The 57,671-nt window shown below is 56.1% G+C and carries 48 protein-coding genes (1 of these 48 running past the window's edge); 40 read left to right on the top strand and 8 right to left on the bottom strand.

What is annotated here, in order from left to right; translation table 11 throughout:
- From DFP98_RS25050 to DFP98_RS25040, 3 genes are all read left to right on the top strand, one after another.
- On the top strand, window positions 1–1,750 hold the 3' portion of the coding sequence (locus tag DFP98_RS25050; RefSeq protein WP_116063365.1) for an alpha-L-rhamnosidase. It extends 530 nt beyond the left edge of the window; the window shows 1,750 of its 2,280 coding nt (coding positions 531–2,280); the start codon falls outside the window, past its left edge; its stop codon occupies window positions 1,748–1,750.
- Between the two features lie 67 nt (window positions 1,751–1,817).
- Complete coding sequence (locus DFP98_RS25045) at window positions 1,818–4,922, top strand: sensor histidine kinase (RefSeq protein ID WP_116063364.1); 3,105 nt, start codon at window positions 1,818–1,820, stop codon at window positions 4,920–4,922.
- 4 nt (window positions 4,923–4,926) lie between these two features.
- Window positions 4,927–6,033 carry a response regulator gene (locus DFP98_RS25040; RefSeq protein WP_181917929.1) on the top strand — a complete coding sequence of 369 codons (1,107 nt, stop codon included), beginning with the start codon at window positions 4,927–4,929 and terminating at the stop codon, window positions 6,031–6,033.
- Between the two features lie 60 nt (window positions 6,034–6,093).
- On the opposite strand, the gene DFP98_RS25035 is transcribed toward DFP98_RS25040, so the two are convergent.
- Together DFP98_RS25035 and DFP98_RS25030 are read right to left on the bottom strand one after the other, a co-directional pair.
- The gene (locus DFP98_RS25035; RefSeq protein WP_116063362.1) at window positions 6,094–7,149 is read right to left on the bottom strand and encodes an ABC transporter substrate-binding protein; all 1,056 of its coding nucleotides are present in this window, start codon (window positions 7,147–7,149) and stop codon (window positions 6,094–6,096) included.
- Window positions 7,150–7,291: 142 nt separating this feature from the next.
- Window positions 7,292–9,007, bottom strand: a complete 1,716-nt coding sequence (locus tag DFP98_RS25030) for an AraC family transcriptional regulator (protein ID WP_116063361.1) — start codon at window positions 9,005–9,007, stop codon at window positions 7,292–7,294.
- A gap of 293 nt (window positions 9,008–9,300) precedes the next feature.
- On the opposite strand from DFP98_RS25030, the gene DFP98_RS25025 reads away from it, so the two are divergent.
- From DFP98_RS25025 to DFP98_RS25010, 4 genes are all read left to right on the top strand, one after another.
- A complete protein-coding gene (locus tag DFP98_RS25025) occupies window positions 9,301–10,446 on the top strand; it encodes a helix-turn-helix domain-containing protein (RefSeq protein WP_116063360.1) in 1,146 nt (381 codons plus the stop codon).
- A gap of 85 nt (window positions 10,447–10,531) precedes the next feature.
- The gene (locus DFP98_RS25020) at window positions 10,532–11,569 is read left to right on the top strand and encodes an ABC transporter substrate-binding protein (protein ID WP_181917928.1); all 1,038 of its coding nucleotides are present in this window, start codon (window positions 10,532–10,534) and stop codon (window positions 11,567–11,569) included.
- Complete coding sequence (locus DFP98_RS25015) at window positions 11,566–12,261, top strand: nitroreductase family protein (RefSeq protein WP_246016690.1); 696 nt, start codon at window positions 11,566–11,568, stop codon at window positions 12,259–12,261. Before DFP98_RS25020 ends, DFP98_RS25015 begins: the two co-directional genes overlap by 4 nt.
- Before the next feature lie 126 nt (window positions 12,262–12,387).
- Window positions 12,388–12,855: an MEKHLA domain-containing protein gene (locus DFP98_RS25010; protein ID WP_116063358.1), complete on the top strand. Its 468-nt coding sequence runs from the start codon at window positions 12,388–12,390 to the stop codon at window positions 12,853–12,855.
- Window positions 12,856–13,603: 748 nt separating this feature from the next.
- Here DFP98_RS25010 and DFP98_RS25000 read toward each other — a convergent pair.
- Window positions 13,604–14,356 (bottom strand): C40 family peptidase, encoded by a 753-nt coding sequence (locus DFP98_RS25000; RefSeq protein ID WP_246016689.1) that lies wholly within the window; start codon window positions 14,354–14,356, stop codon window positions 13,604–13,606.
- A 250-nt stretch (window positions 14,357–14,606) separates the two neighbouring features.
- On the opposite strand from DFP98_RS25000, the gene DFP98_RS24995 reads away from it, so the two are divergent.
- The 7 genes from DFP98_RS24995 to DFP98_RS24965 all read left to right on the top strand — a co-directional run bounded on the left by DFP98_RS24995 (window position 14,607) and on the right by DFP98_RS24965 (window position 19,337).
- A complete protein-coding gene (locus tag DFP98_RS24995; RefSeq protein WP_116063355.1) occupies window positions 14,607–14,906 on the top strand; it encodes a LiaF transmembrane domain-containing protein in 300 nt (99 codons plus the stop codon).
- A 54-nt stretch (window positions 14,907–14,960) separates the two neighbouring features.
- Window positions 14,961–15,626, top strand: a complete 666-nt coding sequence (locus DFP98_RS24990; protein WP_116063354.1) for a PspA/IM30 family protein — start codon at window positions 14,961–14,963, stop codon at window positions 15,624–15,626.
- A 6-nt stretch (window positions 15,627–15,632) separates the two neighbouring features.
- The gene (locus DFP98_RS24985) at window positions 15,633–16,127 is read left to right on the top strand and encodes a PspC domain-containing protein (protein WP_116063353.1); all 495 of its coding nucleotides are present in this window, start codon (window positions 15,633–15,635) and stop codon (window positions 16,125–16,127) included.
- A gap of 4 nt (window positions 16,128–16,131) precedes the next feature.
- Window positions 16,132–16,815 (top strand): PspA/IM30 family protein, encoded by a 684-nt coding sequence (locus tag DFP98_RS24980; RefSeq protein WP_116063352.1) that lies wholly within the window; start codon window positions 16,132–16,134, stop codon window positions 16,813–16,815.
- A gap of 138 nt (window positions 16,816–16,953) precedes the next feature.
- The gene (liaF, locus tag DFP98_RS24975) at window positions 16,954–17,592 is read left to right on the top strand and encodes a cell wall-active antibiotics response protein LiaF (protein WP_116063351.1); all 639 of its coding nucleotides are present in this window, start codon (window positions 16,954–16,956) and stop codon (window positions 17,590–17,592) included.
- A gap of 40 nt (window positions 17,593–17,632) precedes the next feature.
- On the top strand, window positions 17,633–18,676 hold the full coding sequence (locus tag DFP98_RS24970) for a sensor histidine kinase (RefSeq protein WP_116063350.1): 1,044 nt from the start codon (window positions 17,633–17,635) through the stop codon (window positions 18,674–18,676).
- Between the two features lie 4 nt (window positions 18,677–18,680).
- Window positions 18,681–19,337, top strand: a complete 657-nt coding sequence (locus DFP98_RS24965; protein ID WP_094049388.1) for a response regulator — start codon at window positions 18,681–18,683, stop codon at window positions 19,335–19,337.
- 99 nt (window positions 19,338–19,436) lie between these two features.
- Here DFP98_RS24965 and DFP98_RS24960 read toward each other — a convergent pair whose 3' ends face one another.
- Complete coding sequence (locus tag DFP98_RS24960) at window positions 19,437–19,775, bottom strand: hypothetical protein (RefSeq protein ID WP_116063349.1); 339 nt, start codon at window positions 19,773–19,775, stop codon at window positions 19,437–19,439.
- 188 nt (window positions 19,776–19,963) lie between these two features.
- On the opposite strand from DFP98_RS24960, the gene zwf reads away from it, so the two are divergent.
- Window positions 19,964–21,517, top strand: coding sequence for a glucose-6-phosphate dehydrogenase (gene zwf / locus DFP98_RS24955; protein ID WP_116063348.1), 1,554 nt, complete (start codon window positions 19,964–19,966; stop codon window positions 21,515–21,517).
- Between the two features lie 25 nt (window positions 21,518–21,542).
- On the top strand, window positions 21,543–22,166 hold the full coding sequence (locus DFP98_RS24950; protein WP_116063347.1) for a cyclase family protein: 624 nt from the start codon (window positions 21,543–21,545) through the stop codon (window positions 22,164–22,166).
- 465 nt (window positions 22,167–22,631) lie between these two features.
- On the opposite strand, the gene DFP98_RS24945 is transcribed toward DFP98_RS24950, so the two are convergent.
- Window positions 22,632–23,105 carry a GNAT family N-acetyltransferase gene (locus DFP98_RS24945; RefSeq protein ID WP_116063346.1) on the bottom strand — a complete coding sequence of 158 codons (474 nt, stop codon included), beginning with the start codon at window positions 23,103–23,105 and terminating at the stop codon, window positions 22,632–22,634.
- A gap of 190 nt (window positions 23,106–23,295) precedes the next feature.
- Here DFP98_RS24945 and DFP98_RS24940 point away from each other — a divergent pair, with 190 nt between their 5' ends.
- The 7 genes from DFP98_RS24940 to DFP98_RS24915 all read left to right on the top strand — a co-directional run bounded on the left by DFP98_RS24940 (window position 23,296) and on the right by DFP98_RS24915 (window position 32,421).
- Window positions 23,296–26,958 carry an ABC transporter ATP-binding protein gene (locus tag DFP98_RS24940; RefSeq protein WP_116063345.1) on the top strand — a complete coding sequence of 1,221 codons (3,663 nt, stop codon included), beginning with the start codon at window positions 23,296–23,298 and terminating at the stop codon, window positions 26,956–26,958.
- Window positions 26,959–27,279: 321 nt separating this feature from the next.
- Window positions 27,280–27,903 carry a YhbD family protein gene (locus DFP98_RS24935; RefSeq protein ID WP_116063344.1) on the top strand — a complete coding sequence of 208 codons (624 nt, stop codon included), beginning with the start codon at window positions 27,280–27,282 and terminating at the stop codon, window positions 27,901–27,903.
- A gap of 11 nt (window positions 27,904–27,914) precedes the next feature.
- Complete coding sequence (locus DFP98_RS24930) at window positions 27,915–28,607, top strand: hypothetical protein (protein ID WP_116063343.1); 693 nt, start codon at window positions 27,915–27,917, stop codon at window positions 28,605–28,607.
- Window positions 28,600–29,271: a hypothetical protein gene (locus tag DFP98_RS24925; RefSeq protein ID WP_116063342.1), complete on the top strand. Its 672-nt coding sequence runs from the start codon at window positions 28,600–28,602 to the stop codon at window positions 29,269–29,271. The genes DFP98_RS24930 and DFP98_RS24925 overlap by 8 nt, the downstream gene beginning before the upstream one ends.
- Before the next feature lie 53 nt (window positions 29,272–29,324).
- Entirely contained in the window at window positions 29,325–29,483 is a 159-nt protein-coding gene (locus tag DFP98_RS39230; RefSeq protein WP_181917927.1) for a hypothetical protein, read from the top strand.
- 115 nt (window positions 29,484–29,598) lie between these two features.
- Complete coding sequence (locus DFP98_RS24920) at window positions 29,599–31,185, top strand: peptide chain release factor 3 (RefSeq protein ID WP_116063341.1); 1,587 nt, start codon at window positions 29,599–29,601, stop codon at window positions 31,183–31,185.
- A 78-nt stretch (window positions 31,186–31,263) separates the two neighbouring features.
- A complete protein-coding gene (locus tag DFP98_RS24915) occupies window positions 31,264–32,421 on the top strand; it encodes an alpha-D-ribose 1-methylphosphonate 5-triphosphate diphosphatase (RefSeq protein ID WP_116063340.1) in 1,158 nt (385 codons plus the stop codon).
- Here the strand turns inward: DFP98_RS24915 and sspI are convergent.
- Window positions 32,418–32,633 (bottom strand): small acid-soluble spore protein SspI, encoded by a 216-nt coding sequence (gene sspI / locus DFP98_RS24910; RefSeq protein ID WP_116063339.1) that lies wholly within the window; start codon window positions 32,631–32,633, stop codon window positions 32,418–32,420. The genes DFP98_RS24915 and sspI overlap by 4 nt on opposite strands.
- A gap of 120 nt (window positions 32,634–32,753) precedes the next feature.
- Here sspI and DFP98_RS24905 point away from each other — a divergent pair, with 120 nt between their 5' ends.
- A complete protein-coding gene (locus DFP98_RS24905; RefSeq protein WP_116063338.1) occupies window positions 32,754–33,434 on the top strand; it encodes a potassium channel family protein in 681 nt (226 codons plus the stop codon).
- Window positions 33,421–34,254, top strand: coding sequence for a TrmH family RNA methyltransferase (locus DFP98_RS24900; protein ID WP_116063337.1), 834 nt, complete (start codon window positions 33,421–33,423; stop codon window positions 34,252–34,254). Before DFP98_RS24905 ends, DFP98_RS24900 begins: the two co-directional genes overlap by 14 nt.
- 463 nt (window positions 34,255–34,717) lie before the next feature.
- On the opposite strand, the gene DFP98_RS39855 is transcribed toward DFP98_RS24900, so the two are convergent.
- The gene (locus DFP98_RS39855; protein WP_246016682.1) at window positions 34,718–35,257 is read right to left on the bottom strand and encodes a YkvA family protein; all 540 of its coding nucleotides are present in this window, start codon (window positions 35,255–35,257) and stop codon (window positions 34,718–34,720) included.
- 79 nt (window positions 35,258–35,336) lie between these two features.
- Window positions 35,337–36,206 (bottom strand): AraC family transcriptional regulator, encoded by an 870-nt coding sequence (locus tag DFP98_RS24890; protein WP_116063336.1) that lies wholly within the window; start codon window positions 36,204–36,206, stop codon window positions 35,337–35,339.
- Window positions 36,207–36,458: 252 nt separating this feature from the next.
- On the opposite strand from DFP98_RS24890, the gene DFP98_RS24885 reads away from it, so the two are divergent.
- From DFP98_RS24885 to DFP98_RS24815, 15 genes are all read left to right on the top strand, one after another.
- Window positions 36,459–37,574, top strand: a complete 1,116-nt coding sequence (locus tag DFP98_RS24885) for a glycoside hydrolase family 172 protein (RefSeq protein ID WP_116063335.1) — start codon at window positions 36,459–36,461, stop codon at window positions 37,572–37,574.
- A gap of 18 nt (window positions 37,575–37,592) precedes the next feature.
- Window positions 37,593–38,711: a glycoside hydrolase family 183 protein gene (locus DFP98_RS24880; RefSeq protein WP_116063334.1), complete on the top strand. Its 1,119-nt coding sequence runs from the start codon at window positions 37,593–37,595 to the stop codon at window positions 38,709–38,711.
- An 84-nt stretch (window positions 38,712–38,795) separates the two neighbouring features.
- On the top strand, window positions 38,796–40,229 hold the full coding sequence (locus tag DFP98_RS24875) for an ABC transporter substrate-binding protein (protein ID WP_116063333.1): 1,434 nt from the start codon (window positions 38,796–38,798) through the stop codon (window positions 40,227–40,229).
- A 101-nt stretch (window positions 40,230–40,330) separates the two neighbouring features.
- Window positions 40,331–41,218, top strand: a complete 888-nt coding sequence (locus DFP98_RS24870; RefSeq protein ID WP_116063332.1) for a carbohydrate ABC transporter permease — start codon at window positions 40,331–40,333, stop codon at window positions 41,216–41,218.
- 26 nt (window positions 41,219–41,244) lie between these two features.
- Entirely contained in the window at window positions 41,245–42,069 is an 825-nt protein-coding gene (locus DFP98_RS24865; RefSeq protein ID WP_116063331.1) for a carbohydrate ABC transporter permease, read from the top strand.
- 10 nt (window positions 42,070–42,079) lie between these two features.
- Complete coding sequence (locus tag DFP98_RS24860; protein WP_116063330.1) at window positions 42,080–44,329, top strand: DUF6259 domain-containing protein; 2,250 nt, start codon at window positions 42,080–42,082, stop codon at window positions 44,327–44,329.
- A gap of 67 nt (window positions 44,330–44,396) precedes the next feature.
- Window positions 44,397–45,389 (top strand): zinc-dependent alcohol dehydrogenase family protein, encoded by a 993-nt coding sequence (locus DFP98_RS24855; protein ID WP_116063329.1) that lies wholly within the window; start codon window positions 44,397–44,399, stop codon window positions 45,387–45,389.
- Window positions 45,390–45,432: 43 nt separating this feature from the next.
- Entirely contained in the window at window positions 45,433–47,136 is a 1,704-nt protein-coding gene (locus DFP98_RS24850; RefSeq protein ID WP_116063328.1) for a DUF4185 domain-containing protein, read from the top strand.
- Between the two features lie 128 nt (window positions 47,137–47,264).
- On the top strand, window positions 47,265–49,028 hold the full coding sequence (locus tag DFP98_RS24845; RefSeq protein ID WP_116063327.1) for a cache domain-containing sensor histidine kinase: 1,764 nt from the start codon (window positions 47,265–47,267) through the stop codon (window positions 49,026–49,028).
- Between the two features lie 7 nt (window positions 49,029–49,035).
- A complete protein-coding gene (locus DFP98_RS24840) occupies window positions 49,036–50,604 on the top strand; it encodes a response regulator transcription factor (protein WP_116063326.1) in 1,569 nt (522 codons plus the stop codon).
- 155 nt (window positions 50,605–50,759) lie between these two features.
- The gene (locus tag DFP98_RS24835) at window positions 50,760–52,118 is read left to right on the top strand and encodes an ABC transporter substrate-binding protein (protein ID WP_116063325.1); all 1,359 of its coding nucleotides are present in this window, start codon (window positions 50,760–50,762) and stop codon (window positions 52,116–52,118) included.
- 251 nt (window positions 52,119–52,369) lie between these two features.
- Window positions 52,370–53,257: a carbohydrate ABC transporter permease gene (locus tag DFP98_RS24830; protein WP_116063324.1), complete on the top strand. Its 888-nt coding sequence runs from the start codon at window positions 52,370–52,372 to the stop codon at window positions 53,255–53,257.
- A gap of 13 nt (window positions 53,258–53,270) precedes the next feature.
- Window positions 53,271–54,107, top strand: coding sequence for a carbohydrate ABC transporter permease (locus tag DFP98_RS24825; protein ID WP_116063323.1), 837 nt, complete (start codon window positions 53,271–53,273; stop codon window positions 54,105–54,107).
- Window positions 54,108–54,131: 24 nt separating this feature from the next.
- Complete coding sequence (locus DFP98_RS24820; protein ID WP_116063322.1) at window positions 54,132–56,174, top strand: glycoside hydrolase family protein; 2,043 nt, start codon at window positions 54,132–54,134, stop codon at window positions 56,172–56,174.
- 164 nt (window positions 56,175–56,338) lie between these two features.
- Window positions 56,339–57,256, top strand: coding sequence for an AraC family transcriptional regulator (locus tag DFP98_RS24815; protein WP_116063321.1), 918 nt, complete (start codon window positions 56,339–56,341; stop codon window positions 57,254–57,256).
- The last annotated feature ends 415 nt before the right edge of the window (window positions 57,257–57,671 follow it).

Here is a 57,671-nt window from a genome sequence, read left to right as displayed (position 1 = left end):
GGACCCGGAGTGGCGCTATGCGGGCTGGCGGAAGGAAGGCGCAACCGTAAAGGCGAAGCCGGCTCTGATCGGTAGCGACGACTGGCCGATGGAGGCGCAGCGCATTCCCGAAGGAGCGATCGCCGAGGAGATCAAGTGCGTCAAGCTGCCGCAGCCCAAAGGCGGGGAAGCGGAGTTCGCGCAGGTGTTCGATGCGGGAGCGATCGTCTCGGGCTGGCCTAGGCTGGCGTTAAAGGGAGTCGAGGGCACGGTCGTTCGACTGCGTTATTCGGAGGATTTGGACGAGAACGGACGGGTTAAGCACAACGTTACCAATGAGTTTTCCGACCGTTACTACGATGAATATACGATGCGCGGAGACGAACTGGAGACATGGCAGCCGGATTTCTCGTTCAAGGCGTTCCGCTATGTGGAAGTGACGGGTTATCCGCTCGAGATCGCCGAAGGGGGAGTGACGGTATGCTGGGCGTATACCGGCATGGCTCAGACCGGCGAATTCTCGTGCTCGGCCGAACATTTGAACAAGCTGTATGCAGCCTGCATTCGCACGCAGAAAAACAATACGCTGGGCCAGACCGTCGACTGCCCGCACCGGGAGCAGGCGCAGTACACCGCGGATACGGATCTGCAGGCGGAGGCGCTGTTGTACAACTTCGAAGCGGTCGAAGTCGTGGCGAAGACGCTGGCCGATTTTACGGATGCGCAGCTGGAGGACGGCACTTTCCCGTTCGTAGCGCCGATCAATTACGAGAATCCGGACTTCCATATTCAAATTCCGGAATGGGATCTGCATTACGCAACGCTGATGTGGAAGGCGTACGAAGCTTCCGGGGACGTCGGTATTTTGAAAAATGGCTACGAGACGGCGCGTCGTATGGTCGATTACTTCCTGAGCATCCGGGATGCGGACACCGGGCTCGTGCCGCTGGACAAAGGCTGGCACATCAGCGATTGGCCTTACCCTTCGGTCGAGCATAAAGGGCAGTTCCTGACGGTGCAGCAGATCAAGCTCGTCCTTGCGCTGCGAGCGGTCGGCCGAGCGGCTGCTGTAATCGGTCGAGCGAAGGAAGGCGGGACCTACGCGGAGCACGCCGAACGGTTGAGCGAACGGATCGTCGAGCAGCTATACGACAGGGAGCGCAAGCGATTCCGCGACAGCTCGGAGTCGGACGCCCGCCATCAGGGCGTGACGGCGATCGCGTTGGCGGCGGGGCTGGTGCCGGATGAAGACCGGGAGCGAGCGATCGCCTCCGTAGCGGAGCAGAGCTGGGAATGCCGGACGGTGCTGTCGCTGCCGCTGCTGCGCATGCTGTTCGACAACGGCCGCGAGGCCGAGGCGTTCGCGCTGCTCGACCGCACGGAGTATCCCGGCTGGGGGCATATGATCGCTCAAGGATCGCCGACGATGTGGGAAGGGTGGGAGGATATCGAAAGCCACTCTCACGCCTGGAACGGTTATCCGGCAAGGCTGCTTCAGGAATATATCGTCGGTATTCGCTCGGAGACGCCGGGCTTTGCCAAAACGACGATCCGTCCCTATATGCCGGACAGCCTGACGTTCGCCGAAGGCAAGATCGCCACGCCGTTTGGACCGGTCTCTGCCCGCTGGGAGCGGACGGACGGCGGAGTGCGCGTGCGTGCGACGATTCCCGCGGGCATGGAAGCGCGGCTGACGCTGCCTCTTGCGGACGGCCGAATCGTCGAGCAAGCCCTTACCGAAGGGGAGAATGAGATGTTTTTCGCCAAATAGTCTGTCGATGAAGTGCTCCTCCTGCTATAGTGGTAATTAAGATTCAGCTTAGCCGGGGGAGAAAGTCATGCTTAGAAGAGCCGTTGCGGTCGTACTGATCGTCCTTGTTTTCATTTCCTTGATTCCGTTGTCCATGAAGCTGGACCGCGCCGACCAAGCCGACGGCTTGCGGGTGCGGCAGGGCGTTATGGATTTGTCCGGCTGGCGGTCCGAGCAGTCGCCGCGCATTAAACTGGACGGGGAATGGGAGTTTTATTGGGGACAGCTGCTGTCCCCGGAAGACTTCGGGCGAGGGGGTGCGGACAAGCCGGCTCTTTCTTCGTATATCGGGGTTCCTTCGCAATGGAACGGCAAAACGGTCGGCGGCGAGAAGCTGCCGGCTCACGGCTTCGCGACTTATCGGATGGTGCTGAAGAACGTTCCCGCAGACGAGACGTACGCCGTCAAGAAGACGAACATCCGCTTTTCCAGCGCCGTATTCGCCAACGGCAAGAAGCTGTTCGAGGATGGCAGGCCTGCGGACAATGCCGACGGTTATAAGGCGGGCAATGTGCCCGGCATCGGCTTTTTCTCGGCGGATAAGGGCGAGATCGAGCTGATCGTGCAGGTCGCCAACTTCGATTACGCCAATTCGGGCATTCCGGCTTCGCTTTATTTCGGCGGCCAGGCGGCGATGCTCGCGTCCCAGCAGAAGAGCAAGTCTCAGGAACTGAGCGCGTTTGCGGTGCTAGCCGCCCTGACGCTGATCTACCTTGTCACTTTCGCGGCGACGGTTCGACATCGAAACGGCGACGCTTCTTTGCTGCTGCTTACTCTCACTTGCGCGTGCTATGCGATCTTTAACGGCTTGATCGGGGAGCGCGTACTGCTTCAATATATACATATGCCTTTCGAGCTGATGTTCAAGGTGAAGGATATCTGTTCGATGGCCTGTTTTATTTTCCTCGCGCTATTCTTCTATAGATTGAAAAAAAATATTTTGTCCCTCAAGTTCGTCAGAGGCTTCATCGGTTTGCTGACCGTCTATATTGCGCTGATCGTCGCGCTTCCGATTCCGACGTATACGAAAGTCGAGCCGCTCATTATTTTGTCTTACGAGTCTTTGACGCTGTGGCTGCTGCTGAGAGCGGCTGCGCTGTTCCTCAAGAGCGAGCGGGAAGAGCGGATGAAGTCGTTTTTGCTGTTCGTGGCGATGCTTTGCTTTACCCTCCATTCGATCGATCTCATTTTATTTTCTTTTTCATTAAAGGAGAGCATGTGGCTCGGCCAGCTCTACATCGTCTCTTTTAACCTGATGCTCCTGTTCCTGATCGTGATGCGCTTCTTCGACGCTTATTCGACGGTGGAGCAGATGAAGGACCAACTGCTGCAGATGGACAAGATCAAGGACGAGTTTCTGTCCAATACGTCCCATGAGCTGAAAACGCCGCTCAACGCTATCGTGAACATAACCGACACGCTGCTTAAAGGCGCGGAAGGGCAAATGACCGAGCGGCAGGCGAGCAATTTGACAATCGTCAGAGACAGCGGGAGAAGGTTAACGTATCTGGTCAACGAACTGCTGGACTATTCGAAAATGAAATACGGCGATATTGCGCTGCACAAGAGCGATATCGATCTGAAATCATACGTGGATTCGGTTATCGGCCTCCATCTGTTTCTGCTCGGAGGCAAACCGATTCGCATCCTGAACGAAATTCCCGCCCAATTTCCGCCCGTTCACGCCGACGGCAACCGGCTTGTGCAAATTTTGCACAATTTGATCGGCAACGCCGTCAAATTCACGGAGCGCGGGAACGTCGTCGTAACCGCCGGGACGGTCGGTGACAACGCCGAGGTGCGCGTCACCGATACGGGAGCCGGCTTTGCCCCGCATTTGCGGGAGCTGCTATTCGCGCCGTTCGAGCAGGCGGCAGCTGCTGCACCTGAAGCGGCGGCGGGAACGGGACTAGGGCTGAGCATCACGAAGAAGCTGGTCGAGCTGCACGGGGGAGAGATTCACGCGGATTCGACGCCCGGCGAAGGCTCGGTGTTCTCGTTTACGCTTCCTCTTTCGGTCGGCGAAGCGGCCTTCACGGCTGCGGCGGACGAGCAAGAGCCGGATGCTTCCATGCACGTTGCAGCGTTCGGCAACTTGGGGGCTCGCGTCGGCGGACGCAGGATCGAGCGCATTCTGATCGTCGACGACGATTACGCCAACCTGCAATCGATGATCAACCTGCTGAAGCTGGAAGGGTATCCGTTTGTCGTTGCCGGGCGAGGAGAAGAGGCGCTGGAGGAGCTGGCGGCGAACCGGGACTTTTATCTGGTCATTCTGGATATTCGGATGCCCGATATGTCGGGCTACGAGGTACTGCGAAAAATCCGGGAGCGCTATTCCCAATTCGAGCTTCCGGTATTAATGCTGACGGCCAACAATCGGGAGGGCGAGATGAAAACGGCGATGGACAACGGGGCGAACGACTTCGTCGGCAAGCCGTATGAAGCGGAGGAGCTGATGGCGCGCGTCAGAAGCCTGACCCGGCTTAAGGCTTCCGTGCAGAACGCCCGAGACGCGGAAATCGCCTTCCTGCGCTCGCAGATCAATCCTCATTTTCTGTACAATGCGCTGAACTCCATTGCCGAGCTGTGCGTGGACGAACCGGAGCAGGCGGAGGAACTGACGCTGCAGCTGTCGTGTTACTTGCGAAGCAGCTTCGACTTTAAGCAGTTGGACTCGCTGACAACGCTGGAGAACGAACTGGAGCTGGTCGGCGCTTACGTCAAAATCGAGGAAGCCCGGTTCGGCGATAGATTAAACGTGGTCTATGAAATCGAGGCTCATCCCGATTTGCGGATTCCGCCTCTTGTGCTGCAGCCGCTCGTGGAGAATGCCATCCGGCACGGCTTAATGGCCAGCGCCGAGGGAGGCGTCGTGAAATTGTCCGTAAAACAGCGGGATGCAGAGGTAATTTTCTCGGTGGAGGACAACGGTCAGGGGATGAGCGAACAGAGATTAAGCGAGGTATTAAGTCCGGGCGACGGCACCGATAGGCCCGGTATCGGGCTGTGGAATATCAGTCAGCGTCTAAAGCTTCTATATGGAAGAAGCTTGCGCATTCACAGCGAAGAGAATCGGGGAACGACGGTTGCTTTCGAGATTCCCGCGCAGCCGGCACATGGGAGGAAATGAAGCTATGCTGAGTGTGATTATCGTCGACGATGAAAAGCTGGCCATTAAGCGACTAAAGCGGATTTTGCTGGACAGCGGGGCAATCGGGGAATGCTCGGTGTTCTCCAACCCGCGCGAAGCCTATGAATTCGCGAAGGAACAGCGGATCGACGTCGCTTTTCTGGACATCTCGATGCCTGAAATTAATGGAATGAGGCTATCCCAGCTGCTTGCGGAGCTGGACGATTCGATCGACATCGTGTTCGTTACCGGATATGACAATTATGCCGTTCAAGCGTTTGACATGAGCGCGTTGGATTATATTTTGAAGCCGATTACCGCCGAGAGAGTAGCCAAAACTTTACAGAAGCTCAAGAAGCGACCCCGCGTGAAAACGTCGAGCTCTATGCTGTCGGTAACCTTGTTCAACGGTTTGGACATCCGCATTCAATTCGAGGAGAACGAACGCGCCGAGCCGATCAAGCTGCGGAGTCCGATAACGGAGGAGTTGTTCGCATATCTGGTCTGCCACAGGACGGCGACGAGAGAAGAGGTGGTCGAGGCGCTCTGGCCCGACCTGCACGGGGAGAAGGCCTTGAACAACCTGAATACGAACCTGTATTACATTCGCCGAACGCTTGCGGGAATCAAAGCGAGTCCGTGCTTCATATCCGGCAAGAAGGAAATCCGCGTCGACGATAGCGGTCTGCAGTGCGACCTGTACGAGTTCGAGCGGCTGCTGGACAAGATTAAGGACGCTTCCGAGCCGAGCGCGGAGCTGCTTCAACAAGCGGCGGCGTTGTACAAAGGGGATCTGCTGAAGGGAAAAGCGTATGAATGGGCCGCCGAGCAATCGCGGAGGCTGGAGAGAAGCTATATCGAGCTGCTGGAGTTCGCGGCCAGGCACAGTCTGGACTCCGACCAGCCGCATAGGGCGCTAAGCTACTTTCAGGACATATTGAAGCTGGACTCGATCAGGGAGGATGTGCATCATGAGGTGATTCGCCTATACATCGAGTTTGGCCGGCACCAGGAGGCGGAGCGGCAATATCGCGGCTTGGAGGAAATCCTTCGGCGCGAGCTCGGCACGAGTCCAGACCCACGGATACGGAAGCTGATGGGGCGGAGGTAACGGTGCAACGCGAGGGCTGTCCGCCGTTCGAATACTTCGAGCGGCGGACAGCCCTTGGTATTACTTGGATGCGGCAATCAAGGCGTCAACAATGTAATCGATCTGTTTGTTCAGCGAGTAGAAATCGCTGTAATAGCAAAATCCGAACGGAATTTCGATCAGCCGGCCTTCCTTAATGGCGGGAATTCCGGTCCACAGCCGGTTGTCGCTCAGGTCGGCCATTCCTTCGTAGGAGGAACGGAACACGTAATCGCCGATGTAATCCTCAAGAATCTCGAAGGAGAGGGACAGCGCTCCCTCTTCATCGGGATTGGCCGTATTTTTATCGATCTGCCGCTGTACGAGTTCCGGCGCTTTAAGACCGAGGTGACGGTAGATCGCCTGCGAGCCCCTTCCGTAATCCAGGCTTGCCACAGTGAACATCACGTTTTTGCTGCCGCCTTCGACGAGGGTGACGGTTTTGTCCAGCAATCCGGCGTCGTCCAGCTTCTTCCGGCCGCTCTCCATCTTAACTTGAAAATCCGCGATCATCTGCGCCGCCTGTTCTTGTCTGCCAAGCACCTCGCCGAGCTCGGCAATCGTCGCCTCCGGAGATTGCTCGAACGTATTGATGAGGACGGTCGGAGCGATTTTGCGAAGCGCTTCGTAAGTTTCGTCGCTTGGCACCAAAATCAGGTCGGGGTCTAGCGCGATAATTGCTTCCTGATTCGGCTTGAACCATTCTCCGAGAGTCGTTGTTCCGTCGAGCTGGTCCCAGAAAGCCGCACCTTCGTACACGTCCGATATTCCGACGGGAGTAATGCCGAAGGACAGCACGTCCCCGATCATATACAGCGCGACGATGCGCTCGGGACGGTTCGGCACCTCCACATCTCCTTTAATCGTAGAGACGATGCGGGTGGCCGGTTCCTCCTTTGCAGATTCCTTAACCGGTTGCTCCGAGCTTTGCGCCTCTTCGGTTTGCGGTTCCGAGGCCGTCGTCCCGCTTTCTTGCTGCGAGGCGCCTGTCGCGGCGGGGGAGCTGCCTCCTTCTTCGTCCCGGGTTCCGCATGCAGCTGCCAGCAGCAGAGTAAACAGCATTAACATAAGAGCGGCCAAGCGTTTCCGTTGTGACATAAGTCTTTCCTGACTCCTTTCATCCTTGTGCGAGTAGGTCTGTGCCGGATCGGCCCTCCCTCTATTGTGACAATGATAATCATTATCATCACGTAATGTAGCACAAGGCAAGGAGAGGGGACAATGTCGGATTCGGACGCGTCTACTGGCCGATACGGCCAATCCCGCGATCCGCGCAATTCAGCAGCCGTTCGGTAATGCGGACGATCTGCTGCTCCATCGACAGCGTATCGGGATAGTAGAGCAGGCCAAAATCAAGCTCGATCAGGCGGCCGTCGTTGACGGCGGGCAGGCTGCGCCAGACTTCGTGGACGGATAGGTCGTCCATTCCGGGATAGGAGGAGCGGATCAGAAAGTCTCCGGCCACCGAAGCCAGATTCTCAAGGGGGACGATCAGGTTGTTGCCCTTGCCGGAGTAGTCGATCCGGCTTTGTATGAAGGCCGGGGCTTTCATGCCTAGAAAATGATAGAGAGCTTGCGAGCCGCGTCCGGCCCACTTGCTGCATACGACAGACATGCCTTTAAGGCCGCCTTCCACAATCGTGACGGTGCGGTCCTGCAGTCCGGCTTGCCTCAGTTGGTCCTTGCAGCGTTCGGCCAGTCTTAGCAGGTGTTCTGTTCTGGACCAGACGTCCAGACTGCGCCCCAAGCTTGCGTTCACTGTTGCCAACTGTTCGGCGGAATCGTGAAACGCGTCGATACAGACGGTCGGCGCGATGTGCCTGATCTGCTGCCACGTTTTTTCGGAGGGAACGACGATCAGATCGGGCTTAAGCGCCGCTATTGCCTCCAGATCGGGGGCATACCACGGGCCAACCTGCGGGATGCCGGCCGCCTCCGCTTCAAAGCTGGCTCCCTGATATAGATCGGAGATGCCGACCGGTACGACTCCGCAAGTCAGCACGTCTCCGATTAGATACAGAACGACTACGCGTTCCGGACGCAGAGGCACCTTGACGCTGCCCGTCGAGGTTTGCACGCTTCTCGAGGCCGCCAGCATGTGAACGTCTTGAGAGGAAGACGTCGGCGCCCCGTCCCTGCGTCGATGCAGGTCGCGGTAGCCGATCGGCGGCATGCCGGTCTGTTTCTTGAACATTTTAGCGAATGCGTAGCTGTCGGAATAGCCGAGGCTTTCGGCGATTTCCTGCAGACTGGCGTCGGTAGAGGCCAGAAGGCGTTTTGCTTTCTTCATACGCAGATGAATGACGTAATCGATCGGGCTCACGCCCATGCGCTCCTTGAATTGTCTGCCAAGATGGCGCGGGCTGCTGTCGGCTTGATCGGCCAATTGCTCCAGCGAAATCTCGTCTTCGTAGTGCAGGTGGATATACTGCAGTGCTTCCGACACGCTGTCTCCGCCGGGCTCGGGAAGAGCGCTGCTCTCCAATTGGTCCAGCAACAGTTCGACGAAGCGGTAGAAGTGGCCTTTGGCGATAGCTTGTTGCATCAGAGTGTCCGCGCTCCGGTCCGATTGGAGCAGCTTGTCCATCAGCTCCGTTATGGCCAGCGGCAGCTCAGGAATAAAGCCGTACGAATCCAGATAGGCGTCCGGAAGTCCTTTCCCGGAAGCTTCGGGGCCAAGTCCGTATTCGACGACGTAGCACTTGCATTCCCGGCGTTCGGGATAAAGGGCCAGTCGAGCGCCCGCGCCCGCATGAAGCGCGAAGAAACGCTCCGCCGCAAGACGGTCGTCGCCCAGCTCGATACCAGCACGCCCCTGGCAAAGGAAGAGAAAGACGCTGGAGGGAAGCCTGTCGTAAAGCAGCGGCTGAAGGGGTTGAACGTAATGCAGCCGGACGCTGCGGATGCAGATGAAGGTATTTTCCCAGAACAATCTATGGGCCTTGCTGTCGAGCACAAGAAGGCCTCCTTTTCTTGCGGATTTACGCCTCGAATATAGTGGCTGCGGCCGGATTTGTCAACATAAGACGGTCTGTCCTTCCATTGCGTAGGAGGGGCGAACGGGGAGCATGGAGCGAAAACGCCCGATTTGAGGTTCGACTGGGCCAAATGAAGCTCTGAGCAAGAGGCAGGACGGAACATCGGAGCGTTCGCCGGTTGAAAATAAAGAGTCGTTCCCCTACAATAGTATTGAGAACTATTCTCAATAACTAGAGGGAAAAGCACGACCCTCGGGGAGGGCTCGGCGGAGTGGGGAAGGAAACGCCGCGGGACAAAATCGAAGCCGTTATTCTCTATATGAAGCGTCACCTGCGGGAGAAGCTGCCCAGAGATCAGTTGGCTGAGCTGGCTGGGCTGACTCCGGAGCATTTTTCCCGCGTTTTCAAGAAGCACACCGGACAATCTCCCGTTGATTACTTAATCCGAATCCGCGTGGAGCGTGCCGAGGAGCTGCTTCGGAGCACGTCGCTGGCGATCAAGGAAATCGCCAGGCAGGTGGGGATTGAAGATCCCTATTATTTCAGCCGCGTGTTCAAGAAAGTGACCGGGGCGGCGCCGTCGGACAGTCCGCGCAGGAGCGTTCCGCGCGTAGTCGCGCTGGATTATTACGGCCATTTGCGTGCGTTGGGCGTAGAGCCGGTTGCGATCGACGCGCATGCGGTCGGCATGCAGGGAGAGCTGGCCGATTGGAGCGCCTATACGCAGGATATCGGTCCATCGGTGGAAAAGGGGCCCAATCCGGAACGGCTCAGGTCCCATCGACCCGAGCTGATCGTCTCTCATAGCCAGCAACATGCGTCGGCTTTGGCGGAATATGGGCGCGTCTATGTCGTGAAGGAAAACGAAGACCCGATATACGGGCAATTGACATCGCTTGGCGGCGTATTGGGCAGGGAGACGGAAGCCCGGCGATGGCTGGAAGCTTACGAGCGGAAGCTCGAAGGGCTGCGCGCGGCTGCCAGGGCTTATTTCCGCGAGGAGACGGTCGCGCTGCTGAGAGTTCGGGCGGAGGTGCTCCAAGTGTATGGAAACATGATTATGGGCTATCCGCTGTACAAGGCGCTGCGGCTGGCTCCGCCGCGCAAGCTGAGCAAGCAGTTCGTCATCAACGCCAACTATCATTCCTCCGTGATCGAGCCGGAGGAGCTGTCCCATTACGGCGCGGATCATCTGTTCGTCGTCGTGCAGCCGGACGAAGCGACCCGTTCGCTATGGGAGCGGATTCGAAGCACCCGCATATGGGCCGATTATCCAGCCGTGCGGCGGGGCAACGTCTACGAGCTCGACGTCCGGCGCTGGCTGGCGTACGATCCGGTATCCATTCTGAGCCAAGCGGAGGAAGTGGCGGAATTGGCGCGCGCCCGGATGAACGCAACGCATAAAAATCCATCTTGAACGTCATATGGCTGCATGGCGAAGGATGGGGAAAGCGGCTATACTTCTTAATGATAATAAGAATCACTATCATTTGGAGGTCAACATGCCCAGTCAACCCAATTTTGTTCGCATTCGCTCTTTAGGAGCGTTCGTGCTTGTCGCGCTGCTGCTCGTCACGTCGGTTATCGGATGCAGCCAGACGCCGTCGGCGTCGTCTTCGGAGACGGCAAGTCCGTCCTCGTCTCCGTCCTCATCTTCGTCCGCCGCCGAATCCGCTCTTTCGGCGCCGGAAACCCGAGTATTCACGGACGGCCTGGGCCGCGAGGTGGAAATTCCGGTTCATCCCCAGCGGGTCGTCGTATCGGAGTTTTCCTCTCAGGCGCTCACCGTCGGCGTGAAGCCGATCGGTCTCGGTCCCAACGACCTGAAAAACGCCTTTACCCAAGCTCAATTGACGGATATCGACGATGTGGGAGATCCGCCGAATGCGGAGAAAATATTGGATCTTAAGCCCGATTTGATCATTTTCTCGCAGTATATGCCCGAGATTTACCCGGACGCGATGGCCCAAATCGAGAAGATCGCTCCCGTCGTCTACATTGCGTTCGAAGACCCGATCTACGACGTGCTGACAACCGTTGCCGACGCACTGGGGAAAACGGATGAGGCCGCGGAATGGATCAAAGGCTACGAGGCGGAGCGCGATCAGGTCAGAGAAGAGGTCCAGGAGGCGCTCGGCGAACAGACCGTGTCGATCTTCCGTATTCAGAAGGGCCGCCTGCGCATTTATCTCAGCACCAATTTCGGGGGTTACGCGCTGCGCTCCGCTCTGGGGGCGAAGGCGCCTGAAGCCGTGCAGGAGGAGATCGCCAAGGCGAAGTGGGCCAATGCGGTGGAAATCTCGCTGGAGAAGCTGCCGGAATATGCCGGGGACAAGATGCTTGTGATCGTGGCGGGCGAAGGCGACGATCAGGACGAATATCAAGCGATCAAGGATACCGCGCTGTGGAAGTCGCTTCCGGCGGTCAAAAACGGCGACGTTTATTTCCTGGATACGCTCAAGTATTACAACTCCGATAATGTAACGGTTCGGGAAACGATGAAGGAAATGGCCGCGTTGCTGACGGGCAAGGCGCCGTGACCGATAAGGGACCAACTGAAGTCGAACGCGATAGCTCGGGCGGCGTAGACCCGGCAGAGGGAAGAGACGCTGCCGTAACCAAGACGGAATCTGTAGAAGTCGAGCATGAAGCCGCGGGTGTCGTAGGTCCGGTGGGAGTTGGCACGTTGGAAGCGGTCGTACGCGGACGGCGGACCGTTCGCAAGTTCAACGGCAAGCCACTGGACAAGCGAACGGTGCTCGAGCTGTTGGAGGCGGCCTCGTGGGCTCCGTTTCATTCCCGAGAGGAGCCTTGGCGCTTCATTCTGTTCTGCGGGGACGGTCGGAAAAAGTTCGCCGAGGCGATGGTGGCCACGCTGAACAAGGAAACGAAGGCGGAGTGGGGAGAATGGTTCGAGGACCAGTTCTGCCGGTTGATTCCCGCGCATCTGCTCGTCGTCATTCCCGCGGATCCCCGGCAGAAAGTCTGGGAGGACGCCTTCGCCGCCGCCTCCGCGCTGATTCAAAATTTTCAACTGCTCGCCTGGGAGCGGAGGATCGGTGTCGTCTGGAAAACGAACGAATACAACTGGGATCCCCGGTTTCATCGCGCCGTAGGCGTGAAGCCGGAGGAAAGAATCGTCGGCACGCTGCATATCGGCTATTTCGACCGCGTTCCCCGTGCGGGCAAACGCATGCCGATCGATCAACTGCTAACTTGCTTCGAAGAGTAGACGAATATTCACATCCGGCGACGTCAGGGAATACTCCCTGCGTCGTCTTTATTTTATGCGGTTTGAATCGATCGAGGCTATAATAGAGATTAACGCAGAAGAAAGAACGGAGTTGACCGAAACGCCATGATCGAACCGAAGAACGAAGTGCCCGCATCCGAAAACCATTCCCGACTGCTGCTGGACAGCTACCGCCGAGCTACGGGGCGGGACTTGCTTGAACCTGCGCCCGTCCAAGGCAAAGCGGCCGCGACGCTGTTCCGCGCGCCGTTCGTGCTGCTCTCTCACGGGACGGAAGCCGATCCGGTGCTGAACTACGGCAACGCTGCAGCCCTTAAGCTGTGGGAGATGACATGGGATCAGTTTACCGGGACTCCCTCGCGTCTGACCGCGGAGCCGATGGAGAGGTCCCAGCGCGAGAAGCTGTTGATAGACGCCAAGGAGAAAGGCTATTCCGACGGCTACTACGGCATTCGGATTTCCAGCGTCGGCAGGAGGTTTGAAATCCGCAACGTACTGCTATGGAACGTTGTCGACGAGCAGGGAATCTACAGGGGGCAGGCCGCCGTTTTCTCGGAGTGGACTTATGTCTGATCGGCGCGGAATACAAAGCGGTCTAAATATGTAAGAGTGTACATCTCGCGTACCTATTCGCCCAGCATCGGCTTAGGCGGAAGGAATAAGGCCGTCTCGCGTACCTATTCGCCCAGCATCGGCTCAAGCGGAAAGAATAAGGCCGTCCCGCGCACCTATTCGCCCAGCATCGGCTCAGGCGGAAAGAATAAGGCCGTCTCGCGTACTTATTCGCCCAGCATCGGCTCAGGCGGAAGGAATAAGGCCGTCTCGCGTACTTATTCGCCCAGCATCGGCTCAGGCGGAAGGAATAAGGCCGTCTCGCGTACTTATTCGCCCGGGATCGGCTTAGGCGGAAGGAATAAGGCCGTCTCGCGCACCTATTCGCCCGGGATCGGCTTAGGCGGAAGGAATAAGGCCGTCTCGCGCACCTATTCGCCCGGGATCGGCTCAGGCGGAAGGAAAAAGGCCGTCCCGCGCCGTCCCGCGCACCTATTCGCCCCACATTAACACTGTTGGAGCGTTTAGACTGCCGCGTTCATCAATTTGAGCAGCGTCATATGATTTTCCGTGTAATGTACTCTCGCGCGCGGAAGTCTCTTCATAAGAGGAGCACGCCTCTGGTGCCCCCGCAAAGTAAACGGACTAAGCTAATGAAGCTTAGTCCGTTTACTGTCTTACATTGAAAAGAGATGAATACCCATGCACCTTGCCCATCGGTGATCTTTCAGAGCAACTTGAAGCTCCTATGGCTTAGCCTCTTACCTTCTTACTTCTCCGTCAGAACGCTGCCGCCGAACAGGAAGCGATACTCCCACTGAGAGCCCGCGAACGATTGGACGTGGACGCCTCCGCTGGCATTGGAGTAGGTGTGAAGTATTTTGCCGTTGCCGAGGTAAAGCGCCACATGTGTGATCCGCTCCGTCTCTTTGTCGACGCTTCTATAATCGGAAGCCGTCGAGCCCTCGTATGTCATGAAGAACATCAGATCCCCGCGTTTCAGGCTGCGCCAGTCCGTTTTAGCGGTGCCTAGCTTTTTCACGAACGCGCCTTGCTGACGGGAGTCGAGAGGAAGCAGCAAATCCGTATGCTGCTTATAAATCCAACGCACGAAGTCGGAGCAATCGAACGTATCGGTCGTGCTCCGATTGGAGCCGAACAAATACGGCGTTCCGATATACTTCATTCCTTCCGCGATTACCTTTTCGATTAGCGCCGCGCTTGTATCCTCTGCACTGCCCGCATTTTCGCCAGCTTCATTATTACGGCCTCCGTTATCGGTCTTGCCTCCGCTGTTGCCGCCGCCACTTCCTGTATTTCCGCCAACTGAGCTATCGCCATTTCCTGCCCGTGGATCGGTTCCGGAAGTTGTATCTTCATTAGATAGGAGCGTTTTCTTGGTCGGAGCCGCCGGTCGGCTCGAAGCCGAGCCGGAAGCTGCAGCCGAGGACTTTCCCGGAGCGACGCCGACGATGCCGGCAAGCAATGCCGCCGCGCACAAGGTCGCCACCTGCTTCTTCATGCTGTTATCCCCTCCGTCATATGACTTCATAAACAACCTTTTTAAACGCTAACATAGGAAGATAGGGGCGGGAAACCCACAATTGTTGCCATCGACGCGCCGCAAGTCCGATATGACAAGGTCGCTGGACCGTAAGGACCCTCGACTGCAGTCTAGGATCAAAAACATACGCGGGTCCGTTATGCATAAACGCGGAGAGGTTTACAATAAGGACATGAGATAAACGAGTTGCAGAAAAGAGGTGAAGCAAATGAGAAGAGGAAATGGGTTAGCGCTTCTGTTGATCGTATTCGGAGGATTGATTATTCTCGGTAAATTGGGCTTCGGATTGGGATGGTTGTTCGGACTGCTGGTACCGATTCTGCTGATTCTGCTCGGCGTCGCGGTGTGGAACAACGGCAACAAGATGCTGGGAGGCATTATCGCCATCGTCGGAGGATTCGTGCTGTTGGGTAAAATGAGCTTCGTGCTCGTATGGATCGCAGCCATCGCAGCGATCGTCCTCGGAGTATCGATGCTGGGACGCAGCAACCGGGCGACAAGATTTTAATCTTCATAATAGACGCAGCAACTGCCGCGATCACGAACGAGGAGGGAAAAGGGAATGACCGTCATAAAAAGAGTGCGCGACATTACGGTGGCCACGTTAAACGATCGACTGGAAAAAGCGGAAGATCCGGTACGCGTCATCGATCAATTCCTATGGTCGACGCACCAAGAGATTACCCAAAGCGAAGGGCTGCAGCGTCAATACGCAGCACATACGGACAGCTTGTACCGGCAGTGGAAAGACGCCGAGAAGTGGGCCGACAAGCGCGAGCAGCAAGCTCTTACCGCTCTGAAGGCAGGCGAGGAGAACGTCGCGAAGCTGGCGCTTCAGGATAAAGTCATTCACGAGGAGAGCGCTCAGCGCTACCGCGATCTGTACCAGCAAAGCCGAAGCGAGCTGAACGATCTGGAGCTGCTGCTTCAGGAGCTGCGCAGCGAATACCGCGCAGTGTACGATCGTCGCCAGTTTTACGTAGCCAGAATGGAATCGATTCGACTTCAGCAAAGACTTAACGCCAGATTTTCCCCCGGCGGCGCGGATACGTCCCAGATGTTCCGCAAAATCGACGACCGCCTGACTGATATCGAGCTTGAAACCCGCAGCCTGCGCGACCTGCGCCGAATGGGACAGGAAACGCTGCTGCATGCGGGAGAGGTCGTGAAAAACACGATCGAGAGAGAGCTGGAGGAACTGAAACGCAAACTGCAACAAGGAGGTTAATCGGAGATGCGCAAACTTTATCGTTCCACACGGGATCGCAAGCTATTCGGAGTGTGCGGAGGATTGGCGGACTTCCTGGGCGTCGACGCGACGCTGCTGCGGATTCTGTTGATCGTGGTAGCCGTCTTCTCTGCGGGTTCCGTTGTCCTCGTCTACATTATCGCAGGATTCGTCATCCCGAGGGAGCCTTATCACGGCGGCTTCGGACCGGGGCCTTACGATCCGGGATACCGGGGGCACGATCCGTATTACGGCTACAATCCAGGGCAAGCGCCGAATCCGGGCCCAGGCTGGAATCCGAATTCTTCCGGCTTCGCAGGCCATTCCCATTCCGCTTCCGCCCGTCCGGGACCGGCCGCATCGGCTTCGCCGACGTCCGGAGGCCCGTCGCAAGGGATTGACGCCATGATGGAAGACATCGAAAAGAAGACTATGCAAAGAGAGATCGACGAACTGAAAGCCAGATTATCAAAATTTGAAAAGCAATCGAAAGGGGAATAACACAATGGGAGTATTTCAAAGAATCAAGGATCTGACGAAGGCATCTGTACATGATTGGCTCGACAAGCTTGAGGATCCGATCGTTATGTTGAATCAATATTTGCGCGATATGGAAATTGAAATTCATGACGCCGAAGTGACGGTAGCCAAGCAGATGGCGTCCGAGCGCCGCATGAAGCAGCGTCTGGACGAACTGGTACGGATCGGCGTCGACCGCGAAGGTCAAGCGGAGCATGCTCTGCGCTCCGGCAACGAGATGCTGGCCCGCAAGCTGCTCGAAGAGAAGGTTCAATACAGCCAACAGGCGGCAAGCCTGGCAGAGCTTCACGCTCAAGCCAGCGCTCAAGTGTCCGAGCTGACGACGCAGCTGCACGAAATGAAGGAAGAGTACTACAAGCTGCGCAATAAGCGCAACGAGCTTGTCGCTCGTTCCCAGATGGCGAAGGCCCGTAAGTCAATGGCTCAAGTTAGCTCTCTTCATACGATCGAGAGCGGAGCGGCTTCCCGCGGCTTCCACCGGATGGAAGAGAAAATCATGCAGATGGAAGCGGAAGCCGAAGTGGCCAGATTGCCCGGATCGCCTTTCGGCACGACGCCAAGCCGTATCGATCCCGAGAAGGAATTCCGCATAGAGCAGGAACTGGAAGCGCTGAGAAGCCGCGTTCAACCTAATTTGAACAAAGAGTAAGCGATAGCCATTCTCCCTCGACGCAAGATATGCTATGATGTCGGATAGTGATGTCGCGCGATAGGGCAAGCCATAACGGACATAGCGCCGTTATGGCTTTGCCTGCGACAAGGAGACGAACAGGAGGTGTGACCCGACATGAGAAGATCCAGCAACGCGATCGTGTTCATAGCCGCCGGACTTTATCTCGCGCTTGGCGCCGTGGCGGGTTACGCGACGGTTAATGCGGTTCTGCTATTGCTGCTAGGAGTTCATCGATACCGCTCCGACCGCTCCAGACTGTCGGTTGTCGTCATTGCGATCAGCACGCTCGTGCTTATCGTGAATCAGTTCGCGCTTTTCGTCGTCGTGGTGCTCGTCTCGCTAGGCATTTATTATTTTCGCGCTCGTCCGCCGGAGTTCGGAACGCATGTCAGCAACCATCGTTTGTTCATGAACATGAGGATGGAAGAGCAATCCTGGGTGCTGCGCTCGATGAGCTATTGGCATGCGTTCGGAGAAATTCATATGGACATGTCGCTGGCCGTGCCGGAGGAGAAGGAGACGACGATCGTTCTGCAGGGTGTCGTCGGCAACGTCGACTTGATCGTTCCGGAGGATTACGGTATGCAGGTGGAGGCGTCCGTGTTGATCGGGCAGGCGTCGTTTCGGCAAATTCAAGAGGGCGGCATGATCCAGCGTCTATCGTGGAAATCGCCGAACTACGAGCAATCCGAGCAGAAGCTGAAACTTCAACTGTTCTACCTCGTAGGAGATATCAAAATACGCACCGTGTAGCGGGCGTTCGGAAGTTCTAATCGTTATGAGGGGGAGCCGCATGGAGTCTCGTAAAGTCACCAATATGGTTTGGCGTCACATGGGCGAGGCCGTGCTCTACTCCTTGGGCGTGGGCGCTCTTGTCGTTTATTTACTAATCCGCTACGGCGTAGACGGTTCGTTCCAATCGTTGAACAAGGCGATTTCGTTCTCGCTAACCGCGATTGGAGTGCTGACCGTCGCCGGAGCGGCTTTTGGTTTCTGGAGAAGCTATCCGATACGGAGCCGTCTGGAGATGCTCAGGGAATCGATGGTGACTCTGGAGAAAGGAACCCCGTCTCTGCCTTTGCCGGATCTGGGCAAGGACGAGATCGGCCGGCTCGGGGATCAGCTCGGCAAGCTGGGCCGTAAGTGGGAGGATCAGGTCACGTCGCTGCAGCGCTTGTCCACGAACAATGCGGAGCTTGCCGCGCAGGCCCGGATGAGCGCGGTCGTCGAAGAGCGGCAGCGCTTGGCTCGGGAGCTGCACGACGCGGTCAGCCAGCAGCTGTTTGCAATTTCGATGACGGCGACCGCTGTCGGAAGAACGATGGATCACGATTTCGAGCGGGCTCGCCGACAGGTGGAGCTAATCGAAGAGATGGCTTCCGCGGCGCAATCCGAGATGAGGGCGCTGCTGCTGCATTTGCGGCCGGTGCATCTGGAAGGCAAGCGTCTGGCGCAGGCGATTCCGGAGCTGGTCGAGGAGATGAAGGCGAAGGTGACGGTCGACATCGCCATCGATATCGAGCAGGATTTGCCGCTGAACAAAGGCGTGGAAAATCACTTATTCCGCATCGTGCAGGAAGCGTTGTCCAATACGCTCCGGCATGCGAAGGCGACGAAGATGGATATCGTGCTTCAGCGCCGCGGCGAAGCGGTGCGGCTGGGCATTCGGGACAATGGAGTCGGCTTCGACCCGCAAGTGAAGAAGCATGCCTCCTACGGCATGACCAGTATGGAGGAACGCGTGAACGAGCTTGGCGGAGCGCTGAATATTGCGAGCGCGCCGGGCAAAGGAACGAGAATCGAAATCAGAGTGCCGTTGATGGCGGAAGGCGGTTGAGCGGATGGCGGCGGAACAGTCGTTGGTGCGAGTATTATTGGTGGACGACCATGAAATGGTCAGAATCGGCCTCGCAGCCGTACTCGGTACGGAAGAAGGCATCGAGGTTGTCGGGGAAGCCGGCAACGGGATGGACGGGCTTCGCCTCGCGCGGGAATACTCTCCCGACGTCGTGCTGATGGATCTCGTCATGGAAGGCATGGACGGCATCGAGACGACGCGGCGCATTATGGAAGAAATGCCGGAATGTCGGGTCATCGTGCTGACCAGCTTCCTCGACGACGAGAAGATGTATCCCGTTATCGAGGCGGGGGCGTTCAGCTATCTGCTGAAAACCTCGCGCGCCTCCGAGATCGCGGATGCGATTCGCGCGGCGGCGCGCGGTCAGTCCGTGCTCGAGTCCCAGGTCGCCTCCAAAATGATGAACCGCTTCCGCCGCCCGCAGCAGACGGCGGCGCAGCCTCATGAGGATTTGACCGAGCGGGAGATGGAAGTGCTGAAGCTAATCGCGCTCGGCAAGTCGAATCAGGAGATCGCGGACGATCTGTTTATCGGAATTAAAACCGTTAAATATCATTTGACGAACCTGTTCGGCAAGCTTGGCGTCGAGGATCGTACTCAAGCGGCCATCTACGCGCATCGGAACGGGCTGGCGGATTAAGGCGTGTCTGCAAACCCGCTCAGGGGCGTCTATCATCCCCTGCTGCGTCACTTTTGCTTGACGTACCCCTGGTACGCCTTCACAAAAGTTCCTTGCATCCTAGATCGGCCAGACCGCTTTCACGTGCTCCAAGGAAATGACCGACTTGGACGAGTTGATCTGGAGCGGCGGCTCCAGCCCCATTTTCCCCCAATAGAGCGGTTCCGACACATACGGCGTTTCTTGCTCAGAAGCGCTGATTTCGGCCTGAATCTTCGATTTGCGTCCCCGTTTGACGGGGCGAGCAGATCTCTCCCCGTTCAGCACAAGCGTAGAAGACCCGCACGAGGTCAATACTCCCGTATGGCGGGCGTCGTCGTAAGTTACGACGCACACCGTGCGGCCGAAGAACGGCCGAAGAGAGTATTCGTCTACGGAATAATCGTCGTCATACATCATAGGTCAACCTCCTGGGTGATCGATTTGATGCATTGTATTCCCGTCGTGACAAACGTGTACGGGCGGCTACCTATACAGCGGCGAAGACCGTTAAAAACATAGCGTTGTCCGGCTAATTATGCTACACTACAATTCATGAGAAATGGCAAAATCGGCTCATCCAATCCTGCCTAAGAAAGATGAGGATCATGACGGACAACAAAATCGATTCGGTTTCCGCTCCCGCAGCGGTCTATTTCATTTTCGGAGCAACGGGCGACCTCGCCCGTCGCAAACTGTTCCCGGCTTTATACAGCTTATACCGCGAAGGCAAGCTCGGAGAGCGATTCGCCGTCGTGGGACTTGCGCGCAGGCCGCGCACGAACGAGCAATTCCGCGACGACGTGTTCTCGTCCATCGGCGAATTTTGCCGCTACAAGCCGGGGGAGAACGAGGTGTGGAGCGCGTTTTCCGATCATTTTACATACTTGTCCCTGGATACGGGGAATGTGGACGCGTTTAAGCAATTGAAGGAGCATACGGAGCAGCTGGAAGCCGCCTACGGCATTCCCGGCAACCGTCTGTTCTACTTGGCGCTGGCTCCGGAGCTGTTCGGCAGCGTGTCGCGCAATTTGCGCGACGGCGGAATGCTGGAGAGCTCGGGCTGGCACAGGCTTGTCATTGAGAAGCCTTTCGGCTACGACTATCCGTCCGCGGAAAAATTGAACGAAGAAATTCGTCATGTGTTCCGGGAGGATGAAGTGTTCCGGATCGACCATTACCTGGGCAAGGAAATGGTGCAGAACATCGAGGTCATCCGGTTTGCGAATGCGTTCTTCGAGCCGCTCTGGAATAAAAACCATATCGCCAACGTGCAGATCACGCTGTCGGAGACGGTCGGCGTCGAGGATCGCGGGGCGTATTACAACAAATCCGGCGCGCTGCGGGATATGGTGCAGAACCATATGCTGCAAATGCTGACGATGATCGCGATGGAGCCTCCCGGCCGTCTCGACCCGGAGAGCATTCGCGACGAGAAGGTCAAGGTGCTGCGTTCGGTCAGACGCTATGCCTCGGAAGAGGAAGTTCGCGACCATATCGTGCGCGGGCAATATTCGAGCGGTTCGCTCAAAGGCAAGGCGCTGAAGGGCTATCGCGAGGAGGACAACGTCGATCCGGAGTCCGTCACCGAGACGTTCTTCGCGGCGAAGCTGTTCGTCGAGAATTTCCGCTGGGCCGGCGTGCCTTTCTACGTGCGCACAGGCAAGCGGCTTCCGGTCAAATCGACGGAGATCGTCGTTGAATTCAAGAACGTGCCGGGCAACGTCTTGTTCGCCCGTAAGCAGGATTTGCAGCCGAACCTGCTCGTCATTCGCGTTAATCCGATGGAGGGTATCTACTTCCGGATCAACGCCAAGGCGCCGGGCAACGACATGAAAATTCAGCCGGTCGCGATGGAGTTCTGTCAGAGCTGCCAGGTCGGCATCAATACGCCGGAAGCGTACGAGCGTCTTCTATTCGACGCGGCTCGCGGCGAAGGCACGTATTTCACCCGTTGGGATGAGCTTGCGGCAGCCTGGAAGATCGTTGATCCGATTGCTGCAGCATGGAGAGATTACGCGATCGCTCCCGACGAATATCCGGCCGGTTCTTGGGGACCGGAGAAGGCCGAGCGGATTCTGAGCGACGACGGCTATCACTGGTGGCCGGTGAACGGACAGGACGAAGATCATGTCGTTTGGGTGTCCAACACGGACAAATAAACGGTTGGAGGTAGAGCTAGAGCTTATGCCTAAAATATACGATATCAGCATGACGATCGAAGAGGGCATGCAGGTATGGAAAAATTACGAGGCCAAGAAGCCCCGCATCGAGAACGTGCAAAATCACGATCAAGGGAAGCCGCATGAAAGCTTGCTGACGATGAATGTGCATACGGGAACGCATGTCGATGCGCCGCTGCATATGCTGGCTGGCGGCGAGACCATTGAGACGATCTCGCTTGAGCGTCTCGTCGGCCCTGCCCGTGTGCTCGACTTGACTCATGCGAAGGAATGCATCACGAAGGAAGACCTTGAGCTGTTCGCGATTCAGAAGGGCGAGCGCATCCTGCTGAAGACGTCGAGCTCCTACAGCGAGGAATTTCTGCTGGACTTCGTGTTCCTGCGGGAGGACGGAGCGCGCTATTTGGCGGATATCGGCGTCGGCCTCGTCGCCACGGACGCGCTCGGCATCGAGCGCGCGCAGGCCGAGTATCCGACGCACCGTACGCTAATGCGCGGCGACGTAATCATAGTCGAAGGCTTGCGGCTGAAGGATGTTCCTGCAGGCAACTATACGTTGGTCATCGCGCCGCTCAAGATGACCGGCATCGATGCGGCTCCGGCTCGCGCTTTGTTGCTTGGCGATTAAGAGGATAAAAGCTGTCCGTTATCGGGCGGCTTTTTTTATAGTTATTTTGGCAACTGCATGAATTGGCACATTGTTCGTAGGAGTAACTCTATTTTGATTTGATGGAGGCGGGAGGGGGCACATTGGACAATTTTTCGATTTTTCATGCGAAGGAGGTTCGAACAGCGCCGAATTTTGAATTTTGTACGATTCGTCATACAAATCGGACTGGGTGACCGACAAAGGTAGAGCTTTTATACGATCCGTCGTACAAATCAGACGGGGTGACCGACAAAGGTGGAATTTTTATACGATCTATCGTACAAAGTGCCGTAAACGGCGACTCGAAATAGGGTTTTATACGGAAGATCGTACAAAGAAGAGGCTTGGCCCCCAACCGCTAAAGTCAGTGCCGACAAACCATAACTTTCGCCAAATCGTAAGGACAGAACCGTTCCGCGCGCTAAATTTCGCCCAGAGAGGCGTTTAACGCAACGGTTTGATCATTTTGAAGTTAACTAATTGAATCCCCTTTCGTTCTACGCACTGTGACTTCACTACTTGATATCCGCGATGTTCAAAAAAGGGTTTCGCTGTAATACTAGCGTCCGTATCCAGTTCAGTAAGACCCAATCTGCTTGCCTCAGATTCGAGTGTGTTTACTAATGCCGAAGCAATCCCTTGTCCTTGAAAATCTTTGTGGACGTACAATCTATCCAGGTGCCCTTTCCGGGTCATGTCGGAAAAGCCGACGATTATGCCTTCGATTAGGGCAACAAAGGTGATATTGTTGCTCATAGAAACTCTCCAGGATGCTAATCTAAGCTCCTCATCCTCTTTGGATGCCCACGCATCCAACTGCTCTTGCGTATAATCTTTCTTGTTTACAGAATGAACGGTTCCATAGAACAGCTGGACAATCTGACTGATATCCGAAGCTTGAAACTTTCTGATTTCCATCCTGAATCCTCCGTTTCACCGTTAATTATAGAACGATTGTTCGTGTTTATCAAATGCCAACCGCTTGATTGGTGCAGTTTTCGCAAAAAGTAAGCAAATCTATCCTTTTTTAATTGATAATGATTATCATTATTCATATACTAGGACATAGGAGAGTGCTTTCAAATCGTTTATTCGCGGAGGAATCCCTATGTCTCAGAAGAAGACTAAAAGCAAACGCCCGTCACCTGTAGCCAAATTAAAGCCTTACCTGTTAAAGCGGAAAGGTTCGGTGTTCGGGGCGATGCTGCTGTCCGTACTGGCGTCGGCGCTTGGACTTGTGCCGTACGTGGTCGTCTATTTTTTGTGCACTCATATTTTGGAGCGGACGGGAGACGCCGACGTTTATTTGCAGCTTGCGGCCGTCGCGCTGGCGGCGGTCATCGCGAAGGGCGTCTGTCTGATGCTCTCGGCGAATCTGGCGCATAAGGCCGCCTACGATATGATCTACGAGGTGCGGCTCGATATGGCGGATAAGCTGACCAAGCTTCCGCTCGGCTATTTCGACCGTAACGATATCGGCAGCATCAAGCACACGATGAACGAGGATGCCGAGCAATTGGAGGAGGGCGTCGCGCATCTGCTTCCGGATCTGTCGTCGGCGACTGCGATACCGGTGCTGACGTTTATTTTGATGCTGTCGCTCGATTGGCGTTTGGCGCTTGCATCCTTTGCGTTCATTCCGATCCTGAGCGCCGCGTTCTCCTATGCCAACAGCAAGATCAAGCCGCTTGCGCCGCTGTTTGCAGAGTTCAACACGCTGATCAGCTCGGCCTTGCTGCGGTATGTGTACGGAATGAAGGTCATTCGGGCGTTCTCCCGATCCGAGTCGGCCTATGCCGATTACAGCCGGATTATCCGGCAATCGGGCGAGCTGGGCGAGCGCACCGAGTCGCAGAGCGTGGTCGGCAAATCGCTGGCGGCCGGCCTGTCGCAGATGCCGCTGCTCGTTGTGGTACCTGTCGGCATCGCGCTGTTCGCCGCCGGTCAGATTACGCTTCCGCTGTTTATTTTGTTCATTTTGCTGACGATCGGCATCGGCAATACACTGCTCAAGACGTTCCGGACGAGCGGGCAAATTTCGTTCCGGCTGGCGGGAGTGACCCGCAAAATTTCAGCTCTGCTGGAACAGCCGGAGCTGCCGCAGCCGGAGCATGCGAAGCAGCCAAACGGTACGGAGATTGTGTTCGACGGGGTATCCTTTACTTACGACGAGAAGCGGGAAGCTTTGACGGATGTCTCGTTTACGGTGCGGGAAGGCACATTCACCGCTTTGGTCGGTCCTTCCGGCGCCGGCAAAACGACGATTGCGCGCCTGCTGCCCCGCTTCTGGGACGTATCGGGCGGTTCCATCTCCATCGGCGGCGTCGATGTGCGCGAGATGGACAACGAATCGCTGATGCAGATGATTTCTTACGTGTTTCAGGATGTGTATTTGTTTCAAGGTACGATTATGGACAACATTCGCATGGGAAGGCCGGGCGCAAGCGACGAGGAAGTGATCGAAGCGGCGCGTCGGGCGAACTGCCACGACTTTATCGAAAGTCTCCCCGAAGGCTATCACACACAGGTCGGAGAAGGCGGCGGCAAGCTGAGCGGCGGGCAGCGACAGCGTATCAGCATCGTGCGCGCGTTCCTGAAGCAGGCGCCGATTCTTGTGCTGGACGAAGCGACGGCGCTGATTGATCCGGAGAATGAGGCGCGTATCCAGGATGCGATCAACGAACTGGTTCACCCGGCCAACGGCAAGCCGAAAACGGTGCTGATGATCGCCCACCGCCTGCATACGATCGTACATGCGAATCAGATTGTCGTCGTGGAGGACGGGCGCGTTGCCGCCACCGGCACGCACGAGCAACTGCTGGTTTCCTATGAGGGCTATCGCAAGCAGTGGGAGGCGTACACGCAGCTTCCGGCAAACGATTCCGCCTTCGTTTCCGGCATTGCGGCATCCGCTGCGGTTCCGGACGTCATTGCGGAAGCCGGGCCGGCAGCAGCAGGGACGCCGCCTCAAACGCCAAGCGCTGCACAGCGGCAGGAAGATGATGCGGCAGCAGATCCATATCGCCACTTAGGCACGCTCCCGGCGATACAAAAATCGTTCGTCGTCGCCGAGGATGAGAAGGACCGCAACCGGATCAAAAAGGCGTACTGGGTGACGCTGTTGGCCAGTCCGTTTATTAGTCTCGCTCCGATTTTCGTCATGCTGGCGGCCGCCGGCATGTTCGCCGGACGTACCGAAGACGCTTGGCTGTACGCCGGAGCGATGGGGCTCGGATTTTTGGTTCAAGGCTTGCTGTATTACAAGGAAAACAAGCTGCTGTTCCCGTTTTATCCGAAGCTGTCCTCCAATATTCGCCTGTACCTGGGCAAGCGGCTGAAAAACCTGCCGCTCGGCTTCTTTGTCGGCCGGGAGACGGCGACTCTCGAACTGCGGATCAAGCAGGATGCGATGATGGCGGGGCTGCTGCCGGCGTTTGTCGGCATGCTCATCAAAGGAACGATTGCCCCGGCGGTGACGATGATCGCGCTGCTGTGGATCGATTGGCCGTTGGCGCTGGTCGCCGCGGCGGGCATTCCGCTCAGTCTGCTCGTCACGCTGCTGGCCGACCGCCGGTTCCAGGAGGTCATGGATCGCCTGCAGCTTGCGCGGGACCGGGCCAACAGCCGGATCGTCGATTTTATCCGCGGCATTACGGTCGTTCGCGCCTTCGGTCTGGGAAGAAGCTCGCTCATCGGCTACAAGGATACGATGGACGAATATCGCCGCAGCAGTATCGCCATCAACAACAGAATCTCTCCTTATTCCGCGCTGAACGGCATCGTTTTCGAGCTGGGCTTCGTTGCCGTAATCGCGGTCGGCGGCTGGCGTTACACCGACGGCTCGCTCGACGGACTAGGCTTCCTTTGTTTTATGATGCTGGCCGCCGTACTGTACGAGCCGCTGCCGATGGTGGATTACATGGCTTACAGACGGATGATGCACATGACGGTTCGCAATTTGAACGAAATTATTCAGGAAGAGGATCTCGTTCAACCGAAGGCGGGAGAGGAGCGGCTGCCGCATGGGCATAACATCGAGCTGCGAGGCGTGCGTTTCGGCTATGACGACAGTCCGGTGCTGAAGGGCGTGAACCTGACGATCCCGGCCAAGGGCGTGACCGCGCTCGTCGGACCGTCGGGCGGCGGCAAAACGACAACGCTGAATCTGATCGCCAGGCTCTGGGATACGAACGAAGGCAGCGTGTCGATCGGCGGAGCCGACGTGCGCGGCATGAGGCACGATACGCTAATGTCGCAAGTGTCGATCGTGTTCCAGGACGTATATTTGTTCCCGGACAGCATCGCCGCCAATATCCGTTACGGCAATCCCGAGGCGACGATGGAACAGGTGATTGCCGCGGCCAAGGCAGCCAGATGTCACGACTTCATTACCGAGCTGCCGGATGGCTATGAGACGGTCGTGAGCGAAGGGGGAGGAACGTTGTCCGGTGGACAGAGGCAGCGCATCAGCATCGCCAGGGCCATTCTGAAGGACGCTCCGATCGTGCTCCTGGATGAAGCGACGGCAAGCATCGATCCCGAGAACGAGCGTCACATTCGCGAAGCGCTTCAGGCGCTCGCCGCGAACAAAACTGTGGTGATGGTCGCTCACCGTCTGCATACGATTAGCCAGGCCGATCTGATCGCGGTAATGGAAGACGGCCGGGTGGTGCAGACCGGCAAGCACGAGGAACTGTTGAAACAGGGCGGGCTGTACCGCACGTTCTGGGAGGAACGCAGCCGCGCCGAACGTTGGCAAATCCAGCACTAAATCCGAACACAACCATGTAAGTGTGGCGTACTGTAGTTTAAGAAGAGGCTGTACCCTAAGCCACCCAAGTTGCTCTGAAAGATAATCGATGAACAAGGCGAAAGGTGTATATACCTCCCTCCGATGCTATACGCTCCTGAAATCTGAATGGGTAAACCCGTTGCAAGGTCATTTCAGGAGCGTATGAGGCAGTCTCCGGGAGGTATATACACCTTCTTTTTTTTATCGATCATCTCAGCAAACTCTGCTTAGGGTACAGTCTCTTATTTTTCGTTTTACAACGTAACAGTGTTATGTTACGATGTCTGTGGAGGGATTAACATGGAACCCAATCTCATTTCGAAGAAGGACCTGCTGGAGGAGAAAGGCATTTCCTACGGCCAGCTGTATCGCTGGAAACGAAAGCAGCTCATTCCCGAGGAATGGTTTATTCGCAAATCGACGTTTACAGGGCAGGAAACGTTTTTTCCGCGCGATCTCATTTTGGCCCGTATTGATAAAATCATGAATATGAAGGACGACTTGTCGCTGGATGAGCTGGCCGACAAGCTGTCTCCGGTGCTGCCCGACTATGAGATGCGCAAATCCGACTTAGAGAAACGAAACATTGTTTCGTCAATCGTGCTTCAGCGTTTTGCCGCCGAGGACGACGGAGCGCTCGTTTATACGTTCGACAAGCTGCTGTATTTTTACGTAGTCGACAAGCTGCTGCAGGCGGGCGAGATGAGCATGGAGGAGGGGGATCGGTTGCTGGCGACGCTGCGGGAGCATTTTCCGAAGTTCGCGGGCAAAGCCTGCGATCTGGTGTTTACGCGCAAGATGGGCGTCTCGTCGTTCGCGCTGCTATCCGCCCCGTCCGAATTGTACTTCGAAAGCGGCGTGAAGGTCGTTGCGCGGATTTCAATGACGGAATGTATTGAACAGTTAAAAGGAAAATGGGTGTAGGAGGGATTAGGATGAGCCAGCAGCAGTTCAATCAAGGAGATTTGATCATTAACGGTGTCAGCACGGCGGGCGGCGGAGAATACGGCAGAGTCAAAATCGACGGCGTAGGCACAGTCGAAGGAGATATCGTGTGCATCGATTTCGATTGCGACGGGATGACGAAAATTCGCGGCGCCTTGGCCGCTAAAACGATGGACGCGGACGGCATGTTTAGGGTTGAAGGAGATTTGTCGGCCGAGAGATCGGTCATTGACGGCTATATGAAAGTAAAAGGCTCTTTAAAGGGAGACAGCTTCTCGATAAACGGACAGCTTCGCGTCGGAGGGAATTGCGAGATCGAGAGCTTTCGCGCGGAAGGCGCGTTTGAGGTGAGCGGTCTGCTCAACGTCGGAACGATGGACGTCCTTCTCCACGGCCGGGGCAAAGCGTGGGAAATCGGCGGCGAGACGATTCGGGTCAAAAGGAAGTCGAGCGGTCCGCTGAACAAGCTGCTCTCGTGGGTCATGCCGCGATTCGCGACGGAGCTTCATGTGGAGTCGATCGAAGGCGATGAGATTGACCTGGAATATACGCATGCGGAAGTCGTGCGCGGCAATCGGGTACGGATCGGTCGAGGCTGCTCAATCGGCTTGGTCGAATATAGGACGGAACTGCAGGCGCACCCCGGAGCGAAAATCGGCAAGGAGGCGAAGATCGGTGGCTGAGCAAACGAGACGAGATATTCGGATGGTCGGGGAAACGAACTCGGCGGGCGGTTATTTCCGCAATGTGAAGCTGACAGGCGAAAGCACGTTTTCCGGCGATGTGGACTGCGTCAAGCTGACGCAGATCGGCGAGCTTGAGATCACAGGCGGCTTAACGGTCGGCGAGATGAAATTGACGGGCGAATGCGAGGTGCTTGGCCGTCTGAAGGCGGGGGCGATCGGCGGCCGGGGCGAGCTGAAGGTCAAGGCGGGCTTGCGAGCCGAAAGAGTGAAGTTCACCGGGAATGTCGCGTCGGACGGAGACTGCGAGGCGGGAATCTTCAAAATGGACGGAGCCTTTGGCATAAGGGGATTGCTCGGCGCCGATACGGTGGACGTTCGCATGTTCGGGCCTTGCACAGCCAAGGAAATCGGCGGCTCGAAAATTATGGTGCGAAGAAGCCGTACCCGAAAGCTGCTCAGCCTTGTCCATGCGGGCGGCAATAGCGTTCTGAACGCGGAGCAGATCGAAGGGGACGCAGTTGTGCTGGAATATACGGAAGCTGCCGTAGTCCGCGGCAATCGCGTCGAGATCGGCCCGGGCTGCAAAATCGGCAAGGTCGAATATCGCAGCGAGTTGGATATTCACAAGAGCGCGACAGTAGCGGAAGTCGTGCAGATCTAAACTGCGGAACGACGGATCGGATCGACGGCCCGCGCGGCAGAAAGGGTGTGCCTATGGCAAACGCAGTAACGGGGGAGACCGGAAAGACGAATAACAGTCTAGTTCTGGTGAAACTGCTGCTTGGCCTGATTTTCGCGGAGCTGAACGAGACGGTTGTCACGACCGCAATGCCGACGATTATTGTTGATCGGAAGAGCCTATTTTCTCCTTAGCGGGAAGATAGGCTCTTCATTTAGCATCGATTATGTTTCACAGCAACTTGGTTGGCGCCCCTTTTGTTGTGCTATAATGGAAGCTGTTATTTTATCGTGAAGGGACTATCCGAGGATGAGCCAAAAAACAAGCGAGGAATTGCGGCAGGAAGTAGAGAAACGCCGCACTTTCGCGATTATTTCCCACCCCGATGCGGGGAAAACGACTTTGACGGAGAAGCTGCTGCTGTACGGGGGCGCGATTCATACCGCCGGCTCGGTCAAAGCGCGCAAAGCGGCGCGACACGCGACGAGCGACTGGATGGAGATCGAGAAGCAGCGGGGAATTTCTGTTACTTCTTCTGTCATGCAGTTTCAATACGAAGGCAAGCAAGTAAACATTCTGGATACGCCGGGTCATCAGGACTTCAGTGAAGATACGTACCGGACGCTGACGGCTGCGGACAGCGCGGTCATGCTGATCGACGTCGCCAAAGGCGTCGAGGCGCAGACGATCAAGCTGTTCCAGGTGTGCAGCAAGCGCGGCATTCCGATTTTCACCTTTATCAACAAGCTTGACCGTGAAGGTCAAGATCCGTTCGAGCTGCTCGAAGAGATCGAGCGTGTGCTCGGCATTCGTTCGGTGCCGATGAACTGGCCGATCGGCATGGGGCGGGAGCTGTGCGGCGTATACGACCGGATGAAGAGCCAGGTCGAGCTGTTCCAGGGCAAGGATCATTCCAAGATCGAAGTGCGCAAGACGTCCGATTACAACGATCCGGTCATTCGCGAGATGGCCGGGGACTATCTGGCCGAAAAACTGGCGCAGGAGCTTGAGCTGCTGGACGTGGCCGGCGACGAGTTCGACTATGAGAAGGTGCGGACGGGACAGCTGACTCCGGTGTTTTTCGGCAGTGCCGTTAACAACTTCGGCGTGCAGACGTTTCTGGAGAACTTCCTGGAGCTGGCGCCGCAGCCGACCGAGCGCAAGACGGCCGACGGCACGGTTGCTCCAGAGGAAGAGAAATTCTCTGGCTACGTGTTCAAAATCCAGGCGAACATGAACCCGGCGCACCGCGACCGGATTGCCTTCCTGCGCATTTGCTCGGGCAAGTTCCAGCGCGGGATGAGCGTGCGGCATGTGCGCGCGGGCAAGGAGATCAAGCTGGCGCAGCCGCAGCAGTTTCTGGCGCAGGATCGCGACATCGTCGAGACGGCTTATCCGGGCGACATTATCGGCTTGTTCGATCCGGGCATTTTCCGCATTGGGGACAGTCTGAGCGAAGGCCGCGACATCGTGTTTAACGAGCTGCCGACGTTTTCGCCGGAAATTTTCTCCAAAGTATCGATCAAAAACGCGCTGAAGCAGAAGCAGTACCTGAAAGGGCTGGATCAGCTGACCGAGGAAGGCATGGTACAGGTGTTCCGCTCGGTCGGCCCGTTCGAGGATACGTATCTCGGCGTTGTCGGTCAGCTCCAATTCGAGGTGTTCGAATACCGGATGAAGAACGAATACGGCGTCGATATTCAGCTGTTCCGAACGCAGTTCCAATTCGCGCGCTGGGTCGTGGGCGGCAAGGTCGATCCGACGAAGTTCCGCATCAACTCGATTCTCGTCAAGGATAAGAACGACGTGAATGTCGCGCTGTTCGAGAACGAGTACGCGATGCGGACCGCGATGGAACGGATGCCGGAGCTTGAATTTCTGGAAGTCGCTCCTTAACGGAATAAGCAACGGCAGCCTGTCGCCCTTCGGGGCGGTGGGCTCTTTTATCACTCGGTCAAGAAAGGCGGGGACGCGATGGGCAGCAGATTGACGATCAAGGGCGGCCTCGTCGTCCGTCCGGACGGCGTGAGTCAAGGGGATTTGGCGATTGAGGACGGTATCATTGCGTCGATCGGGGACGCCGGAAGCGGGGACGAGACGGCGGTTCTCGAGGCGGAGGGCTGCTGGGTGCTGCCCGGCCTGATCGATATGCATTGCGATGCGATCGAGAAGGAGGTCGAGCCTCGACCGAATACGTTGTTCCCGATGGAGATGGCGTTTCTTCAATTCGAACGCAAACTGGCCGGGCACGGCATTACGACGATGCTGCATTCCTTGTCGCTTGGAGTGGGCTTGAGCCTGCGCGGCGAGCATCTTGTAGGCGAGATGATTGAGCTGATTGCGTCCATGCGCAAAGAGCGGGCAATGATTCGTCACGGCGTGCATTTGCGGTACGAAGTATCCCATCTGACCGGATTCGGACTGGCGGAGCGTCTGCTTGAGGAAGGGCTGCTGGACTATGTGTCACTGATGGATCATGCGCCGGGTCAGGGGCAGTATCATCGGCCGGGGGCGTTCGAGCGCTATGTGATGAAAAATCAAGGAGTCGGGATCGACGAGGTCGCAGTCATCGTGGAGGAATTGCAGGAGCGCAGAGGCCGGGTGGATTGGAGCAAGCTTAAGGCGCTTACCGCACGGGCGCGAGCGGCCGGCATCGCCGTCGCCTCGCACGACGACGATACGGTCGAGGCCGTTGAGCGCTCGCTCGGCTTCGGGGCGACGGTGTCGGAATTTCCGTTGAATCTGGAGACCGCTGTGTTCGCTTCTTCCCGCGGAATGGGCGTTTGCGTAGGCGCGCCCAACATCGTTCGCGGCGGCTCCCACGACGGCAACCTGAAGGCAAGCGAAGCCGTCCGCAAAGGCGTGGCGGACATTCTCTGCTCGGACTACCATCCGGCGTCGCTGCTTCATGCGATCTTCGGCCTGGAAGCGGAGGGAGTTCCGCTGACGCAAGCGGTAAACATGGCGAGCTTGAATCCGGCCAGAGCATTAGGTCGCGATAAGACGATCGGCTCATTGGAGCCCGGCAAACGGGCAGACGTCATTGTCGTGGGCAAAATACGCGACATTCCGGTCGTCCGTTATACGATCGTGGACGGAACGCTGGTGCACGCGACGAGGGACATCGGTTAAGCTTGTCCGGTCGGCAGCTGCTTTTGGAGGACGGAGATCATTTTTTTGCGGGCGGCTTCGGTGCTGTTCTTCCAGATAATCTCGAACAGGACGCCGAGGCCGGGCAGCGCCATCTCTTCGGAATCGATCGAGCCTTCGATGATGTCGGTCAATTCTTCGTCTTCCTTACCCTGAACTCGTTGTACAATGGCTTGTCTGAGGTCCAATTCCACGGACTTACCCCCTTGAAGGAAAAGATACCCGTATAGAGTCCCCCAACGGCTTGAAGCTTATGCCCGCGGGCGATTATGATATAATGAAGCGCATGTTAACGAACGCTAGGAGGAATAGAATTGGCCAAGAAACCGCACGGCAAAAAACAATACGCCATCATCGGCCTGGGCCGATTCGGCTCGAGCGTGGCGAAGTACTTGGCGGAAATGGGTTACGAGGTGCTCGCGGTTGACGACAACGCCCAACGCGTGCAAGACGTAGCGCATACCGTTACGCATGCCGTCGCCGCAGATTCGACGGACGAAGAGGCAATGAGCTCGCTCGGCATTCGCAACTTCGATGTCGTCGTCGTGGCGATCGGACAAGATATTCAAGCGAGCATATTAACGACCTTGATCCTGAAGGATCTTGGCGTTCCCTATATTATCGTGAAGGCTCAAAACGAGCTGCACGGCAAGGTGCTGAACAAGATCGGGGCCGACAAAGTCGTATTCCCGGAGCGGGATATGGGGCTGCGCGTCGCTCATCATCTGATCTCTCCGAACATTTTGGATCATATTGAGCTGTCCACAGATTACAGTATTGTGGAGATGAGGCTGCCTTCCCAGATGGTCGGCAAAAATTTGAAGCAGCTCGACATTCGGCTGAAGTATAACTGCAACGTGCTCGCGGTGAAACGCAGCGGTGAGATGAACATTACGCCAAGCGCGGACGAGCCGCTCATTCGCGACGATATTCTCGTCATCGTCGGCAAGAACGAACAACTAACGAAGCTGGAGCAGGCGCATGCGGAACTATGAACCTTATATAAGCTCGTTGTCCAATCCGCGCGTGAAGGAATGGGCCAAGCTGCTGGAACGGAAATATCGGGATCGCGAGGGCAAGTTTCTGCTGGAAGGCATTCATCTGGTGAAGGAAGCTTTGGCAGCGGGCTGGCCGCTTGAAGTCGTGGCCTTCGACGAGGGCTCGGGGGTGTTGGAGCAGTTTCCGGAGGAAGCGGACGGTAGTCTGGAGGGAGTGGGAGGACGGCGGTGCGCTTGGATTCCCGTCTCGCCCGATATTATCGCCAAGTGCAGCGAGACGGGAACTCCTCAGCCGATCTTCGCCGTAGCGCTTAAGCGGCCGCCGGAAGAGGAAAAGCTGTATTCGGTGGAGCGCGGACTAGTCGCGGTGCTGGACGGCGTACAGGACCCCGGTAACGTAGGCACGATTGTTCGCAGCGCCGCAGCGAGCGGAGCGACAGCCGTCGTGCTGGGCAAAGGAACCGCCGACTTGTACAACCCGAAAACGATCCGGGCGACAATGGGCGCGTTGTTCCACGTTCCCGTGCTGGAAGCGAATTTGGGCGAGTTACTGCCTCAGGCGGCTTCGCATGGAGCTGCTATTGTAGGCACGAGCTTGCAGGCTGCGCGCTCGTGTTATGAATATGATTTTGCCGCGCGCAGCGTTTGGCTTGTCTTCGGCAACGAGGGCGCAGGCTTGTCGGAGGCGGTCGGTGAATTCGTACATACGAATGTAATTATACCGATGACCGGCCGCGCGGAATCGCTTAACGTCGCCATGGCGGCTACGGTGCTTTTGTTTGAGGCTCAGCGTCAGCGGGGGTTAACCCAACAATAATTCCCGTCCCCCCCCCCCTAAATAACTGTCCAAGCATAAAAATAACGGTCAAACCTCTTATCAAAGACTGGAAATCGCCAAGCATCTGCCCAAGCGAACCTCCAGTCTTTTTCCTTTTTTCGCTCAACCCATAAATTCTCCAATTGATCGGAAATCGAACTTTTTACGGCGGCCCTATTCACACACATGTGTTTACGCCCTACGAAGGGACTTCCGTGAGGGAAGTTAGTCGAAAAACCATACAAAATGACTCGGATTAGCTCTAATCCGCGGACGTTTGTTCGATAAATCGTACAAAGTAACTCAAATCACGCTCAAACGGCGGACGTTTGTAGGGAAAACCGTACAAGCGATTAAAAATAAGAGTTGTACCATTCAGGATTTCAGGAGCGTATCGTATCGGAGGAGGTACATACACCTTTCACCTTGTTCATCGATTATCTTCCACAGCAACTTGGTTGGCTTATGATTTAAACCACTCTTCAGCCTGCTGCCTGTGCTGATCCGTAATATGAGAGCTTATGCTATTGAACGCTAGCCAGAAAGCTGCGGCATCGTCCGTATAGCCAAGAACCAATATAAAATCGGGAATTAAATCGATGGGGAGTACGATATAGGCCAACGCACCGATGGCAATGGCTTTAACCTTCATAGGCGTTTTACTACCGGTCGCGCAGTAATACATCGCTAGGGCATCTTTGGCAAACGGTATTTTAGAGGCATGCTTTTTTAGCTTTTTTAGAAAATTATTTTTAACGTATTTCTCTTGCTCGTCAGGGTTGCCGATCTTTGCTGTCCACGTGTTTGTGTCAATTTTTTCATCTTTAGAATAGGCTTGTTCGGCTGCCAAAGCCGAAGCTAATTCCTGTTCCGTTTGATAAGCGCTAAGGGACAAGTCTTCGCTAAACTTTGCGTTACACTTGCTGCAGTGAGCCTTGGTAAAATTCTTCGTATCAATGGGATTGATCTGACCGCAATTTTGACATTCCATCTGTCTGATCATCGTAAATTCCCCCTTTTGAGTAGCAGTGATAGGAGCGGTTGCGATAGGTCGCAACTCCCAGAGCAGCGCAGAGACAGCTTTATTTTTTCTTCCGGTAAGCCGACGGAGAGACTCCCTCCCACTTGTGAAACGTCCTGCTGAAAGCGTGAATGCTCTGAAAGCCCAGCTCGTCCGCGATTTGCGTCAGCGACAGGTTCGTGAATTGGATCATCTGCTTGGCTTTCTCCAGACGAACGGACACGTGGTATTGGATCGGCGTCATGCCGTAAGCTTTCTTGAACAGCCGACACAAATAATATTTACTCATATTGGCCAGATCCGCAAGCTCGTCGAGGGTCGATTCCTGATCGATGTGATGCGAGAGATAGTTTTTGACCCGGTCCAGCTGTTCCCAGTTGGATTGCAGGTGCGTGTTGCGCCGCCAATGAATTTCCCGCAGGAGCAGCACCCAAAGCTGAATGAACAAGCCTTTGGCCGTCGTCTCGTAATAGGGGAATTTGCGCTCGAATTCGAAGATAATTTCCTGGATCAGTTGTTCAATGGCGGCAGGCTTGTTCAAGCGAATGTGGTTGGGCAGAGGATCCTCCATGTCCGCGATGACGTCCTCCCGGATCCACCCCCGTTCCGATTCGGTCAAGAGCGAGTACGGCCTGTAAGACACTTTGACGTCGGGGCTGTCCCCGCGATAATACAGATCGAAATGCAGATGCGGTTGCCTCAGCGGCTTGTCGTGCAGCAGGTTGATCGAATGAACCTGGTTCGGCTTGAACAGGAACAAATCCCCCGGTTTTCCGTGATAGATGACGTTTTCCACCGAGACCTCGCATTCCCCATCTTTTACGAACATGAGCTCATAGTCGAAAATGACCCTCTCGGTAATGTTGACCGGAGGATAGATCGTCGAATCCCAAGCGACGCGGATATAAGGAGAGAGGGTGTTCAAATCCATCCTCAACACGACCTCCTTCGAGCGAAAGTTGAACAATTTGGGTTAAACTTCTTACTTATTCTGCTAAAGAATATTGGATAGGAATCCAATAAAATAACAATTGTAAGCGCTATAAAGATTATAGGGAAAATGATTGTCCAAGGCAATAATGCCTAAAAAGCAAGGTGGGAATCCGAACGGGAGCCATCTTCTTTCGTCTGGCCTTCAACGGCGCTCTACCTCGAATCCATCGACAAAAAGGGGCTATGCAGCATGCATCATTCACCGTCTTTATCCTCTCTGAGCCTCGCGAGAGCGGGCAGAAGAAAACGGGAATCCAGCTACGATCGATCGGGCGGCAACAAGGATTATTATTCGATCTTTCCGGGAGAAAACAAAGCGATATGCGAGATCCGGGGAGCAGGGGCGATCACGCACATCTGGATGACGATGGCTACGGACGGGGCGAGCGAAGAGGCATTTCTGCCCCGCAAAATCGTACTCCGAATGTATTGGGACGGCGAGGATGGACCTAGCGTCGAAGCGCCGATCGGGGATTTTTTCGGGATGGGCCACGGATTGACGCGCAATTTCACGTCTGCGGCGCTCATGATGAGCCCGGAGGACGGCAAAGCGTTTAACTGCTTTTTCCGCATGCCATACGCGGAGGGCGCCCGAATCGAGGTTGAAAGCGAAGCGGACAGCCCGATCAAGTTTTACTTCTATATTGATTATGAGGAATACGACGCATTGCCGGAAGATGAGCTTCGTTTTCACGCCCAGTGGCGTCGGGAGTGTCCGACGGACGGCGTCCCGGATCAGGGACAGGGAATGGACAACGCCTACTTCGAATTCGGCGGGAAAAACATAACCGGAGACGGCAACTACGTCATTCTGGACGCGGTCGGCAAAGGCCACTACGTCGGCTGCAACTTCAACGTCCACAACTTGCGCGAGACGAGGGAGTGGAACTGGTACGGCGAAGGGGACGACATGATCTTCATCGACGGGGAGCCTTGGCCGCCTACTCTTCACGGCACCGGCATGGAGGATTATTTCAATACCGCGTGGTGTCCGCAGCAGGAGGTGTGCACGCCGTATCACGGAATCATTCTCGGCGGCGGTTGGAACTGGAGCGGGAAGATTTCGACGTACCGCTACCATATTCTCGACCCGATCATGTTCGAGAAGAGCGTCCGCGTGACGATCGAGCACGGTCACAACAATCACCGGAGCGACGACGTGTCTTCGACCGCTTACTGGTACCAGGAGGAGCCGCATCGTCCGTTCGGGCCGCTCCCGAAAGTCGCCGATCGAATGCCGCTTCCGGATCTGAAGCCTTTCGACAGCGCGAGTCTCGGAAGGATTTTCGGTCATCAAAATCCGTAAATGCGAGGAGTGGATACGTTGAAACGAATAATCGCGATCTCGGCCTGCGTCTTTCTTCTTCTAACGACGGCCTGCTCCGGGGGGAGCAAGACGAACCCGATGCTGGACGCGAAAGATAAGGACTTCGTATTGAAAGGCATTTCCGGTCTAACGCAGGTGTCTCAGTTAACCGGGGCCGATTCCCCGAACCATACGGAAAAGTACGGCGTCTACGGCACGGACCTCGGATCTATGATCAACGACGGCGACCGCACTTATTTCGTCCTTGGGGATACGTTCGGCGAACGGCCCGAAGGGATGACCGGCGGCGGGGGCAGCCTGTGGCGGTCGAATACGCTGGCTTATACGACGGACGTCGAGCCGTCCGACGGCATTACGCTCGACGGGATGATCATCGACGAGATCGGACTGGCCAAAGAATTGCTTCCTTCGGCGAAAGTCGATTTCGATGAAATGACGAAGATTCCGACGCACGGCTTATCCGCGAACGGCGCTTTGTACTTGTACTACATGTCGGTTAACCATTGGGGTGAGCCGGGCAAATGGGACGCCAATTACGCCAGCCTGGCCAAGTCGACGGACCAAGGACAAAACTGGACGTTGCTGGACGACGTGAAATGGCCCGGTGACGGCAACTTCATTCAAGTGAGTCCGTTCAAGGTGGATGCCGCCGAAGGAAAGAAGGACATCTATCTGTGGGCGATCCCCTCCGGCCGGTACGGCGGCGTGCAGTTGATGAAGGTCGCCGAAGAGAGCGTGGAGAACCTGGCGGACTACCGCTATTTCTCGGGTACGGACGACGAGGGAGCCCCGGTCTGGAGCGAGAACCCGGCTCAAGCGAAGACGGTGGTGGACGATTCGGTGGGCGAGCTGTCCGTCGTCTGGAATCCCTATCTGGAGCGATGGCTGATGACTTATCTCAACGAAGGGAATGGCGTCGTCATCCGGGAAGGGCTTGCTCCGTGGGGGCCGTGGGGAGACAAGATCGAACTGGTGAGCCCGACGGAATACCCCGGGCTGTACGCCCCGTTCATGAACGAACGCTATACAGCCGACGGCGGCAAAAGCATCTACTTCGCGCTTTCTCTATGGGACCCCTATAACGTTTTCTGGTTTAAGGCGACGTTGGAGAAGTAATTGGCGCAAGCATCCCCGCGTTTCGAATGTCGATTTAAGCGCTCAGCGTTTAAATAGCTTGACAAAAAAAGGGAGGATTCAAGCATGCAGGAAAAATGGGGAAAGTCGAAAAAATGGACGGTTATGCCATCGGTGCTTCTGGTCGCGGCGATGGCGGTGACGGGATGCGGAGGCGGCAATAACGACAAGGGCTCGAATGCCAGTCCTTCCGTTAGCGCCAGTTCCAGCGAAAGTGCGGCGCCAAGCGAGAGCGCCGCGCCGCAGGAGTCGGAAAGCGCGGCGCCCGCGGAGAAGGTCAAACTCGAATTCTGGGCGCAGAAATTCGAGGACACGACGGATGCATGGTTCAAGAAATGGACGACCGAGTTTAACAAAGCCAACGATAACGTCGAAGTGAAGCTGACGATCGTTCCGGGCGACGCATGGGCCCAGAAGCTGAAAGCCGCGCAAGCCGCGGGCAAGGCTCCCGACATCATGACGATGAATTACGGCAATATCGCGAACGCGGCCAAGCTTGGACAAATCCAGGCTCTGAACGATTTAATGGATCCTGCCGTGTTCGACGATCTGTACGATAACGTAAGAGATTTCGTTACAGTCGGCGACAAGATCTACGCTTACCCGAAGCTGGTAGAACCGTCCGCTGTACTTTACTATCGCAAAGACCTGTTCCAGGAAGCCGGACTCGATCCGGAGAAACCGCCGACGACTTGGGCGGAAGTGCTCGAATACGGCAAAGAGCTGACGAAGAAAGGCGTGTTCGGATTCACGACCGCGCAGAACGCCGCGGATCTGGGATGGTCCAGCTGGGGCTTGCAGTACAATGCCTCCGGTCATCTGGCAGTCACGGACGACTGGTCCAGCGCAGACGTTAATAACGGCGCTTACGAGAATGTGCTGAACTTTTACCAACAGGCCTATCAATCAGGCATCATGCCGAAGCAGCAGCTCGCGGGTTACGCGGATATCAAGCCTTTCGGCGAAGGCAAAGTCGCGATGGCCGTGTGCGGCTCTTGGGCGATCGGGCAACTGCGTAACAGCTATAAGGACATTTTGGATAAAGTAGGCGTTGCTCCGATGGCCTCGATCGACGGCGATCAGACGAAGCCGACGGCTACGCTTGGCGGATGGACGCTTGTCGTCGACGGCAAATCCCAGCATGCGAAAGAAGCCGCTTCCTATATCTCGTACTTGCTCGCGGGGGATACAGGCATCATGATCGACTTCTTCAAGGGCGCGCAGTTTTCCAAGTTTTCTGCGCGTAAGTCGGTTGATGAGGCGATGAAATCCGATGTTGACGCTTCGAAGGATGCATGGCGCGCCTTGATCGCCGAGAAGGTGATCCCGTACTCGAAGGCCGAGCCGATCTACCCTTGGGACATCAGCTTTGCGCTCTCGACTGCGATCGAGTCGGCTATGAAAGGCACGAGCGTGGACAAAGCGTTGGCCAAGGCGGAGAAAGACATCAACGACTTTATCGCGAAATCCAAGCTGGCGGGCACGAATCCGAAGCAATAACGTCCGGACGGCATAGGGCTGCCCCATAAGCGGAGTTGCTTGAAAACAACTTGGTCGACTTATGGGGAGCCCCATTCGGCTCCATCCACGGAGGGAAACGCATGGGCAAAAAAAATTTCCGGCTGGACAACAAGACGGCGTATATTCTATTGTCGCCGATCGTGATTCTGCTAACGATTTTCGTCGTTATTCCGTTTATCTACGCGATCCGGGTCAGCTTCTATGACTGGAGCTTCTATCAGGATTCCGAATTCGTCGGGTTTCGGAACTTCTATATGGTCCTAACGGACCGCTTGTTCGGAGAAGCGGTATGGGTAGGGCTGAAGTTCGCCCTCATGGTCGTACCAGCAACGCTTGTTCTGGCCTTTCTGTTCGCGAACGTCGTCAAAAACATCGGATCGAAGCTGTCCGGTTTCGTTAAGACGTCCATCTATATCCCCACGATTATTTCGGGCATCGTTGCATCTGTCATTTTTGTCTTTATTTATGACTACATGGGAGGACTCGCAAACTATGTGATCGGCTTATTCGGCTATGAGCCGAAGGCATGGCTTGCGGAAGTTGCGACAGCGCTTCCGAGCATCGCTGCGCCTGCGGTTTGGCTCGGCTTCGGCCTGACGACCCTGATTATGCTGGCGGGGCTGCACGACATTCCGGAAAGCTATTACGAGGCGGCGAATCTCGAAGGGGCCGGTCCGTTCAAGAAAATGGTCTACATTACGATTCCGCTCATGCGCAACGTCATCCTGTACTTGCTCGTCACCGGGTTCATCGCTCAGGTGTCGCAATTCGAGCTTTCCCTGGTCATGACGAACGGCGGTCCGCTTAGCGAGACGACGACGCCTAACCTGTATATTCTCAACCACTTCCGCAACGACGTGATGGTCGGCAATTCGATCGCGGCTTCGCTGCTTCTGTTCGTCGTGTTGGGGAGCGTATCCGCCTTGATCTTCAAGGTGCTGAATTCGGAGAAAGCGATCGACGGCTAGGTAACCGGCGATAGGAGGAAACGGACATGAAAGGGCAAAGCCTGCTGCAAAGAACGACTCTGACGATCATCGCCGGCGCGGTCACGTTGATCGCCTTGTTTCCGCTGCTCTGGGTCATCATCGCCGGGTTTAAGGAGAAGACCGAAGTATTGTCGACGCCTTTCCGGTTTTTCCCCAAGCAGTGGATGCTTACAAACTACACCGACATTCTCGGCGATCTGGCGTTTCTGAAATCGATGGGGGTGACTTTCGGAGGCGCGATCCTGTTTGCGGTTCTGAGTCTGCTCGTCAACTCAACGGCCGCATACTCGTTCGCCAGACTGGAGTTTCGCTTCAAAGGCCTTCTCTGGATCTACGTCATCATGACGATGTTCATTCCCGGAATGGCAATTCTGCTGACTTCCTTCATCGTCGTGGACAGAATGGGAATGCTCGACACGTTCGCGGTGCTCGTTCTGCCGGGCGTCGCGTCCGCCGGACATATGTTTTTCATCCGGCAATTCTACCTCAATATCCCGCTTGCGTTGGAGGAGGCCGCGCTGATCGATGGAGCGGACCGCTTGCGCATCTTCTCAAGCATCTTCTTGCCGATGTCGTTCCCGGTCTTCGTTATCGTGGGCATCGGCTCCTATCTGGCGTTCTGGAACTCGTTCATCTGGCCGACGATGACAATTACCAATCCCGATCTGTTCCAGATCATGCAGTACTTGTACAACTTCCGTTCCGAACGCGCGACCGAGCTCGGTATGCTAATGGCAGGGTCCGCTTTGGCGGCGTTTCCGACGATCATGCTGTTCCTGATCTTCCAGAAGTACATTATTTCGGGCATCAAAATCTCGGGTTTGAAATGAGGGCGGAACGATGGAAAAGCATCCGGGTTTGATGCTCCTGAGGAACGAACGGTTGCTGGCGGGCATCGGCATGGAAGACGGGTCCGTCCGACTTCTTCGCGACGTAAGGACCGGCATCGACTACATCGCTAACGCAGCCTCCGCGGAGCCTTTCCGGCTGGAGACGGATGCGGGATTCAGCTCGGAGTTCGAAAGCTTCGAATGCAGGAGGGACGACACGGCTCCCGGAGAAGCAAGGATATCGCTGACCTGGCGAACTCGGTCGAACGTTGCCGTTCATGGCTGGGCGTCCCTTGCAGAGGGGGCTGACTCGCTGGAATTCGGCTGCTCCGCGGACAACGGCTCGGAGGAACGGCTGCTGAGCCTGGAATATCCGATTATTCCGAACCTCAAGGAGATTACGGAGGGCGGAGAGGACGATTACGTCGCGCATGCGTTTGCGACGGGGCTCAAAGTGCGCAATCCGCTGAAGCATTTCGTTCACGGCGAGACCGGCTGGCGGTATGCGCCCTACCCGGAAAGCTTCTCGGGCGCTTCGATGCAATTTTTCGCCTACTACGGCATGAACAAGGGCGGGTTATATTTTGCCGCCTTGGACGGCGAAGGCTACGCCAAATGGCTTAATTTCTATAAGAACGCCGAAGGCTTTCTGGAAGCTTCGTTCATCCACGGATGCGAGGAGATGGGGGCGGGCAAGGGAATTTATCCCGTCTATCCCGTCCGTATTTCCTTGCTGGAGGGTCGGGATTGGCATGAGGCGGCGGATTTGTACAAAGCTTGGGCGACCAAGCAGAATTGGTGCGCAAGAGGAACGCTCGCCCAGAGAAGGCGGTCGGGAGATACCGCAGCATGGCTGCACGACGAGATCGGCGCGGCTACATTCGGCATCAACGCCGGATCGGATCGTACCCTTTGGCTGCGGAAATATCGGGAGCTGATCCCGACGCCGATCTTCCACGTTCTCGGGCCGGATTGGACGAACGAGCCGCAGACGTTCTATCGGGGCTTCCCCGGGGGCTTCGACGATTGGTTCCCGACGAGGTTTCACGCGGGCAATCTCGCCTGCCTCCGGGAGATGGGAGATAAATTCGCCCCGTTCGAGTTCGATTATCTGTACCGTTTCGACGGGGCCGACGGCGAACTTGGCAGGGCGGCCGCTCAGAAAATGCCCGAGCGGATCAAGAGCATAGACGCTTATGCGTTTCCGTTCCTTTGCCCTGCGCACCCTTACACGCACGATTTTCACGTGCGCCGGGACGAGACGCTGCAACGGACGGACGATGTGGACGCGATATACTACGATATTTCGGCCAACAACATTTTGAAGGTGTGCATGGACGAGACGCACGGCCATCCGGTCGGCGCAGGCAAAGCGATCGAGGAGGCGTACCGCCGGAACTACGCCGATACGAAAGCCGCCATGGAAGCCGTGGCCGGGCAGCAAGTTCCGCTGGGGACGGAGATGATGAACGAAACGTTGCTCGGCGTGATCGATTATTACCAAGCTCGGGCGGGCGGCCAGCCCGCGGCGCCGCTGGAGGGCTGGCCGCTGCGGGAGCTGCTGAAGACGGGAGTGGCGGAGCTTATTCCGATGTTCGCTTATGTGTATCATGAGTACGGGGCGGTCAGGTTGGACGGCTGGGGGAAGCTGGTCGAGGAGATCGGGAGCCTCTACTATTTTACCGTTGCCCGGACCTATCTGTGGGGCGGCCTGTACGAGCTTAACTACGAGTACAGCCCGATGGAGGCGTTGGACGGGGCGGAAAACGCGGCGGAAGATCATTACTATCCGTTCGAGGCCCGGGGGTATGCGTTCAGTGAGGAAAGAGCCCTTTATTTGGCGATGTACGCGCGGCTGCGGACGGGGCCGGCCAACAAATACTGGGCTTACGGAACAATGTTAAAGCCGCTCGAATTCAGCTGTCCGCGTCTGCGTATGGACTGGTTCCACTACAATCATGGTACGAAATCGAAGGAGTATAACGACTCGGGGGAACTGGATGCGGACGCGATCGTCCATTCGGCTTGGCGGTATGAAAAGGAAAGCGTCGGCCTGTTTTTCGCCAATGTCGGCAAAGAAGGCCTCATCTTACGCGTGCGGATAGAACCGGAGAGGTATGGGATGAGCGGGATGGCAGCATGGGCATACGGTCAAGATGCACACCGGCCTGCGGCAATCCGACTCGATCGGCAGCCGTCCGGTGAGACCGAATTCGACGTTCCGGCCGGAAGCGTCGTTGTCGTCGAGCTGACGATTTAGACGTGGAGCGGGAGAGAGGCGGCGGTCTGAAAGCAGGAGCGATTGCGCGAGGGAGAGGAGACAACGAATGAAAGCACTGGTTATGGAAGAGCCGCGACGGGCTGTCGTCAAGGAAGTGCCGGAGCCGAAAGCGAGGCCGGGCGAGGTCGTCGTTCGCGTTTCCCGGGTCGGGATATGCGGAACGGATTTTCATATTTTCGAAGGGGAGTTTTTGTCCCCCTACCCCCTCATTCCCGGACATGAATTCTCGGGCACGATCCATGAGATCGGGGCAGGCGTCGAAGGCTTTCGCGAAGGGGACAGGGTAACGGCGGACCCGTCGCTGTTCTGCGGCAAGTGCGTCTATTGCTTGACGAATCGGGGCAACCAATGCGCCAAATGGGGAGCTCTAGGCAATACGGTCGATGGCAGCATGGCGGAACTCGTGGCGGTACCCGCCCGCAACGTTGTGAAAATCCCGGACGACATGTCTTTTGCGACTGGCGCGTTTATCGAACCGATCGCCTGCGTCGTACATGCGATGAACCGGCTTCGGCTGCAGGTCGGACAATCGGTGCTTCTGTTCGGCGCCGGAGCGATGGGCCAGCAGCTGGTTCAAGCGCTTGCCCGCGCCGGGGCGGGACGCTTGATCGTCGTCGACGTGTCGAACAACAAGCTAGAGCTTGCCCGGTCGCTCGGCGCGACGGAAACGGTGAATGCGGGCAGCCTCGAGAGCTTGTCCGGCCACAGATTTGATGTGGTTGTGGACGCGACGGGGCTGCCTGCGGTGATCGAGCTTGCCATGTCTCATCTGGGCAAGACGGCGACCTACCTGCAATTCGGCGTGACGCCTAAAGATGCGCGAATTCGGTTAAATCCGTTCGAGCTCTACCATAACGATTGGACGATTCTCGGCTCGATGGCGATCAACCATACCTTTCTGCCCGCATTCGAATGGGTGAAGGAAGGGAGGATCGCGGTGGAGCCTCTCGTGTCCAAAGTCATTTCCTTGGAGGAGACGCCGGAGTTTCTGGCTCGTCCCAAAGATCCGGAGCTATTAAAGGTTCAGATTAAGCTGTGACGGCGCGGGGAGGGTTGCCGGATCGGGGAAAGGAGGAAGCGGCATGCCGACCGGAACGTTCAGAGCGTTCGGGTTCAAGCGCAGGTGGATGGTACTGTTGGCAACAGCTTCGTTAAGCGCGCTTATTCTCGTATCTTGCGCTGAAGAGAAGGAGGAGCAGATGAATCAGCCGATCATTGCGGAGGAAAGCACCTTTTTCTCCATCGCATCCGTAGAACCCGGCGCATCCTATACGACATTCAGCGACGGCGATCTCTGGCCGGTCGCCTGGGCCGACGACGATGCGCTCTATTCGGCCAACGGGGACGGTATCGGGTTCGGTTACGAATCCGGCGGCGAATGGTCCGATATCGTCATGAACAAGATTACCGGTTCGCCCTGGAATAACGACGTAGAAGGAGAACGGCTGGCAGCCGGCGACGAAATCGGGCGAATATGGGGCGACCCGGAGCGGTACAATCGCAAACCTACAGGGATCGTCGCGGTCGGGGGAGATTTGTATTTGGCCGTACAGGATTTGAACAAGGACGAAGCCAGCGGACATATTTTCAACGAAGCTCCGGCTGCATCGATCTACAAGTCGACGGACAAAGGGAAGACCTGGACTGCAGGCGCGCAATCGCCCATGTTCAAGGATCACACGTTCACGACGGTCATGTTTCTCGATTACGGCCAAGAAGGGGCCGCCAATACGTTCGACGATTACGTCTACGCCTACGGATTGGACAATAACTGGCGGGATTCCTTCTCCGATATTGTGGAGGACCCGACGAAGCTTTATTTGGCACGGATGAAAAAGGAGAGCATTCAGGACGTCTCCGCCTGGGAGTTCTACGCAGGAAATTTGCAAGGCAAGGCGAAGTGGACGAAGCCGGGCGACCTTCAAGCGAAACGGCCGGTGCTGCAAGACGAGCGCCGTCTGTACACCGATCGGCTGACTCCGGGGCTTGGCAACCTGTCGGTCGTGTCCCAGGGCAGCATCGTCTACAACCGACCGCTCGACCGTTATCTGTATACGTCGTGGACGGAGTTTACGTTCGAGTTTTACGAAGCGCCCAAGCCGTGGGGACCGTGGAAACGCTTCTTATCGGTTGATTTCGGCGAGTACCCGTGGGTGGACAAAAAAGCCGGAGGTTACGCGACGGTTATTCCATCCAAGTACATTAGCGCCGATGGTCGCGAGATGTGGGTCGGCTCGAATACGTTCGTGGGCGGCGTGAAAAATTACAATTTCTCTCTCCGCAAGTTGAAAGTCGTTCCCTTCGTCAAGACGGAACCGGATAACGGCAAAAGCGGCGTTAACCTGGCGCTGCCGGCGAATTCCCAAGACGTCGCGCCGCTATCGAGGGCGATGTATGAAGGCGAGCTGTCACGTTTGAATGACGGGGATCGCGAAAACGCCGAAGATAGCCGCAACGGCGAGCGCAAGCCGGAGGATTGGTGGGGGTACGCGTGGTCTCGCGCCTATCATATAAATAAGGTCGTGTATTCTGCCGGCGACGCCTACGAGGGCACGGGCGGATGGTTCGATCGCGTTCGCGTGCAGGTGCGGCAGAACTTCAAGTGGGTGGACGTCCGGAATATCCGCACGACGCCTTCCTACCCAGGGAACGAATCCGCGAATCGCGACACCTATGAATTCGTCTTCGACGATACGTGGGGGGACGGGGTGCGCATCATCGGCAAGCCGGGCGGGAACGAAGCGTACACCTCGATCGCCGAACTGGAAGTGTATTACGCGGAATAGGCTTGGACCAGGGGGCCGCCGTTCCCGGAAGGAGATTCTCCGCCGGGAGCGAGCGGCATTTTTCCAATTGACTCGTCTACGTCGGAGCGCCTATGCTGTGGAAAACGGTTGCAAAGGCGGTATGAGCCATGTTCTACTCCATACGCACGCAATTAATCGCGATTATCGTCATGCTTATCGTCCCCTTCGTGCTGATGGGGTATTTTTTCTGGCAGCAGGCGGCCGACGCTTTGCGGGCTTCCATCGAGACGACGACCGTTCAGTCGATGAACCAGTACGCCGACTTCGCGGAAAGCGCGACCTCCCAAGTGATGAACGTCGCGAACCAGATTTTGCGCAGCGATGAGACGCAGGAATGGCTTCGTTCGCGAGACGAGTCGGCGGCTTCCTCGAATGCCGTGCAGCAAAATATCCGAATGAGGAAGTACTTCGATTCCGTCGTTAGCAACAGCCCTTTGATTTTGTCCGTCAACATTTTCCACGGGGGATGGGATTTGTGGAACCTGGAGGGCGACGAATATTTGCGCAGCGACTGGTACAACGATTATCGAAACGAGGGCATCCGCTGGGCGGGAGCGCATCTCGATACCCGGCAGAACGGTTCGGCCACGAATCGGCAGCGGGTGAACGCTCTGATCTATCCGTTGTCCGACCTGCTGAACCTGCGGGAGGAAGGGATTCTGAAGCTTAACGTCAGAACGTCCGCCCTGCAGGAGCCGCTCGATAAGTTGACGCTGGGGAAAACGGGAAAAGTGTTCCTGATCACCCCGAACGGGGCTCCCGTGCTTGACCAGAAGCCGGGCGAGCTTCCCGCCGCCCTTCTGGATCGCATCGGCTTCGCGGGCGGCGAGGACGATGCGGGAGCGCGCATTTATCGGGACGAGCACAGCAGCACGATCTATTTCTATCAGCGGACGGAGACGACCGGCTGGATCGTCGTTGGAGCCGTGTCGGAGACAGAGCTGTTCCAGGAAATCACGAGAGCGAGACAGAACGTCATCGCGGTCGCGGTCGTTCTATTCGTGATTGCCGTCTCATTGACGCTATGGTTCTCGTCCCGTATCGCCAATCCGATCTCCCGGATCGTGCGCTCCATGAGGTACGTCGAGGAAGGGGATTTCCTGAAAGGGAACGCCATTATGGCCAAGAAGCGGCTCCGGCAAAACGAAATCGGCTTCTTAACGGTCAATTACCTGAACATGGTCAAGAGGCTGAAATCGTATATCGAAACCGAGTACGCCCAGAATCTGAGAAGGCGCAATGCGGAATACAAAGCGCTGCTGCTGCAGATCAATCCCCATTTTCTCAACAATACGCTGGAGGTCGTCACGTCTCTGGCGGCGCAGGGAAGGAACGAAGACATCGAGCGGGTAATCAACGATCTTAGCTTGATGCTCCGATCCTCGCTTCGATTAAATACGGAATTGATTTCCGTGCGTGACGAGATGGGAACGATTCGCGCCTTCACATCGATTCTCTCCGTCTGCTACGGGAGCCGCGTTCGATTCGAGATCGTGGACGAACCTATCAGCGACGATCTGCGGATTCCAAAGCTGCTGCTGCAGCCGTTGATCGAGAACGCCGTCAAATACAGTCTCGGCATCGTCGATGTGGCCGTCGTGTCCGTGCTCGTCGCGGAGACGGCCGACGAATTGACGATCGTCATCCGGGATAACGGGCTCGGCATACCGGAAGAGGTGCTCAAGGATCTGAAGCCGGCCACTGAATCGAATTTCGCGCAGGATGTGCTTGAGATCGGCGAGAAAGGCATCGGCATTAAAAACGTGATCGCCCGCGGGCGCATGTCCTACGGTTCTCGCTTCTCCGTGGAGATCCGGACCGCCGAGCGCCAAGGTACGGAAATTAAGATGAGCATTCCCATTGCGAGGTGATCGAAGCATGTACGACATTCTGATCGCGGACGATTCCGCGGAAATTCGCAAAGGCTTGATGCTGAAGCTCAAGTGGGAGGATTACGGTTTTCGCGCGGCGGCGGAAGCGGCCGATGGTGCAGAGGCTTTGGCCGTGTTGCAGGAACGGAGGTATCCGGTTCTGATCACGGACATCCGGATGCCTGTCATGGACGGACTCGAGCTGCTTCGGGAATGCGCGATCCGCTTTCCCGGGACGAAGACGATCGTCCTCTCCGCCTACGACGATTTCCCGCTCGTTCAGACGGCAATACGCAAGGGCGCGAAAGACTATCTCCTTAAGCCGGTTATCAAGACGGAGCTGATCGCCGCGCTGGTTTCCTTAAAGCGCGAATTGGATGCCGAGAAAGAACGGACAATCGCGCAGCTCTCCAGAGGGGAGCTCCCGGAATCGGAGGCGGCATCCCGGATTCGCGCTTACGGATTGGCCGAATGGGCGCTCGCCGAACAGCCTGTGAGATTCGCGGTCGCCGAGATGCGCATTCCCGAAGCGAGAGCTCCGGGAGGCGCGCAGAGCGGCGATTCGTTCAAGGAAGCTTACAGGCTGCTGATGACCGAGATCGCTTCGCAATGGGGGAGCCATGTCGAGACGTTCGGGGAGAAGGAGCGGCCGGATCGGATGTTTTTCGTCGTTCACTCGGATCCGTCCGTTACGAGGAATGACGGGGACGGGCGGCAAGACGGCCTGCTCGGCCGATTTCTGGCTGACGTCAGGGAGAAGGTCGTCCGGTATTTGCGCGTCGAGCTGGCGATCGGCGTCGGCCACCCCGTCTCCGGTTACCGGAATTGGAGCGCCGGGCTGGCTTCGAGCTTGCTCGCCCTAAGCCGAAGCAAGTCGGATAAAGTGTCGCAGACGATTTACGGCGACGATCCCGATGAGGACAACGAGCTTTCGTTCGCGATTCTGCGCAGATTCTGTCTGGCTGTAGAGAACGCGGACGAGGGCGAGGCGCTTCAAACGCTCAAGGAAATTTCCGAAGCCGGCAAGCGCTCGTCCGTACAGGCCTTCTCCTTCTTCCTCGTGCAGCTTGGCCTTAGGATGGGCGAAATTATCCGCAAGTACGATCTGAAGAATCTCGATCCGCTTCGCCTTCTCTGGCCGTACATCAATTCCGCTTGGGATTGCGATGCGATTGACCGGATCGTGCGAGACATCCGGGAGATGACTCTGCAAGCCGTCGCGTCGTTGAAGGGCTTGAAAGGCAAGGGGCGCGAGGACACGATCGAAGCGATCCGCAAGTATATGCACGAGAATTACGGCGAGGAATTGACGTTGTCCGCGATCGCGGAGCAATTCCATTACAATGTCGCTTATTTGTCCGATTCGTTCCATAAGTCGACGGGGAGTACGTTCAGCGATTATTTGCTTGGCATCCGCATGGATCGGGCATCGAGGCTGCTTCAGGAGAGCGATCTGAAAATCGTTAACGTATCCGAGCTTACCGGTTTCTCCAGTCCGGCTTATTTCAGCAATGTTTTTAAAGGCTACTACGGTATGGGGCCCAACGAATACCGCAAAAAACGGGCGCATACCTAACGGAACGCGGGGGTCTGTAGCGCCAAGTGCCGCAAGCTGAGTTCCCTGCCAAAAATATTACAACTCAACGCCCAAAACGGCTGCATTTCGGGCTCGCCTCCGTCGTGTTATCCTGTAGGCGTGTTCATCAATACACACTAAAGGCGGGATAAAAAATGCTCAGATGGCGAAGAACGGCGGTTATGTTGCTCATTGTTTGCATGGGGGTCGCCCCGCTGTCGGCCTGCTCCTCGAAGACGAACTCGGGCGATAACGGTTCGGCCTCTCCGAGCGTTAGCGCGAGCGAGAGTCAGGGAGAAAGCCAAGGGGACGGCAAGAAAGTAGAGATCAAATATTGGAGGCACGACTTCGCGCCCGAAGTGGCCACGCTGAAGAAAATGATCCAGGCGTTCGAGAAAGAAAATCCGACGATCAAAGTCAAAATGGAAGTGATTCCTTACGGCGATTACGAGACGAAAATCCGTACGGCGCTTGCGGCGGGCAACCCTCCGGACGTTATCGGGCTGGACGGGCCGACGCTGGCCGCTTACGCCCATCAGGAAGCGGTCATTCCGCTCGACAAGTACATGGAGATCGACGGGAACAAAGAGGATATCGCGGCGCCCGTGTTGGAGAGCTTGACGTACAAGGGGCAGATTTACGCGGCTCCCCTGAACGACGCAAGCATTGCGATGTTTTACAATAAAAAGCTGTTTGAGAAAAACGGCGTCGAGCTTCCCTCCAAAAATCCGAACGAACCATGGACTTGGGAGCAGGTGCTGCAGGCGGCGCAAAAAATCAACGATCCGAAAAATAAAATTTACGGCATCGATCCGGGATGGGGCTTGGGGGAGGGAGAAGGCTCGACGTTCGTCAAGCTGCCTTTCATCTGGCAAGCCGGCGGCGAAATCCTAAGTCCCGACGGAACCGAGGTCAAAGGCTATCTCGATTCGCCTGAATCGAAAAAGGCGCTGTCGTTCTTCGCGTCCCTCTATAACGAATACAAAGTAGCGCCCAAGGAGACGCCGCCGGAAGCGTTCGAAACCGGAAAGCTGGGTATCATCGTCAACGGACCGTGGGCGATCTCGGGCTTCGCATCCTCGCACCCCGAATTCAAGCTGGGCGAGGATTGGGATATCGCGCCGCTATGGAAGGACGCCAAGCAAGTGACGCCTAACGGAAGCTGGAACATGGCGATCACCAAAGGCTCCAAGCATCCCGACGAAGCGTGGAAATTCGTTAACTGGGTCACCGGCGTCGAGGGCGCGAAGATGTGGTACCAGGAAACGAAAAACCTCCCGGCCCGACTCTCCACCGCGAGCGCGATCCCGGAGCTGACCGAATATCCAATGAACATTTTCGTGGAGCAATCCAGCAAGTTCGCTCACCCAAGGCCGGTAACTCCAGCCTATCCGGTCATCACGACTTCGATCTCGAAGCTGTTCGCGGATCTCGGAGTCGCAAACCGGAACGTGGACGATGCGGTGAACGAAGCCGTCGCGACGATCGATAAGGCGCTGCAGAAGTATAAATAAAGCCGAAAAAGGGGCTGATCTATAAGCAGAGTTGCTGGAGATGATCGATATGTAAAGAAAGGTGTATGTACCTCCCGGAGACTGCCTTATACGCTCCTGAAATTACATTATTACGGGTTTACCAATTCAGTTTTCAGGAGCGTATAGCATCGGAGGGAGGTACATATACCTTGCACCTTTATCATCGATTATCTTTCAGAGCAACTTGAAGTGCTTACGAGGCAGCCCCCTTCTTCGCGGAGGCGATCACTATGAAGCTTCAATCGGCATTCGGCAAGCGGGAAGAGCGAGCGGCTTGGCTGTTTATTTTGCCGGCGTCGATCGCACTGCTCCTGTTCACCTTCTACCCGATGATCAATGCGTTCGTCATCAGCTTTAAAGACTATAGCCTGATCAATCCCGACTCTTCGTTCGTCGGACTGGACAATTACCGCAGCCTGATGTCGGACCCGAAATTCCTCGGCAGCCTTCGGCATTCCTTTCACTTCGCGATTGTCGTCATTCCCGTGCAGACGGCCGTCGCGTTGGGGATGGCCTTGCTGGTATATCGGACCTCCTGGGTGTCGGGCTTGTTCCGAACGACGTTCTTCATGCCTGTCGTGATCGCGATGGGCGTCGCCTCGACGTTGTTCAAAATTATTTACAACCAGGATTACGGTCTGCTGAACAGCGTGCTCGGCTTCTTCGGCCTCGGGCCGATCTCGTTCTTGTCGGACGCGAGTCTGGCGATGTATGGCATAATGCTGCTGGGCATGTGGAAGTCGGCCGGTTTTTTTATGATTATTTTCGTAGCGGGGCTAAACGGTATTCCGGGTGATCTCTACGAAGCGGCGGAAGTCGAAGGAGCGACGCGGATACGGAAATTCGTCCATATCACGCTGCCGCTTCTGCGCCGAACAATGACGTTCGTCGTGATCATCACGACAATGGACGCGTTAAAAATTTTCGTGCCGGTACAATTGGTCACGGGAGGCGGTCCGGCGGATTCGACGACGACTTCTGTCCTGTTCATCTACGAAACGGCTTTTCAACAGATGGAGATGGGGTACGGCACCGCGGCGGCGTTCATTCTGTTCGTGATCGTCATGTGCATCTCCGTCGTGCAGTTGCGTCTGTTCCGATCCAATGTGGAGTATTGAGGAGGGGATGGCGTTGGAGCGCATAGGACGTCTCTTGAAATGGATAGTGATGATTGCGCTCGCCATCGTCTCCCTGCTTCCGATTTTCTGGATGTTCATGGGGGCGTTAAGGCCGAGGCAAGAGCTGTTTCAATACGTATCGCTGGAGTGGCATCTGTTTATTCCGGTCGAATGGACGCTGCAAAATTTCGTCGATATTTTCTCCGACGAGTCCAAGCCGTTGGGCCGCTTTATCGGCAACACGCTGTTTGTGGCCGTTCTGGTTACCCTGCTGTCGCTTCTCTTCAACTCGATGGCCGCATTCGCTTTCTCTAAGCTGAAGTTTCGCGGACGCAACGTCATTTTCGCCATCTTCCTGTCCGCTCTTGTCATTCCCGGCGAAGTGACGATGGTTCCGACGTATTTGCTCGTCCATGCGTTCGGGTGGATCGACAGCTTCAGAGCCCTTGTCATTCCGGGGGCGGTATCGGTGTTCAGCATCTTCCTGCTCGTGCAGTTTTTCTCCGACGTTCCGGGAGAATTGCTGGAAGCGGGCAAGATCGACGGCGCGTCGTGGTTGGGCATCTACGCGAGAATCGTGTTGCCGGCCATGATTCCGGCGCTGATTACGATGGGACTCATTACGTTCCTCGGGCAATGGGACGCATACTTGTGGCCGCTTATCGTCATTAACGACGAGACGAAGCAGATGCTTCAGGTGGCCATCGCGACATTCACTAACCTTCAGGCGACGGAGTGGGGGAAGATTCTGGCGGCGGATACGGTCGCTTCCGTTCCGATTCTGATCCTGTTTCTGTTCCTGCAAAAATATTATGTTCGGTCCATCGTGAGCTCGGGCATTAAAGGCTGAGCCGGATGGCGGAAGGAGCACGCGATGAGCGCTATACGGGAGATCGTGAGATTGGACGGGGTTTTCAAGGAATACGTCGGATCGTTGACCTGCGATTGGCTAGGCGGCGTCAGGCCGAGCATCGAGGTGACCTATCCGAGAGACGGAGTGGCTAAAGTCGATATCCGTATCCCGTTGGATCGGGACGTCAGGCAGGACGATTGGCGGATCGAGGTTCGTCCGGCGTTCGCTCCGACGTTTCGCTGGGCGCCGCACCTCGCCCCGACGGACGGGCACGTAATCGACCAGCATGCTTTCCGCGCTCCCGCGCTGATCGTGCATGACGGCAGAAGGAAGCTCGCCGTCGTCCCGGATTTGGACGCGCTGGCGAAGGCCGGGGACGGCGCGGAGGCCGATTCGCCCCGGTGGTACATGGATCTCGATGCGCCGGCTAACGTGCTGACCGCGGGGCTGTGCGCAACGTCCGTGAAGGAGCACGTGCTGTTCGTTCGGGAGCCGGGGGCTCTATTCGTCAAGGGTCAAGTCGAGTTCGGCTTCTATTTGTTTGCGACGGAGGAGCCCGAGGCGATCGACAACCCGTGGCGAGACTTGCTCGCTTTCTTCTGGGAAAGGTGGGGCCTTCCGCTTTACGCGCAAGGGCAACCTGTCGGCGGGGAGCTTGAGCCTTATGTGCGTCGAGCCTATCAGTGGGCTTTCAAGGAGTGGGGCGCGGCGGTATGGCAGGAGTTCGAACTGGCCGGCAAGGAGGTCGGCGCTCCGGCTTTTATCGTAAATGTGACCCAGAGCCCGAATTATCCCGGGCCTTATAGCGAGAGAGAGGTCCTCTCGGTATGGAATCAGGCGTGGTTCAGCTCCCTTCGCTCGGCTCACGGTTTATTCCGTTACGGAAAGTTGACCGGCGAGGCGGTCTGGATCGAGAGGGCGAATAAAATCAAGGAGCTCGCGCTGTCCGCTCCGCGCTGCGGCGGAGGCTTTTTCCCCGCGGTCGTAGCGACGGAGATGGAGGAGGTAGAGATCGACGGCCGTCGATGCCGCCGGTCCAAAGGGTGGTCGACTCTCTATTGGGGCAATTCCGACCGCAATCCGTTCGGGCTCGGCATCCGCGAAGCGCCTCTTCATATCCTCGACATGAGCTGGACGGCGCTGCTGATGCTGCGTTGGCACGCGGAGCTGGAGAGCGACGAGAGGCTCGTAGATTATGCCCGGACGTATGCGGATTCGCTGCTGGGCTTGCAGGACGAGCGCGGGTATTTCCCGGGATGGATCGACGCGGAAAGCTTCCAGCCGTGCGGCGTGCTCGATCAATCGCCGGAGACGTCGCTATCGGTTACTCTGCTGCTTGAGCTGAGCGCGTTGACGGGGGAGCAGCGGTATGCGGAAGCCGCCTATCGCGCTATGGACGCGGTATGCGAGGAGATTGTGCCGGAAGGACGCTGGGAGGACTTCGAGACGTATTGGTCCTGCTGCCGTTGGGGGCGGGAGTGGCTGGGTCGTCCGATCGAGAGGAACGGCATGTACAAGCAGTGCAACTTCTCAATGTATTGGACGGCGGAAGCGCTGCTCGCCTGTTATCGGTCGACGGGACGGGAGGCGTACTTGCGAATCGGAAGGCGCTGCTTGGACGAACTGCTGATGACGCAGGCAGCTTGGCAGCCTCCGTACATCCACGTGCCGACGTTAGGCGGCTTCGGCGTAATGAATGCGGACGGAGAATGGAACGACGCCCGGCAAAGTCTGTTCGCCGACTTGATCGTCGCTTACGGCATGGAACTGGGCGTCGACGAATACAAGGAACGAGGCGTTGCGGCCATGCGCGCATCGTTCGCGCTCATGTACTGCCCCGAGAACGCCGAGGTCAAGCGGAGGTGGGAGGAGGCGTGGCCGTTCCTGAACGAGCGGGATTACGGCTTCATGATGGAGAACTACGGCCACGGCGGAAGAACGAGCCCGGTCCGCGATCCGATGGGCGAGTTCACGATCTTCGACTGGGGCAACGGCGCCGCCGCCGAAGGGTATTTGCGGATGCGCGAGCGGTTCGGGGAAGCGCTTCTGCCGGGGAAATCATAATACTTGGCTGTCGGGCATGGCGCCCCGGCAGCTTTTTTTCTACCTATCAACCAGTTAACCTGACGGACTTGGACAGAGACCTCTCTACAAGGGAGGTATTTGTTAAATGCTTCACGAATATTAAACGACATTATCAGAAATAGCCGAGAGGACCCGTCACAGTAATGAATAAAAACAACTACATTGATCGAATTAACAAGGTTATGGCTTTCATAGAAAACAATTTAAGCGACAGGTTGACTCTCGACATGATGGCAGAAGCGGCCCACTTTTCAAAATATCATTTTTCCAGAGTTTTTACAGCCATGGTAGGGATGACGCCTATAGCGTACCTGACAAAAGCGAGGTTAGACAAATCCATATCCTATCTGGCCGATGCCGATCGATCAATTCTCGAAATCTCCAATTTGTGCGGTTTTGAATCGGCCTCGAATTTTAATTTTGCATTTAAAAAGCAATTTAATAAGACGCCAAGTGAATATAGAAAAGCTGTAAGCAAAGATAGCAATATTTCTTTGTTTTTTGGCAATAAGCAAGAGGAACAATCAAATCCTTCTCATTATGATAAAAGTGTTACCAACAACTTTTTGAGGAGGCTTTGGCAAATGAATATTTCAATCGAAGAATTGCCGGAGTACGAGATTGCTTACGTAAGACATGTTGGCAGTTATTTAGATACGCATATCGCATGGAGGAAATTGGGGGAATGGACAGCCAAGCATCGATTGTATCCGCCGAATCAGTATTTCATTGGAATTTCTTTAGATGATCCGAATACGACAGAGGAAAACGAATGCCGATATGACGCCTGTGTGACATTGCCGCAATCGTTCGTCAAAGAAAACCATGGCGATGTTCAATTTAGGAAGCTGCCCGGAGGTCTGTATGGGCTGTACCGCTTTTACGATACGATCGATAAACTAGGGATTGCTTATCAAAGTATTTTCGGTCAATGGCTCCCAAATAGCGAATTCGATCCGGATGAACGAGATTGTCTGGAGTTCTGTATGAATAATCCTTTTGAAGATCCGGAAGGGAAAGCTAAAGTCGATTTATATGTTCCTATTAGAGCCAGGGAATAACCGCAAGGAGTTTCCTTATCCATCATCCCAGAGTAATTAGAGAATTTATCTTATATGGAATAGAGCGTGGCTGGGATGGAGAAAGCATTATGGAGTTCAAAGACGGACTAGATGTTTTAGAGACAAAAGGGTTGGACATAGCATGGTTAAGGTCATAACGCAATTTGTTATGTGAGGTGAATCATGGGAGTAAGACAAAATAGCAGGCGGAACAAATTAAGCGGAAAATCCGCGCTAATTTCGTCAAGAGGACCGATTATGGGGATTTAGGATGGAAAATCCGCCTTAATTTTCCCGAAAAGGGAGAATCACGAAATTAACTCCACAGCCCCCTAATTCAGTTGGAGTCCTCCACCACGAAAATGTACACTTAGTACATGAGGAGGATGAGCGCAGTGGGAAAAATGTCTGAACA

The sequence above is a fragment of the Cohnella phaseoli genome (genome assembly GCF_003386235.1).
Lineage (GTDB): Bacteria > Bacillota > Bacilli > Paenibacillales > Paenibacillaceae > Cohnella > Cohnella phaseoli.
This window is presented reverse-complemented; position numbering and strand designations above follow the sequence as displayed.

Excerpts from the sequence above, each read along its gene's own strand:
- DFP98_RS24970 (WP_116063350.1), top strand. The coding sequence starts at position 17,633 with ATGGAGTCTCGTAAAGTCACCAATATGGTTTGGCGTCACATGGGCGAG.
- DFP98_RS24840 (WP_116063326.1), top strand. The coding sequence starts at position 49,036 with ATGTACGACATTCTGATCGCGGACGATTCCGCGGAAATTCGCAAAGGC.
- DFP98_RS39855 (WP_246016682.1), bottom strand. The coding sequence starts at position 35,257 with ATGATCAGACAGATGGAATGTCAAAATTGCGGTCAGATCAATCCCATT.
- DFP98_RS24995 (WP_116063355.1), top strand. The coding sequence starts at position 14,607 with ATGAGAAGAGGAAATGGGTTAGCGCTTCTGTTGATCGTATTCGGAGGA.
- DFP98_RS24980 (WP_116063352.1), top strand. The coding sequence starts at position 16,132 with ATGGGAGTATTTCAAAGAATCAAGGATCTGACGAAGGCATCTGTACAT.
- DFP98_RS25040 (WP_181917929.1), top strand. The coding sequence starts at position 4,927 with ATGCTGAGTGTGATTATCGTCGACGATGAAAAGCTGGCCATTAAGCGA.
- DFP98_RS24965 (WP_094049388.1), top strand. The coding sequence starts at position 18,681 with ATGGCGGCGGAACAGTCGTTGGTGCGAGTATTATTGGTGGACGACCAT.
- DFP98_RS24935 (WP_116063344.1), top strand. The coding sequence starts at position 27,280 with ATGGAACCCAATCTCATTTCGAAGAAGGACCTGCTGGAGGAGAAAGGC.
- DFP98_RS24865 (WP_116063331.1), top strand. The coding sequence starts at position 41,245 with ATGAAAGGGCAAAGCCTGCTGCAAAGAACGACTCTGACGATCATCGCC.
- DFP98_RS24930 (WP_116063343.1), top strand. The coding sequence starts at position 27,915 with ATGAGCCAGCAGCAGTTCAATCAAGGAGATTTGATCATTAACGGTGTC.
- DFP98_RS24940 (WP_116063345.1), top strand. The coding sequence starts at position 23,296 with ATGTCTCAGAAGAAGACTAAAAGCAAACGCCCGTCACCTGTAGCCAAA.
- DFP98_RS25020 (WP_181917928.1), top strand. The coding sequence starts at position 10,532 with ATGCCCAGTCAACCCAATTTTGTTCGCATTCGCTCTTTAGGAGCGTTC.
- DFP98_RS25035 (WP_116063362.1), bottom strand. The coding sequence starts at position 7,149 with ATGTCACAACGGAAACGCTTGGCCGCTCTTATGTTAATGCTGTTTACT.
- DFP98_RS24830 (WP_116063324.1), top strand. The coding sequence starts at position 52,370 with ATGAAGCTTCAATCGGCATTCGGCAAGCGGGAAGAGCGAGCGGCTTGG.
- DFP98_RS24950 (WP_116063347.1), top strand. The coding sequence starts at position 21,543 with ATGCCTAAAATATACGATATCAGCATGACGATCGAAGAGGGCATGCAG.
- DFP98_RS24920 (WP_116063341.1), top strand. The coding sequence starts at position 29,599 with ATGAGCCAAAAAACAAGCGAGGAATTGCGGCAGGAAGTAGAGAAACGC.
- DFP98_RS25010 (WP_116063358.1), top strand. The coding sequence starts at position 12,388 with ATGATCGAACCGAAGAACGAAGTGCCCGCATCCGAAAACCATTCCCGA.
- DFP98_RS24845 (WP_116063327.1), top strand. The coding sequence starts at position 47,265 with ATGTTCTACTCCATACGCACGCAATTAATCGCGATTATCGTCATGCTT.
- DFP98_RS24870 (WP_116063332.1), top strand. The coding sequence starts at position 40,331 with ATGGGCAAAAAAAATTTCCGGCTGGACAACAAGACGGCGTATATTCTA.
- DFP98_RS24960 (WP_116063349.1), bottom strand. The coding sequence starts at position 19,775 with ATGATGTATGACGACGATTATTCCGTAGACGAATACTCTCTTCGGCCG.
- DFP98_RS25045 (WP_116063364.1), top strand. The coding sequence starts at position 1,818 with ATGCTTAGAAGAGCCGTTGCGGTCGTACTGATCGTCCTTGTTTTCATT.
- DFP98_RS39230 (WP_181917927.1), top strand. The coding sequence starts at position 29,325 with ATGGCAAACGCAGTAACGGGGGAGACCGGAAAGACGAATAACAGTCTA.
- zwf (WP_116063348.1), top strand. The coding sequence starts at position 19,964 with ATGACGGACAACAAAATCGATTCGGTTTCCGCTCCCGCAGCGGTCTAT.
- DFP98_RS24875 (WP_116063333.1), top strand. The coding sequence starts at position 38,796 with ATGCAGGAAAAATGGGGAAAGTCGAAAAAATGGACGGTTATGCCATCG.
- DFP98_RS24900 (WP_116063337.1), top strand. The coding sequence starts at position 33,421 with ATGCGGAACTATGAACCTTATATAAGCTCGTTGTCCAATCCGCGCGTG.
- DFP98_RS24850 (WP_116063328.1), top strand. The coding sequence starts at position 45,433 with ATGCCGACCGGAACGTTCAGAGCGTTCGGGTTCAAGCGCAGGTGGATG.
- DFP98_RS25000 (WP_246016689.1), bottom strand. The coding sequence starts at position 14,356 with ATGAAGAAGCAGGTGGCGACCTTGTGCGCGGCGGCATTGCTTGCCGGC.
- DFP98_RS24860 (WP_116063330.1), top strand. The coding sequence starts at position 42,080 with ATGGAAAAGCATCCGGGTTTGATGCTCCTGAGGAACGAACGGTTGCTG.
- DFP98_RS24815 (WP_116063321.1), top strand. The coding sequence starts at position 56,339 with ATGAATAAAAACAACTACATTGATCGAATTAACAAGGTTATGGCTTTC.
- DFP98_RS24945 (WP_116063346.1), bottom strand. The coding sequence starts at position 23,105 with ATGGAAATCAGAAAGTTTCAAGCTTCGGATATCAGTCAGATTGTCCAG.
- DFP98_RS24985 (WP_116063353.1), top strand. The coding sequence starts at position 15,633 with ATGCGCAAACTTTATCGTTCCACACGGGATCGCAAGCTATTCGGAGTG.
- DFP98_RS24835 (WP_116063325.1), top strand. The coding sequence starts at position 50,760 with ATGCTCAGATGGCGAAGAACGGCGGTTATGTTGCTCATTGTTTGCATG.
- DFP98_RS24855 (WP_116063329.1), top strand. The coding sequence starts at position 44,397 with ATGAAAGCACTGGTTATGGAAGAGCCGCGACGGGCTGTCGTCAAGGAA.
- DFP98_RS24890 (WP_116063336.1), bottom strand. The coding sequence starts at position 36,206 with ATGGATTTGAACACCCTCTCTCCTTATATCCGCGTCGCTTGGGATTCG.
- DFP98_RS24990 (WP_116063354.1), top strand. The coding sequence starts at position 14,961 with ATGACCGTCATAAAAAGAGTGCGCGACATTACGGTGGCCACGTTAAAC.
- DFP98_RS24885 (WP_116063335.1), top strand. The coding sequence starts at position 36,459 with ATGCATCATTCACCGTCTTTATCCTCTCTGAGCCTCGCGAGAGCGGGC.
- liaF (WP_116063351.1), top strand. The coding sequence starts at position 16,954 with ATGAGAAGATCCAGCAACGCGATCGTGTTCATAGCCGCCGGACTTTAT.
- DFP98_RS24915 (WP_116063340.1), top strand. The coding sequence starts at position 31,264 with ATGGGCAGCAGATTGACGATCAAGGGCGGCCTCGTCGTCCGTCCGGAC.
- DFP98_RS24820 (WP_116063322.1), top strand. The coding sequence starts at position 54,132 with ATGAGCGCTATACGGGAGATCGTGAGATTGGACGGGGTTTTCAAGGAA.